At 48.1% G+C, this 57,671-nt stretch carries 43 protein-coding genes, 1 rRNA gene and 1 pseudogene (1 of these 45 running past the window's edge); 30 read left to right on the top strand and 15 right to left on the bottom strand.

Annotated features, from left to right (window positions below; translation table 11 throughout):
• The 3 genes from MHM95_RS07645 to MHM95_RS07635 form a co-directional block, all read right to left on the bottom strand.
• Nucleotides 1–262: the 5' portion of a PilZ domain-containing protein gene (locus tag MHM95_RS07645; RefSeq protein WP_022945793.1), read on the bottom strand. The gene continues 104 nt to the left of window position 1, outside the view; only the first 262 of its 366 coding nucleotides appear in the window; it begins with the start codon at nt 260–262; its stop codon lies off the left edge, out of view.
• A gap of 213 nt (nt 263–475) precedes the next feature.
• On the bottom strand, nt 476–2,149 hold the full coding sequence (ettA, locus tag MHM95_RS07640; protein ID WP_022945792.1) for an energy-dependent translational throttle protein EttA: 1,674 nt from the start codon (nt 2,147–2,149) through the stop codon (nt 476–478).
• A gap of 81 nt (nt 2,150–2,230) precedes the next feature.
• Nucleotides 2,231–3,118, bottom strand: coding sequence for a DMT family transporter (locus MHM95_RS07635; RefSeq protein ID WP_239384954.1), 888 nt, complete (start codon nt 3,116–3,118; stop codon nt 2,231–2,233).
• A 146-nt stretch (nt 3,119–3,264) separates the two neighbouring features.
• Between MHM95_RS07635 and metA the strand changes: the two genes are divergently transcribed.
• The 5 genes from metA to MHM95_RS07610 all read left to right on the top strand — a co-directional run bounded on the left by metA (nt 3,265) and on the right by MHM95_RS07610 (nt 10,002).
• Nucleotides 3,265–4,212 (top strand): homoserine O-succinyltransferase, encoded by a 948-nt coding sequence (metA, locus tag MHM95_RS07630; RefSeq protein WP_022945790.1) that lies wholly within the window; start codon nt 3,265–3,267, stop codon nt 4,210–4,212.
• On the top strand, nt 4,202–5,257 hold the full coding sequence (locus MHM95_RS07625) for a homocysteine S-methyltransferase family protein (protein ID WP_239384953.1): 1,056 nt from the start codon (nt 4,202–4,204) through the stop codon (nt 5,255–5,257). Before metA ends, MHM95_RS07625 begins: the two co-directional genes overlap by 11 nt.
• 12 nt (nt 5,258–5,269) lie before the next feature.
• Nucleotides 5,270–7,900 carry a methionine synthase gene (gene metH / locus MHM95_RS07620; RefSeq protein WP_239384952.1) on the top strand — a complete coding sequence of 877 codons (2,631 nt, stop codon included), beginning with the start codon at nt 5,270–5,272 and terminating at the stop codon, nt 7,898–7,900.
• A 150-nt stretch (nt 7,901–8,050) separates the two neighbouring features.
• Nucleotides 8,051–8,944 (top strand): hypothetical protein, encoded by an 894-nt coding sequence (locus MHM95_RS07615; RefSeq protein WP_239384951.1) that lies wholly within the window; start codon nt 8,051–8,053, stop codon nt 8,942–8,944.
• Nucleotides 8,944–10,002 (top strand): hypothetical protein, encoded by a 1,059-nt coding sequence (locus MHM95_RS07610; protein WP_239384950.1) that lies wholly within the window; start codon nt 8,944–8,946, stop codon nt 10,000–10,002. The genes MHM95_RS07615 and MHM95_RS07610 overlap by 1 nt, the downstream gene beginning before the upstream one ends.
• Here the strand turns inward: MHM95_RS07610 and MHM95_RS07605 are convergent.
• Together MHM95_RS07605 and MHM95_RS07600 are read right to left on the bottom strand one after the other, a co-directional pair.
• Entirely contained in the window at nt 9,999–10,559 is a 561-nt protein-coding gene (locus MHM95_RS07605; protein ID WP_239384949.1) for a hypothetical protein, read from the bottom strand. The two genes, MHM95_RS07610 and MHM95_RS07605, sit on opposite strands and share 4 nt — an antisense overlap.
• 4 nt (nt 10,560–10,563) lie before the next feature.
• Nucleotides 10,564–11,484, bottom strand: a complete 921-nt coding sequence (locus MHM95_RS07600) for a hypothetical protein (RefSeq protein WP_130148415.1) — start codon at nt 11,482–11,484, stop codon at nt 10,564–10,566.
• Between the two features lie 209 nt (nt 11,485–11,693).
• Here MHM95_RS07600 and MHM95_RS07595 point away from each other — a divergent pair, with 209 nt between their 5' ends.
• The 4 genes from MHM95_RS07595 to MHM95_RS07580 all read left to right on the top strand — a co-directional run bounded on the left by MHM95_RS07595 (nt 11,694) and on the right by MHM95_RS07580 (nt 17,388).
• Nucleotides 11,694–12,983 (top strand): class I SAM-dependent methyltransferase, encoded by a 1,290-nt coding sequence (locus MHM95_RS07595; protein ID WP_239384948.1) that lies wholly within the window; start codon nt 11,694–11,696, stop codon nt 12,981–12,983.
• 38 nt (nt 12,984–13,021) lie between these two features.
• The gene (hrpB, locus tag MHM95_RS07590) at nt 13,022–15,439 is read left to right on the top strand and encodes an ATP-dependent helicase HrpB (protein WP_239384947.1); all 2,418 of its coding nucleotides are present in this window, start codon (nt 13,022–13,024) and stop codon (nt 15,437–15,439) included.
• A 157-nt stretch (nt 15,440–15,596) separates the two neighbouring features.
• The gene (locus MHM95_RS07585; RefSeq protein WP_239384946.1) at nt 15,597–16,403 is read left to right on the top strand and encodes an ABC transporter ATP-binding protein; all 807 of its coding nucleotides are present in this window, start codon (nt 15,597–15,599) and stop codon (nt 16,401–16,403) included.
• The gene (locus MHM95_RS07580; protein ID WP_239384945.1) at nt 16,393–17,388 is read left to right on the top strand and encodes an iron ABC transporter permease; all 996 of its coding nucleotides are present in this window, start codon (nt 16,393–16,395) and stop codon (nt 17,386–17,388) included. The genes MHM95_RS07585 and MHM95_RS07580 overlap by 11 nt, the downstream gene beginning before the upstream one ends.
• 50 nt (nt 17,389–17,438) lie before the next feature.
• Here MHM95_RS07580 and MHM95_RS07575 read toward each other — a convergent pair whose 3' ends face one another.
• The 5 genes from MHM95_RS07575 to MHM95_RS07555 all read right to left on the bottom strand — a co-directional run bounded on the left by MHM95_RS07575 (nt 17,439) and on the right by MHM95_RS07555 (nt 28,622).
• Entirely contained in the window at nt 17,439–24,902 is a 7,464-nt protein-coding gene (locus MHM95_RS07575; protein WP_239384944.1) for an Ig-like domain-containing protein, read from the bottom strand.
• Nucleotides 24,889–25,734: a sulfotransferase gene (locus MHM95_RS07570; RefSeq protein ID WP_045980520.1), complete on the bottom strand. Its 846-nt coding sequence runs from the start codon at nt 25,732–25,734 to the stop codon at nt 24,889–24,891. The genes MHM95_RS07575 and MHM95_RS07570 overlap by 14 nt, the downstream gene beginning before the upstream one ends.
• Nucleotides 25,735–25,799: 65 nt before the next feature.
• Nucleotides 25,800–26,396, bottom strand: coding sequence for a tail fiber protein (locus MHM95_RS07565; RefSeq protein WP_045980521.1), 597 nt, complete (start codon nt 26,394–26,396; stop codon nt 25,800–25,802).
• An 11-nt stretch (nt 26,397–26,407) separates the two neighbouring features.
• Nucleotides 26,408–27,361 carry a formyltransferase family protein gene (locus MHM95_RS07560; RefSeq protein ID WP_239384943.1) on the bottom strand — a complete coding sequence of 318 codons (954 nt, stop codon included), beginning with the start codon at nt 27,359–27,361 and terminating at the stop codon, nt 26,408–26,410.
• Nucleotides 27,354–28,622 carry a hypothetical protein gene (locus MHM95_RS07555; RefSeq protein WP_239384942.1) on the bottom strand — a complete coding sequence of 423 codons (1,269 nt, stop codon included), beginning with the start codon at nt 28,620–28,622 and terminating at the stop codon, nt 27,354–27,356. Before MHM95_RS07555 ends, MHM95_RS07560 begins: the two co-directional genes overlap by 8 nt.
• Nucleotides 28,623–28,864: 242 nt before the next feature.
• Here MHM95_RS07555 and cobO point away from each other — a divergent pair, with 242 nt between their 5' ends.
• On the top strand, nt 28,865–29,461 hold the full coding sequence (gene cobO, locus MHM95_RS07550; RefSeq protein WP_239384941.1) for a cob(I)yrinic acid a,c-diamide adenosyltransferase: 597 nt from the start codon (nt 28,865–28,867) through the stop codon (nt 29,459–29,461).
• Nucleotides 29,461–30,318, top strand: a complete 858-nt coding sequence (locus tag MHM95_RS07545; protein ID WP_239384940.1) for a cobalamin-binding protein — start codon at nt 29,461–29,463, stop codon at nt 30,316–30,318. The genes cobO and MHM95_RS07545 overlap by 1 nt, the downstream gene beginning before the upstream one ends.
• On the opposite strand, the gene MHM95_RS07540 is transcribed toward MHM95_RS07545, so the two are convergent.
• Entirely contained in the window at nt 30,315–30,836 is a 522-nt protein-coding gene (locus MHM95_RS07540) for a GNAT family N-acetyltransferase (RefSeq protein ID WP_239384939.1), read from the bottom strand. The genes MHM95_RS07545 and MHM95_RS07540 overlap by 4 nt on opposite strands.
• Nucleotides 30,837–31,034: 198 nt before the next feature.
• Between MHM95_RS07540 and MHM95_RS07535 the strand changes: the two genes are divergently transcribed.
• From MHM95_RS07535 to MHM95_RS07475, 13 genes are all read left to right on the top strand, one after another.
• The gene (locus tag MHM95_RS07535; RefSeq protein WP_239384938.1) at nt 31,035–31,736 is read left to right on the top strand and encodes a hypothetical protein; all 702 of its coding nucleotides are present in this window, start codon (nt 31,035–31,037) and stop codon (nt 31,734–31,736) included.
• Nucleotides 31,736–33,145: a DNA polymerase Y family protein gene (locus MHM95_RS07530; protein ID WP_239384937.1), complete on the top strand. Its 1,410-nt coding sequence runs from the start codon at nt 31,736–31,738 to the stop codon at nt 33,143–33,145. Before MHM95_RS07535 ends, MHM95_RS07530 begins: the two co-directional genes overlap by 1 nt.
• Entirely contained in the window at nt 33,145–36,231 is a 3,087-nt protein-coding gene (locus tag MHM95_RS07525; RefSeq protein ID WP_239384936.1) for an error-prone DNA polymerase, read from the top strand. Before MHM95_RS07530 ends, MHM95_RS07525 begins: the two co-directional genes overlap by 1 nt.
• Nucleotides 36,232–36,424: 193 nt before the next feature.
• Nucleotides 36,425–37,681 (top strand): serine hydroxymethyltransferase, encoded by a 1,257-nt coding sequence (gene glyA, locus MHM95_RS07520; protein WP_022945772.1) that lies wholly within the window; start codon nt 36,425–36,427, stop codon nt 37,679–37,681.
• Between the two features lie 92 nt (nt 37,682–37,773).
• Nucleotides 37,774–38,223 (top strand): transcriptional regulator NrdR, encoded by a 450-nt coding sequence (gene nrdR, locus MHM95_RS07515; protein WP_026111229.1) that lies wholly within the window; start codon nt 37,774–37,776, stop codon nt 38,221–38,223.
• A 1-nt stretch (nt 38,224) separates the two neighbouring features.
• Nucleotides 38,225–39,358 carry a bifunctional diaminohydroxyphosphoribosylaminopyrimidine deaminase/5-amino-6-(5-phosphoribosylamino)uracil reductase RibD gene (ribD, locus tag MHM95_RS07510; RefSeq protein ID WP_239384935.1) on the top strand — a complete coding sequence of 378 codons (1,134 nt, stop codon included), beginning with the start codon at nt 38,225–38,227 and terminating at the stop codon, nt 39,356–39,358.
• 2 nt (nt 39,359–39,360) lie between these two features.
• Nucleotides 39,361–40,017, top strand: a complete 657-nt coding sequence (locus MHM95_RS07505) for a riboflavin synthase (RefSeq protein WP_022943555.1) — start codon at nt 39,361–39,363, stop codon at nt 40,015–40,017.
• Between the two features lie 17 nt (nt 40,018–40,034).
• Complete coding sequence (ribBA, locus tag MHM95_RS07500) at nt 40,035–41,141, top strand: bifunctional 3,4-dihydroxy-2-butanone-4-phosphate synthase/GTP cyclohydrolase II (RefSeq protein WP_138548049.1); 1,107 nt, start codon at nt 40,035–40,037, stop codon at nt 41,139–41,141.
• A gap of 99 nt (nt 41,142–41,240) precedes the next feature.
• Nucleotides 41,241–41,705: a 6,7-dimethyl-8-ribityllumazine synthase gene (gene ribE, locus MHM95_RS07495; RefSeq protein ID WP_022943553.1), complete on the top strand. Its 465-nt coding sequence runs from the start codon at nt 41,241–41,243 to the stop codon at nt 41,703–41,705.
• Between the two features lie 9 nt (nt 41,706–41,714).
• Entirely contained in the window at nt 41,715–42,128 is a 414-nt protein-coding gene (gene nusB / locus MHM95_RS07490) for a transcription antitermination factor NusB (RefSeq protein WP_022943552.1), read from the top strand.
• A 44-nt stretch (nt 42,129–42,172) separates the two neighbouring features.
• A complete protein-coding gene (thiL, locus tag MHM95_RS07485) occupies nt 42,173–43,147 on the top strand; it encodes a thiamine-phosphate kinase (protein ID WP_022943551.1) in 975 nt (324 codons plus the stop codon).
• Nucleotides 43,144–43,632 carry a phosphatidylglycerophosphatase A gene (locus MHM95_RS07480; protein ID WP_022943550.1) on the top strand — a complete coding sequence of 163 codons (489 nt, stop codon included), beginning with the start codon at nt 43,144–43,146 and terminating at the stop codon, nt 43,630–43,632. The genes thiL and MHM95_RS07480 overlap by 4 nt, the downstream gene beginning before the upstream one ends.
• A 51-nt stretch (nt 43,633–43,683) precedes the next feature.
• Nucleotides 43,684–46,755, top strand: coding sequence for a diguanylate cyclase (locus tag MHM95_RS07475; protein ID WP_026110916.1), 3,072 nt, complete (start codon nt 43,684–43,686; stop codon nt 46,753–46,755).
• A 69-nt stretch (nt 46,756–46,824) separates the two neighbouring features.
• Here MHM95_RS07475 and dxs read toward each other — a convergent pair whose 3' ends face one another.
• The 3 genes from dxs to MHM95_RS07460 all read right to left on the bottom strand — a co-directional run bounded on the left by dxs (nt 46,825) and on the right by MHM95_RS07460 (nt 49,891).
• Entirely contained in the window at nt 46,825–48,687 is a 1,863-nt protein-coding gene (gene dxs / locus MHM95_RS07470; protein ID WP_130144757.1) for a 1-deoxy-D-xylulose-5-phosphate synthase, read from the bottom strand.
• A gap of 68 nt (nt 48,688–48,755) precedes the next feature.
• Nucleotides 48,756–49,643, bottom strand: coding sequence for a (2E,6E)-farnesyl diphosphate synthase (ispA, locus tag MHM95_RS07465; RefSeq protein ID WP_045980528.1), 888 nt, complete (start codon nt 49,641–49,643; stop codon nt 48,756–48,758).
• Between the two features lie 8 nt (nt 49,644–49,651).
• Entirely contained in the window at nt 49,652–49,891 is a 240-nt protein-coding gene (locus MHM95_RS07460) for an exodeoxyribonuclease VII small subunit (RefSeq protein WP_022943546.1), read from the bottom strand.
• A 263-nt stretch (nt 49,892–50,154) separates the two neighbouring features.
• On the opposite strand from MHM95_RS07460, the gene pomA reads away from it, so the two are divergent.
• From pomA to MHM95_RS07440, 4 genes and pseudogenes are all read left to right on the top strand, one after another.
• The gene (pomA, locus tag MHM95_RS07455; protein ID WP_022943545.1) at nt 50,155–50,916 is read left to right on the top strand and encodes a flagellar motor protein PomA; all 762 of its coding nucleotides are present in this window, start codon (nt 50,155–50,157) and stop codon (nt 50,914–50,916) included.
• Between the two features lie 2 nt (nt 50,917–50,918).
• Complete coding sequence (locus tag MHM95_RS07450) at nt 50,919–51,845, top strand: flagellar motor protein MotB (protein ID WP_026110915.1); 927 nt, start codon at nt 50,919–50,921, stop codon at nt 51,843–51,845.
• Nucleotides 51,846–52,023: 178 nt separating this feature from the next.
• The gene (locus tag MHM95_RS07445; RefSeq protein ID WP_045980529.1) at nt 52,024–52,521 is read left to right on the top strand and encodes a hypothetical protein; all 498 of its coding nucleotides are present in this window, start codon (nt 52,024–52,026) and stop codon (nt 52,519–52,521) included.
• 52 nt (nt 52,522–52,573) lie between these two features.
• Nucleotides 52,574–54,509, top strand: a pseudogene (locus MHM95_RS07440) (DNA topoisomerase III).
• On the opposite strand, the gene MHM95_RS07435 reads toward MHM95_RS07440, so the two are convergent.
• Nucleotides 54,506–55,825, bottom strand: a complete 1,320-nt coding sequence (locus tag MHM95_RS07435) for an amidohydrolase (protein WP_239384934.1) — start codon at nt 55,823–55,825, stop codon at nt 54,506–54,508. The pseudogene MHM95_RS07440 and the gene MHM95_RS07435 sit on opposite strands and share 4 nt — an antisense overlap.
• Before the next feature lie 76 nt (nt 55,826–55,901).
• Between MHM95_RS07435 and MHM95_RS07430 the strand changes: the two genes are divergently transcribed.
• Complete coding sequence (locus tag MHM95_RS07430; RefSeq protein ID WP_045980532.1) at nt 55,902–56,759, top strand: tetratricopeptide repeat protein; 858 nt, start codon at nt 55,902–55,904, stop codon at nt 56,757–56,759.
• A 693-nt stretch (nt 56,760–57,452) separates the two neighbouring features.
• Nucleotides 57,453–57,671, top strand: a 16S ribosomal RNA gene (locus tag MHM95_RS07425); the annotation flags it as partial.

The following is a 57,671-nucleotide window of genomic DNA, read 5'->3' as shown; positions in this document are numbered from 1 at the left end:
CCATTTTTACACAATGTAAGCCAATGTGTTGCGGCTCAATGTGAGCTACTTCAGCAAGCATATCAATATCAACATCACTGCCAGATAGGTGGAAAATAAGCTCTACACTTTGACCTAACTGTGGGTTGAAGTCATCAGGATGGCTTACCAAAGCGCCATTTAAGGAAAGATCAAGTAAATGACAGCCATGGTGCTGGTTATTAAATACTACTAGGGCGGGGCGTTGAAAAATAACACGAGTGAAGTTTCTGCGGTTTTCCATAACAGTTCCTGTATTGGCGCGTCTCCCTCCAGTGTAGTAGCCAGCCTTGAGGTTGTCCTTGGCTGTGAGTGACTTTTTTCGCTATTTCAATAAGCTAAAAATATCACAATGGTCATCAAGTAGTGGCGCGTTAGCGCAATCGCAGTGTATACATCGGTGGATGCCAAGGGCACAAAAAAGCCCCATCGAGATGGGGCCTTTTTATGTGGTTAATTAACCAATCTTTTTATACTTAATGCGCTTCGGTTGTGCAGCCTCGGCACCTAAGGTTTTCTTCAACCACTGTTCATATTCGGTGTAGTTACCATCGAAGAAGTTAATTTGGCCTTCGTCGCGATAATCAAGAATATGAGTGGCGATACGGTCTAAGAACCAGCGGTCGTGCGAGATCACCATGACACAGCCAGGGAACTCGAGAATTGCATTCTCTAACGCCCGCAAAGTTTCAACGTCTAAGTCGTTGGTTGGCTCATCGAGAAGTAATACGTTGCCGCCTGCTTTTAGTAGTTTGGCTAAGTGCAAACGGTTGCGCTCACCGCCGGAAAGGTCTTTGACGTATTTTTGCTGATCATTACCTTTAAAGTTAAAGCGTCCCACATAGGCACGGCTTGGGAACTCAAAGTTGCCCACTTTCAACACATCTTGACCGTCTGCGATTTCGTCAAATACGGTTTTACTCTCGTCCATGTTGCCACGGAATTGGTCAACGGTGGCGAGTTCAACGGTTTCACCTAGGGTGATTTCACCACTATCAGGCTTTTCCTCGCCGCTGAGCATTTTGAATAAGGTCGATTTACCAGCACCGTTGGCACCAATAATGCCGACAATCGCTCCCTTAGGAACGCTAAAATCAAGGTTATCAATAAGCACACGGTCGCCAAAGCTTTTGTTTAAGCCCTGTACATCAATGACCTGATCACCTAAGCGCGGGCCAGGTGGAATAAACAGCTCATTGGTTTCGTTACGCTTTTGATAATCGCCTTGTTGTAGTTCAGCAAATTGCGCCATACGCGCTTTTGATTTTGCTTGGCGACCTTTCGGGTTTGAACGTACCCACTCAAGCTCTTGAGCGATGGATTTTTGTCTTGCTTTCTCTGCTTTTTGCTCTTGTTGCAGACGTGCGTCTTTTTGCTCAAGCCAAGAAGAGTAGTTGCCTTCCCACGGAATACCTTCGCCACGGTCCAATTCGAGGATCCAGCCGGCCACGTTATCAAGGAAATAACGATCGTGGGTTACCGCCACTACAGTGCCTTCATAATCATGTAGGAAGCGCTCTAACCAAGCGACAGATTCAGCATCTAAGTGGTTGGTAGGCTCATCGAGAATAAGCATATCTGGCTTTTCAAGCAATAAGCGGCAGATTGCTACACGGCGACGCTCACCCCCTGATAAATGCTCAATCTTGGCATCCCAAGCTGGCAGTCGTAATGCATCTGCCGCGCGCTCTAGGGCGTTATCAAGGTTGTGGCCATCGTGGGCTTGAATAATGGCTTCAAGTTCGCCTTGCTCTTTGGCAAGCGCATCAAAATCGGCATCTTCCATGGCATACTCAGCGTATACTTGGTCAAGGCGATCAAGGGCATTTTTAACTTCACTGACCGCTTCTTCTACAACTTCACGCACTGTTTTGCTTTCATCAAGCTCAGGCTCCTGAGGAAGGTAACCAATTTTAATGCCAGGCTGAGGGTGTGCCTCACCCTCAAAATCTTTATCCACGCCGGCCATAATGCGTAGTAAGGTCGATTTACCTGCGCCATTTAGGCCAAGTACACCAATTTTTGCGCCAGGGAAAAAGTGCAGAGAGATGTCTTTTAAGATGGTGCGTTTAGGTGGCACCACCTTTGACACGCGACTCATCGAGAAAATAAACTTATCAGGTAAAACCATGAAAGGAGCCTTTACAATGTGACTAATTTAAACTGCCGTTATTGTAGAGTCTCTATGGTGAAAGCGTCAACGAATGGCCCGTTAATTTGCCAATAATATGGCCACTCCAGCCAGCGCCAATAAACCGCCCACTATCATACGCCAAGTCACCGGCTCGCGTTTAAAAAAGCCAATCGTCATGACCATCAGCGGGGCAGTGGCAAAAATAGTTTGTGCAATAGCCGGGTCGGTATGCTGCACCGCCGCCAATTGCAGCCACAAGCCAACGAAGGTGCCGAAAAAAACAGCCACCAGCAGCCAGCGTTTGTTATCAATACCGTGCAGTCGAATGGCTTGGTATAGGTCGCTGCGTTTTATAATCATTACCAGTAAAGCCGCGCTCAATGTGCCGGCAAGGAGGCGAATAAGGGCGGCCCATAGGCTACTCATCGACTCAGTATTCATAGCCCCTTTTGACATCACCATGCCACTGGCTTGGCACAAAGCCGCAAGTAATGCGAAAGCCACGCCTTGAAAGTAAAACTTCTTATCAACTGGGGGCAAGTGGCGTTGAGGTAATACCGCGAGGATCACCCCCACCGAAGTGATGGCGATGCCCAACCAGGCCAGTAGCGGTAAGTATACACCCAACAGCACAATATTAAGTATGCCAGTTAAGGCTGGAGCGAGAGATTCGATTATTAAGGTTCGTGCTGGGCCAATACTGCGCAGGGCGCCAAAGTAGGCGCTATCGCCGATGGCAATACCGATAACCCCACCGGCGATAAGCCAGCCCCATGAGGTGAGCTGCACTGGCATGGCGCCATCGCCAAGTAGCGCCATGGCAATTACCATCATTAAAGAAGCGAGTAAGCCTTTACTTACATTTAGTTGCAGTGGTGAAAGGTGATGACTGAAGCCTTTGTACAATAAGGTAGAAAAAGCCCAAACCACGGCTGCACTGATTGCTGCAATTTCACCTATACCCATCATCGACTCTTTGTTAGTTAATCGCGGGCATTATTGCAGTTAACTCATCCACTGCAACTTTATTTTGGACGTCTAAACATCTAGAGGTTGAAATTTACAGTGTGGCGTTCATAATAGCCTCTTATCTTCTAATTCGGAGTACCGCCATGCCCATTACGGTTCAAGACGCTTTGCCAGCCATTATGGAACTGCGCCAAGAAAACGTATTCGTGATGCCAAAAAGTCGCGCTCGGACTCAAGAAATCCGGCCCATGCGCTTGGCTATTTTGAACCTGATGCCGAATAAGGTGGAAACCGAAGTGCAATTTATTCGTCTGCTGGCGAATACGCCATTGCAGGTCAATGTTGACTTGCTGCGTTTAGATACGCACCGCTCTAGCGCTAACTCAGAGCAGCATCTGGATATGTTTTATCAGTACTTCTCAGATGTTAAAGACAACAATTACGATGCCTTGATTGTCACCGGCGCGCCCTTGGCCCACTTAGAGTATGATGAAGTAGGGTATTGGTCGGAGCTACAAGCGTTCTTTGATTGGGCGGAGCACCATGTGACCTCGACCCTATTTAGTTGTTGGGCGGCGCACGCTGGGCTTTTCCATCATCATGGACTTAAGCGTCAATTGCAGAAAAATAAGTTGTGCGGAGTGTTTGAGCATCAGTGTTACTTTGACCACGCGGCGTTAACCCGAGGCTTTGACGATCGCTTCCTAGTCCCGCATTCGCGTTATGGCCATATTGATATTGCCGCGATAAACGCCTGTAAAGAATTAGTCGTGGTAGCAGGCTCGCCCAAGGTAGGTGCTTACTTACTTAAGAACCAAAGCGGTTCGCAGGTGTATATCACCGGACACCCTGAATATGATGCCGATACCCTGAAAAAAGAGTATTTACGTGATTGCGACAAAGGCGCTGACGCACCGATGCCAGAAAACTACTTCCCTCATGGCGACCCAGCGCAAGAGCCCTCGAAAACCTGGCAAAGCCATGCCTTTTTGTTATTTTCGAATTGGCTTAATTACTACGTTTACCAAACCACTCCCTATGATATTAATCTGGTTAGCCAGGATGTAAGGACTAACAACTATGCCGAATAAACGTGATGCATTAACACTGGCCCTCAACGAGCGCATTTTAATTTTAGATGGCGCCATGGGTACGATGATCCAACAGCATAAGCTCGAAGAGCATGATTATCGTGGTGAGCGGTTTCAAGATTGGCACGTGTTGGTCAAGGGGAATAACGACTTATTGAGCCTCACTCAACCGCAGTTAATAGCACAAATTCACCGTGAATACTTGGCAGCGGGCGCCGATATTATTGAGACCAATACCTTTAACGCCACGACCATTTCCATGGAAGATTATGACATGGCGAGCCTAAGCCGTGAGATTAACCTCGAATCGGCCCGACTGGCACGCGCGGTGGCCGATGAATTTACCGCTCGCGAGCCACACAAACCGCGCTACGTAGCCGGCGTACTGGGGCCAACATCAAAAACCTGCTCGATCTCACCGGATGTTAATGACCCGGGCTATCGCAATATCACCTTCGATAAGCTGGTGGCCGCGTATATCGAATCGACCCTGGCGCTGATAGAAGGTGGTGCCGATCTGATTTTAATTGAAACCATTTTCGATACCCTCAATGCCAAAGCCGCTTCCTTTGCGGTAGAAGAAGCGTTCGAACAGGCTGGAGTGACTCTGCCGGTGATGATCTCCGGCACCATCACCGATGCTTCGGGTCGAACCTTGTCAGGGCAAACCACCGAGGCGTTTTATAATTCCATTCGCCATATTAAACCCCTCTCCATTGGCTTGAACTGTGCGTTAGGGCCAGACTTGCTGCGTCAGTATGTGGAAGAGCTGGCCAGTATTTGTGAAACCTACACCTCGGTGCACCCCAATGCGGGGCTGCCGAATGAATTTGGCGAATATGATTTAGAAGCCGAAGAAATGGCACAAGAAATCATCGACTGGGGGGAGCAAGGGTTTATCAATATTGTTGGTGGCTGTTGTGGGACCACACCCGAGCACATTAAAGCCTTTAGTGATGGGCTAAAAAACACCACTCCACGTACTTTGCCCGAGCTGCCGGTGCGCATGCGTTTAAGTGGCCTTGAAGCCTGTAATCTCAATTAAGGGGCCAATAACATGAATAATACTGCAACTTTTACCAATGTCGGCGAGCGCACCAATGTGACCGGCTCGGCGCGCTTTAAACGGCTGATCCTCGAGGAAGATTACGAAACCGCGTTAGAGGTGGCACGTGAGCAAGTTGAAAATGGCGCGCAGATTATCGATATCAACATGGATGAAGCCATGTTGGACTCTAAAGCGGCCATGGTCACCTTTTTGAACCTTATCGCCTCAGAGCCCGATATTTCGAAAGTGCCCATTATGGTGGACTCGTCGAAATGGGAAGTAATCGAGGCGGGACTAAAATGCATTCAAGGCAAGGCGATAGTGAACTCTATTTCCCTCAAGGAGGGGGAGCAGCCGTTTCGTCACCAAGCCAAGGTATTAAAGCGCTTCGGCGCCGCCGTGGTGGTGATGGCCTTTGATGAAACCGGCCAAGCAGAAACCGCTGAGCGGAAGTTTGCTATTTGCGCGCGCTCTTATCGCATCCTGGTCGATGAATTGGGATTCCCGCCAGAAGATATTATTTTTGACCCCAATATCTTTGCCGTGGCCACCGGCATCGAAGAACATGACAACTATGCCGTAGAGTTTATCGAAGGAACTCGCCGCATCAAGGAGAACCTTCCCCACTGCAAGGTATCCGGTGGTGTGTCTAATGTCTCTTTTTCGTTTCGAGGCAACAATCCGGTGCGCGAGGCTATTCACTCTGTGTTCTTGTATCACGCCATTCAAGCCGGAATGGATATGGGTATCGTCAATGCCGGTCAATTAGCGGTGTATGACGATATTCCCTCTGAGCTGAGAGACGCCGTTGAGGATGTGATTTTAAATAAAGATGCCGGCGCCGGAGAGCGGTTGGTGGAATTAGCGCCTAAGTATTCGGGCATGGCGCAAGCGGAGAAGGTTGAGGATTTACAGTGGCGTAGTTGGCCGGTGGCAAAGCGCTTAGAACATGCTCTGGTTAAAGGCATTACAGATTATATTGATGAGGACACCGAGCAGTGCCGACAGCAGTTTGCTAAACCCATCGAGGTCATTGAAGGGCCGCTAATGGATGGCATGAATGTGGTGGGTGATCTGTTCGGGGCCGGGAAAATGTTTTTGCCGCAGGTGGTGAAATCGGCGCGGGTGATGAAGCGCGCGGTGGCCTATTTAGACCCTTATATCGAAGCCGAGAAACAAGAGGGTGAAACCAACGGTAAAATTGTCATGGCTACGGTAAAAGGCGATGTTCATGATATTGGCAAGAATATTGTTGGCGTGGTGTTACAGTGTAATAACTACGAGGTGATCGACTTAGGGGTGATGGTGCCCGCTGAAAAAATCCTACAAACCGCGATAGACGAAAACGCCGATATTATAGGCCTGTCCGGACTTATCACTCCCTCGTTAGATGAAATGGTGCATGTCGCCAAAGAAATGAAACGCCGCGATTTTACTATTCCGTTGCTGATTGGTGGCGCGACGACGTCAAAGGCGCATACCGCCGTAAAAATTGAGCCCCAATATGACAACGGTGTGGTTTATGTTAATAACGCCAGCCGTGCGGTGGGCGTTGCATCTAGTTTGCTAAGTAAAACCGCGAAAAGTGAGTTTTTGAGTAAAACTAAAGCAGAGTACGAGCGAGTGCGAGAGCAACAAGCACGCAAGAAACCCCGCTCTAAGCCCATAGGTTTGCAACAAGCTCGCGCCAATCATGCCCAGCTGGATTGGCAAAACTACACTCCGCCTGTGCCTAAACAGCTAGGAGTCCAAGAGTTTCACTCGGTGCCAGTGAGCACCTTACGGCAATATATCGACTGGACGCCATTTTTTATGACCTGGTCTTTGGCCGGCAAATACCCGCGTATCATGGATGACGAGGTGGTGGGTGAGCAAGCGCGCTCATTGTTTGCCGATGCAAATGCAATGTTGGATGAGTTTGCGCGCCAAGGCAGCATTCAACCAAAAGGGGTGATTGGCTTATTCCCAGCAAACCGCGTCGGCGATGACATAGAAATATACCGCGACGAGCAGCGTGACGAAGTGATTTTACGTTCGTGTCAGTTACGCCAGCAAACGCACAAAAAGGGCTTTGCTAACTATTGTTTAGCCGACTATATCGCGCCTAAAGGTGTTGCCGACTACTTTGGCGCCTTTGCCGTGACCGGCGGGTTAGAAGAAGATGACTTAGCCCAGGCCTTTGATGACCAAGGTGATGATTATAATAAAATCATGGTCAAAGCGGTGGCTGACCGCCTTGCAGAGGCCTTCGCAGAATACCTGCATGAGCAAGTGCGTAAAGTGTACTGGGGCTATGCCGCAGACGAAGCGTTAAACAATGATCAGCTCATTCGTGAGAACTATCAGGGTATTCGCCCTGCGCCAGGCTATCCAGCGTGCCCAGAGCACACTGAAAAGGCTAAGATTTGGGAATTACTGAACGTTGAAGAGCGCATCGGCATGAAACTGACGAGCTCCTATGCGATGTGGCCGGGTGCCGCCGTCTCGGGTTGGTATTTCTCACACCCTGATTCGAAATACTTTGCCGTGGCAGGGATTCAACAAGACCAAGTTGAGGACTATGCTAACCGCCAAGGAATGACGCTAGAGCAAGCTGAAAAGTGGCTAGGCCCGAATTTGGGGTATGAAAGTGGAACATAAATAGAATGCATTGACTTATTCAGCCTGTATTACTATTTAGTTTTGTATGCAGGGTTCTATAAACCGGGTCCTTTTTTAGGTATTTAATGGTTTTATTTTTTCTTTTTGTAAGTTAGGCTTGAGCAAAGGATTTTAAAGTGAGGTCAAGGAATGAGCTATCAACCTTCAAGAGAAGTATTTAGTAAACCGAAATCTGTCAACGCCCAACTAGCAGAGTTTGTGCGAAAATCGCCTACCTGTGAGTATCCAGCAATATCGTATTTGTCAACCGAAAAATATGCGGGTTTGATTTCAGAAAGGGTCAGAAACCCTTGGAAAATAAACCAAAAAGAAACATATTTATGTGGCCCCAACGCTTATCTTTTTTGCTTGGCGACAAGCCACAAAGAATATTATGTGAAATATATGCTGGATTTGTGGACTTTTGGCGAAGCAAGTATTGCAGGCCTATATGTCAAGCCTTCTAATAGCTGCCTGAACTTTAATGTCCAACTAGCTAGTGAATCAGGAGATATCTCTGCTGAAGACTGGGTTGCACTTGCCAGCTTACGAGATTCTAGCAATGCACTTTTTAGTTATGATGCTATCAAAGATGGTATAGCAGGAATTTCTTACCCTAGTGATATGCTTGAGTGGTTTAGGGGATCAGTATATAAGAGCTCTTCCAATCATGCGAGTATAAGTCGTAGAGGGGATGTACAAGATTTGATAAGAGCTCAGCGAGCTCAACGCAGTAATGCATTCGTGTGCATGTTAATCAGTGCGAAAGTAGTGCAACCTAAAGCCGCGAAAGTGAATGCACTAGCAAACCATTGGGCTATTTTGAGCTCAGACATAACAGTCGCGGGAAAACCTATCGACCTAGTTGATATGGCTTATGATGAATTATTGGAAGAAGAGCTGCAATTCACTCTAGCTACGTGGGGATATAGGGAAGGGAAGCTACCTGTGCATCAGCTCTATCCTCGAGGAATGGGGGCAGGTAATAAGCTTACAGTAAAAGACTTTCTGAATTATTTTTATGGTTATATCTGTGCAAAATAATGCGTATTTTATATTTATTAATAGCTTTTTTAATTCAAAGCGAAGTTAATGCCAGCGTAAGCTTGCTCTCTCAATATGAGCTCGATGGAAATCATTATGAGTCTATTGAGTATCATCCTTCAGGGGAGCAGCTGGTATTTACGTTGTCGGCGGATGTTACCTTTCTTCTAAACACAAAAACAGGTGATATAGATAGCCTAAATTTTTCCCATCAGGTGAGTCAACTAGCCGAAGATGGAGAGAACCTGTATGCGATTGTCGACGAAAAAGTTGTCAAAATCGGCGCAAAAAATAAAGTGTCTGAAGTTGCATCGGGCTATGAACTTAGCTTTCTAGGGGATAAGTTATTGGTTAATGATCATTATCTGATGGCTGGCACTTATTATAAAAAGAAAGGGAAGCCCTCACTTAAGATGAAAGAGTTGCCTGCGCCTTTTAGTATCAGAAAAGATAATAGCTTAGGCGAAAAAACAGCAGCAACAGTTGCTTATAAGCAAGGGATGTTTTTTGACAGTTCAGAGCTACAATTATGGGATTTACCTAGTGGCACATCAATCGCTAAAAAGGAGTTCAGTGGACGTATTTTTGCCCCTCACTTTGTTGATGAGAAAAACGCTTTGTTATTAGTGAATAATATAGACTCGCTTTTTTTATGGAACTTTAAAGAAGATGAGATTTTGGATAAGCAGAGCGACTATAAAGGTCATCGACTTTACCAGATAAAAAATACTTTACTTGAGGTAACCTCAGATAAGGTTAGTGAGATTCTCGTCAGCGATCAAAAGATAACTCGTGGTTTTGAGTGTCCGCTAGATGATGAAAATATTTATGTGAATTCAGTATACGCAAATGAAGATTTGTTGGTGTTAGAGGTTTTTCAATCGAATACTTCATACGCAAGAATATTCAAAGTTATTGAAGGCCAATGTGAGCAGGTTGCGATATTAGATGAACCTACTGAAATTAGGGTAAATCCTACTCGCAACGAGGTTGTTGCATTGTTTACTCATCCCGATAGTTATGAAAAATCGTTATTAAAAGTGTTTGCGGTGCATTAACGCTTAGAGTCTGCTTCAAGTAACTCTGCCAACTTCTGCTTTACTTGTTGCGCGCTGGTATCGGATGGTTGCTGAGATAGCCAGTCAACGAGTTCGTTGCGTACAGGGAAACCTTCTTTTATACAATGACTCTCATTTGCCACCCAGACATCGGCTGAGCCAATCGTGCCCCGGCCGTAGGCGCTGCATAGGGTGTAACCCTGAGCACTAATATGTTGTTCAATGAGATAGGTGTAGATTGGCGTGGCAATTAACATCAACACCAAGGTCACGCCGCACAGCTTAAACCAACCGCTGAGTAACCTATCACTTACTTGGGTATGAGTTGCTCGTAACCACAGTAAGTAGGTTAATACGGCAAAAACGGGGGTGGCCAATACCAAAGAAGGAGAAAAACTGCGCTCCCGAAAGGCCAGAACATGCTCTCCTAGGGCTGTACTTACTTGGCTCACTTCACTGAACGTTGCATAAGGGAGCAGTAAAGTAAGCACACAGAATAAAGCAAAAAAGCAGAATAGCTTTACTCTGTCCATCGTTGTACTTTGCACGTCACTCATTGTGCTATCTATATCCGCCAGAGTAAGGAAGCCCAAATAAACGGTGCATAAACCCGATGGGGTCTTGTTCGTACCACCGCTGCGCCCGGTCTATTTCTCTCCGTGCTTGCTGAAAGCTTTGTTTTAAATCGTTTTCAACCGCTCTTAGACTAGCCGCTATTTTTTCTGCTATCGCATCAGTATCAATGAATGTATAGGCCAAACCAGCCAGAGCTGCGCCAACCACAACAACGGCAATCATAGGGCCAACGGCGACGGTTGCAGCCGTTCCCACAACGGCAGTTACCGCTCCCCAGGCAATGCCTGATGATGCTGCTGCGATGGCAACATCAACAGATAAACCACCAATAAAGTCGTGCCATGTTTTGCTATCATCAATCAGTTGCTCCAAGGCATGAAACCCTGCAGAGATAAGAATCGTCAACACAAACCCTTGCTTAATAGAGCTTTGCGCTCCCAGCTTACCGATGCCGAAAGACACTAGTTTAGGGTTGTTGGCTAAGTATCGGGTTCCCGTCAGGTGTCTTCTGAGGCCCGAGTAGCCTTTGAAAATAATGTAGTTTTTTCCAGAATATGACTTCACTTTGAATTTATCAAAGACTGAACCGCTACGCTGCATCTCTAGCGCTATGGCTGTTAAGGCGGCCACATCCAGCCCTAATGGGACGAGCCCTGAACCATTTTTAACCCAATCGCGATGCGCTCGCCAAAGCTCAGGTACAATATTGGCGCGTTCCATAATTGATTCGAACCAGGCGGCGATTCGCTCATTAGAATGACCTTGGGTGCGCTTTACGTTCACAGCGTAATCAAAAAATTCCCTGTCATTAAGATGGATAAAGTTATGCTGGTTGGACTTTAATAGATGAGCGAGTTGCTGATCTCGCTGCTTGTTTCTTAATTCTTCTCTTGCATTGATGAGCATTGAGGCCTCCATGCTATGTTCCTTTTATCGCTATTCTCATACAAGGGCGCGGAACAGTCAATCGCCAAGCTCATGTCTTATATGAAATTTTATTGAATTGTCAGCTTGTTGCAAAACCCTTATTAGCCGAGCACAGTGTAATGCGCTGTAATGACATACCAAGAGGGGATTTGCTAACAATAGTGCATGTTTCCCTTTGAGTCTGACTTATGACCCTCAAGCAGTTACAACCGCTAGTCGCAACCATTATTGCAGCGCCAGTGGACGCTGGTGTTGTTAAGCAACCTATTCATGCTTTGGTTAACGCGTTAGAGCAAGAAAGTGGTGTTTCGTCGCAAGCAGATATGAATACATCGCACGGAACATATACCGAGCATGGGGTGGCGATTTCTCCGGTACAAGCTGCACGCTGTTCCTTGGAGCCACTGCGCACCCAAGTGTTTATGCAAGGGGTAGCGGCGGCTATTAACGATAAAGTCCACGGTGATAAAGTAGTCCACATCCTCTATGCGGGCACCGGTCCTTTTGCCACCTTATTATTGCCCTACCTCGCATGCCACCCCGAATTACCGGTGCGGGTATCATTGTTGGATATTCACCAGGAAAATATTGAGGCGGTCAAAAAATTGGTTGCACGCTGGCATATTGGGCATTTAATCAGCGAATATGTGGTTGCTGATGCGACCTGCTGGCAACCTGACGCGCAAAGTCGATTCGATATCGTTATTTCTGAAACGATGACAGCACTGCTTCGTCGTGAGCCCCAGGTATGGATATTTAAAAACCTCGTGCGTTATCTGCAAGCACAGGGAGTGTTAATTCCTCAAGTGGTTTCTTTGCGAGCTTGGCTAGAGCGCGCTAAAGAGCGGGTTTTGATTGATGAGTACTTTCGCCTCGATAAAGCGGCAGCACAGCGCTTAGCGCGTGATGATATTACCGATATACGTGGTGAGCTTGTTATTCCAGCGCAGCATCAAAGTGACGACCATTTTACGCTGACCACGGATATCCAAGTTTATAATCACTGCGTTTTAAGCGAAGGGCAATCGAGCTTAACCGTGCCATTTTCAGTACCGCCGCAGGCAACTTGCCTTTTTGCGGGCGCACACGTTCCTTTTCACTATGCCAACCCCAGGCAGGCCGATTTCATATTCGATTTTCCACACGATAAACGCCTAGCCGCACACACCTTACCCAGCATTAATGACTGTGCAGATCTCGGGCTCATTTATATAAAGCGCGCGTTTGCGCAGTGTTTATGGGCAAAGCAAAACCAACAACCTAGATCACTTTCACCGTGTGATTGGCAAGGTGAGCTGTTTTTAACGCAGGCGTTAGGTATCCCCTTAGATATATGGTTTGCACACTTATTTAATGCCCCTGATCTGGCTAGTTTTGAATCTCGGCTACTACAGTGCTGCCCCGCATTACTATGCCCACAGCAAGTTCTGGAAATGAACCGACAGTTGCTTGCTAAGCTGCACAGGCAAAATGAATAACGTACAATAGCGGCAAAGAGTATGAATACCTTGGGATTATGGCCTTACCAATAGAGCAAAGTTACCCGCAACTTGTTGAGCAATTACATCGTGTGCCTATGTGCCTACTGCAAGCCCCACCTGGAGCAGGGAAGTCAACGTGGTTGCCCTTGCAGTTGCTTCGTGAAGGCCATTTTCGCCGCATTATTATGCTTGAGCCCCGGCGCTTAGCTGCGCGCAACATAGCGCGCTTTTTGGCTGCTCAGCAACAAGAAGCGGTAGGACAAAGCGTGGGCTTGAGATTGCGCCAAGAGACCAAGGTAAGCGCTGAGACGCGTCTAGAAATTGTCACTGAAGGGGTATTAACGCGCATGTTGCAGCAAGACCCCGAGCTCAGTGGTATCGACTTAGTTATTTTTGATGAATTTCATGAACGCTCCATGGCTGCTGATACGGCATTAGCTTTTGCGTTAGAAAGCCAGATGCTGCGTGATGATTTAAAGATCTTATTGATGTCCGCCACCCTTGATGGCGAGCGCTACCAACGCTTTTTTGATTGCCCACTCATTAGTTCAGCAGGTCGCAGCTACCCAATAGAGGAAATCTACCGCCCGTTAGCGCAGCCAACGCAGTGGCTTGAGGCTATTGCGCCCACCGTAATCACAGCGCTGCAAGAGCAAAGCGGTAGCGCCTTGGTGTTTTTGCCAGGACAAAAAGAAATAAACTATGTCGCCGCGCAGCTCAGCGGGCTGCCCAGCGATATTGAAGTCCACACCTTATATGGCGAGCAAGACAAAGCCGCCCAGCAACGAGCGATAGCACCCGCGGCGCAAGGTCAGCGCAAGGTGGTATTAACCACCAATGTAGCCGAGACCAGCCTGACTATTGAGGGCATTCGCATTGTTATCGACAGCGGTAAACGTCGCGCCGCGCAGTTCAATCTAAAAACCGGTGTGAGTGAGCTGAAAACCGTGAATATCTCACGCTCCTCAGCGCTGCAACGGGCTGGGCGAGCGGGGCGCATAGAGCCGGGAGTGGTCTATCGTTTAGGCAGTAAAGAGCAATTAGAGCGACGGGCGCAACATGATGCACCGGAAATATTAACCAGTGATATTAGTCCTTTAATGCTAGAGGCGAAGCTGTGGGGGGCCGATATCGAGCAATTACAGCTGCTTGACCCGCCTTCTGCGGCGCAGCAGCACCAAGCCTGCGAATTGTTACAGATGTTAGAGCTGATTGCCGATGGCAAGCTCACCGCAAAGGCAAGAGAAATACATGCTATGGGCAGCGATTTACGTTTTGCCCATTTGCTGTACCAAGCTCAGCAACGTGAATCTCAGCATCCTGGCTTTGTGCACCTGGCGGTGTATTTTGTCGCCTTGATGGAGGCTCGGGTGCGTATTGATGCTGAGCTTGCTACCGCTATCAGTGCGCAACTGCATCGTCCTCACCCAGCATTTACGCAACAACTGAAGTACTGGCGCCAGCGTTTATCCTTGCCGGCGAACAAAGAATTACCTATGCACTTGCTGCCAGTGGTCGTGGCGTTGGCCTATCCTGACCGTCTAGCCAAACGGCGTGGCTCGGGTATGTTGCTCAGTAATGGTGCGGGGGTGAGTGCGCATCCGCAGTTGTGGTTGGATGAGCAGTATGTGGCCATCGCCGATGTTGGTGGCAAAGATGGCCAGCATATTTTTAGCGCCACCGCCTTTTCCCCGGCCATGCTGCAAACCCATTTGCCACATTTGTTTAGTGAGCGTCAAGTGTGCGAATTTGATATCAAATCAGGGCGTTTCATTAATGAGCAGCGCCAGCAATTGGGTGCAATCGTTATTGCCACTAAGCCCAGTGGCAAAAAAATCGATGCCCAAATGAAAGTACAGGCATGGCTGGAGTTAATACAACAGCGGGGTTGGGAGCTGTTTCAGCATCCACAGTCGCAGCAACTACGAGTGCGTATGTTACTGGCTAGTCAATTGCTTGGTGGCGAGTTTACTCTCGCCGATGAGGTGCAGCTATTGCGCCAAGCTGAGCAATGGTTGGCGCCGTTTTTAGAGCATGTGGGGTCATTAGCGCAATTACAGCAGTTTGACTATCGGAGTGCTTTGCTCAGCCTGTTAGATTATGCGAGCCAACAGCGCCTGGAGCAGCTCTTACCAAAGTCAATGACACTGCCTTCGGGTGCCAGTCATCGCATTCATTATCAACTCGATGGTCCGGCCAAACTCAGCGTCCGTATGCAAGAGGTTTATGGTTGGCAGTCAAGCCCGGAGTTGGCGCAAGGCAAGCTGCCGCTGCAACTCGAATTACTCTCGCCGGCGCGGCGGCCGTTACAAATAACCCAAGATCTTGCGCATTTCTGGCAAAGTAGTTACCGCGAAGTGCAAAAAGAGATGAAGGGTCGCTATCCAAAGCATTTTTGGCCCGATGATCCGAGTACCGCGCAGGCCACCAATAAAGTGAAAAGTAGAATGTAACGCGGTTTGTTGTCTATATGCGTTTAGTTGCCCTATTAGGTTATGCGTACTATCGCGCCATGTTGCCATGGCTTCACAGACGTCTGGATAGACAAAATTTACTTTGCGCGATAATGCTTTCATAATAACTCTTTTCTGACCTAGCTAAGTGAGTACCGTGTTGCAACGCCCGTTATTACAGGTTCAAAATTTATCGCACCAGCTTGGCGAACATCGGGTACTTGAGCGCCTTAGTTTCTCGCTTGAGCAAGGGGAGTTTGTGGGCCTGTTGGGACCTAACGGGGCTGGGAAATCCTCACTGCTGCGCTGCATTTATCGTTATTACCACAGTCCGGCTGAGACTATTGCCCTTAATGGCGAGTGCTTACAGACTCTGTCACAGCGCTCATTGGCACAAAACGTGGCCGTGGTGCTGCAACAGCCAGAAAGCGATATGTCACTCACTGTTTATGAGGTGGTGACTCTTGGCTTATTGCCCCAGGGGGGCATGTGGCGTGCATTAACGCAGGAGCAAAAGCAGCGTGTCCATCAGGCTTTGGTGGATGTGGAGCTGTGTAACTTGCAGCATAAACCTTTAGCCCAGTTATCGGGAGGAGAGCAGCAGCGCGCTCATATTGCTCGGGCCTTGGTGCAGCAGCCGCAGTTACTGATCATGGATGAGCCCACCAGCCATTTAGATATTAAATATCAAATAGAATTGATGGAGCTGGTGCGTTCGTTAAAGCTAACGGTGTTGGCGTCATTTCATGACCTTAACTTGGCCTGTGCGCTGTGTGACCGATTGTTGATTCTTAAACACGGTCAACTGGTTGCAGATGGTGCGCCAAAAAAGGTGGTGACCGAGCAACTGCTCAGTGATGTTTTTGGCGTTTGCGCAAAAGTCAGTGGTCATCCGCAGCAGCCCGATAAATGGCCGCTGGTACAATACTTTTACGGCTATCAAAGGCATCAGCATGACGGTTAAATATGTTTTATCTCTGATTGCAGTACTTTTGGTTTTTGTGCTTAGTGGGTTGTTTGCACTTAAGCAAGGCGCCGTGAGTCTAAGTTGGCCGCAACTGTTAGCTGTATTCAGTGGCGAGGACAGTGATTCGCTGTGGCAGCAAATTATTTGGCAATTGCGCAGCCCTCGTGTTGGCATTGCCTTTCTAGCGGGTGGTGGATTGGCGTTGGCAGGGGGGATTTTACAAACGGTCACACGCAACCCGTTAGCGGATCCCTACTTGTTTGGTATCTCCTCGGGGGCAGCCCTGGGCGTGGTTGTGACCATGGTGCTTTTTGGGGTTAGTGCCCCTGTGCTGCTGAGCCTCAGTGCCTTTGCAGGCGCCATGCTGGCCGTGGTGTTGTTGCTGATTGTGGCCTACAGTGTTCGCTATATGCAAAACTCCATCTTGGTGTTGGCAGGGGTAGCCTTATCTTTTGGTTTCAGTGCACTGACCAGCTTGTTGCTGTATTTTGGCGAGCCCCAGGCTGTGAGCGCGGTGGTATTTTGGACTTTGGGCAGCTTTTCCGGTGCTTCCATGGCCATGTTGCTACCGGTGAGTGTGCTTATGGGCGTAAGCCTCGCAATTGTATGGCTGTTACGGGCGCCATTAAATGCCCTGCTGCTTGGGGATGAGAGTGCCCATACCCTAGGTATTCATGTGCCGCGACTACGTTTAGCTATGCTGCTATTAAGTGCGCTGATCACTGCAGTGCTTGTGAGTGTGTGCGGTGGTATAGGTTTTGTCGGGCTGATGATCCCCCATTTGGTGCGAATATTGGCCCCTCGTGCAGGTAGTTATTTATATCCCGCAAGCTTTTTTAGCGGCGGGCTATTTATGGTGTGGGTAGATTTGGCCGCACGCACAGTGTTAGATAATCAAGAACTGCCAGTTGGGGTGATCACGTCAGCTATCGGAAGCATATTCTTTTTACTGTTATTATTTTCCCGTTATCGCACACAATAAAAAAGCCCCGCTCTGCGGGGCTTTTATGCATTAACTTAATGACGTTGCGGTTATTTCAGTTGCTTGGCTTGTCGGCGAATAGCCACTAACGCAAGGAACATAACTAGCCATGCTAGAGTGCCGCTACTTTGCTTACGCTTTGGCGGCTGTGAGTTGTCTACCTCAGCAGCAACCTCTATATTAAGCTCGCCTTGTGCGGTGGCTCCGAGTTCATCGCTTAGGGTGTAGCGCACTAACGCATTACCGCTAAAGCCATCAGCGGCGCTAAAGCGTAATGAGAAGTCACTGTTAATTACTACCTCCCCATGTTCGCTGCTTACTTGAGTTACTGTTAACGCTTGCCCTTCTGGGTCGCTATCATTGGCGAGTACATCCACTGTAACCGTACCTTGGTAGGCAACCGATGCGCTATCAGCAACTGCAACCGGCGCTTGGTTAGCGACAATGTTAATACTTACCTCGGCACTGTGGCTATTGCCTGCAGCGTCGCGAATACTGTAGATCAAACGGTCGTTACCAATGAACTGGCTAGGTGTTTGGTATTGAATTTTGCCATCAATAATACTGGCATCACCCAGCTCCGCCTCGATGCCAGTAAGCATGATTTCATCACTCTCGGCATCAGTATCATTACTTAGCACATTGAGCATCGGCATGGTGTTCTCTGCTACCGTATACACATCATCGTTTGCAACCGGTGGCTGGTTCGCATCAAGAGCTATAGCCACCACACCAGGGTCAACAATGCTGCCATTGATGATGCCATCAGCATCGTTGGCGCCGCCATCTGTCAAAGTTAATTGTACGCACCAGTGACCGGCTGTCAGCCCGGGTTGCCAAAGCTCACTGCCTGGTGCTGGGCAGTAACCTTTACTACCTAACGCTGAAGCAACGGCGTCATCGCCTTGGGTATTCAAATCTTGCCATTGGTCATTGATATACTTGCGATAGAGTGCATTTTGCGGCAACGGCTGACGCTGCGGAAGTACAAAATCAACGGCAGCACCAGGCACCGGTAGGGCACTGACTACCACACCGTAAAGTGTGCCAACATGGCGTGTGTCTTCATCACTTGCGACCTGCTCTGGCATCAGCTCAGCCCCTGCACTCGCAGCATCAGCAAATATGCTGGTTTGCAGACAGTTGCCATATTCAGTCTCGACGATAAAGTTGTCTTCTTGCGCTGGTGTCGCTGCAAGTAAGTGACATACGCCGATGGCGTCTAAATAATCAGCAACGCCGTCACCGTCACTATCACGGTAACCTTCACTATCATCAGGGATCAGATCGCCGTCACTATCATTATTGCTCAAAGGCGGTAGCGTACTGCGCACATCTAACTGTAGTTTGACACTTTGACTGGCCGCTGGAGTGCCGCTATCAGTGACTTCGAGACTGACATTATAGATACCCGGAGTTAGATCACTGGCTTCGATAATAGCGCGTTCACTACTCGATTGGTTTAAAGGTAGTGCCGGGTTTATTTGCCACTGATAAGTATGAGAGTCATTGATATTCGCATCGGTTACTTGGGCTATAAGCTCAATATCCTGGTCGGCAACAAATAGCGTCATCGCTTGCGCATTTTGCTGTGCGGTTACCTTCACTTGTGGGGCAAGGTTACGCTGTGTAATCGTTACCTGGTGCTGCCACGTTGGGCCTCTATTGATACTTTCGTCCAGTGTTATCGTGATGGTTTCATCCTCTTCATCAAGGGCATCAGCGAATACATCAAAGTCGATGGTTGCTTGCTCAGAGGTGAAGCGTAGTTCTGCATTGGTAAGTGAATGGTCATCACTGCTGCTACTGCCACTGACGGTAAAAGGCACTATAAGTGGGTAGCTTGGCGCAGGACCGTTTAAGTAAGCGGTAATGCTATGACTGCGCCCCTCAGTGATAATACTTTGTGCACTCAAGCTTACCTGTGGATTGACTTCCACACGCTGTGATTGCAAGGCACTGCGACCTTGATCATCTGTAGCTTGCCAGTAAATTTTATACACACCTGGTTTGAAATACACTGGATTGTCTAGGATTCTAACCGCAATGGCTTTACCCGTTGCATCGACAGCAGTGGCAACACCAAGATTTACTTTCGTGTACAAGCCTGTGGCATCAACACTGACATCTGCAGGCAGAGAGAGTACCGGGATATCGTCGGCCATAGGGCCATCAAGGGAGAACCTGACCGTTGCTGTATCTGCTAAACCTTGCTCGTCGGCGATGCGATAGCGCAGTGTCGTGGTTTCATTAAGACCACCCGGAGGCGTATATAGCAGCGCGCCATTGTCGATAGCGACATCACCTAATTCTGCACTAGCTGTTGTTATGCGTAAGGTATCACCTTGATCTGGATCGCTGTCATTGCTAAGTACCTCAAGAATGTATGTGCCGCTGTCATTGCGCGTAAGGCTCACAGTATCATCATTGGCTATTGGTTTGTCATTGACTCCGGTGACAGTAATTTCAATAGCGACAGGTTCACTTTGTAAGTCACCGTCACTTGCTATCAAAGTTGCACTATCAGTGCCTTGAAAGTCAGTATTCGGTGTGTAAGTGAGGCTTAAGCCATTGACGAGTAGCTCACCCTGCATAGGCGCTGAAACAACTGTAATAGTGACTTGTTCTGCCTGTTCATCGTCTACTTCTAGGGTCACCGTTTTTGACGTATCTTCTTCAACACTGAACGTGCGAGTGATAATACGTGGGGCCTGGTTAGCCTCAGTGACTTCGATAGCAAACGCCGGGAGTTGCGCACTCAAGTCGCCGTCACTGACGGTAATTTGAATATTGCTAACGGTGTCAACATCGCTCTCACTGGGTGTACCTTGCAGTTGCCCTGTTGCGGTATCGAAGGTCGTCCAGCTAGGCTGATTGACGATCGAAAAGGTGAGGGCATCATCATCGGGATCTGATGCAGTTGGGGTGAAGCTATAGTTCTGCTCAATCGCAACCTTTGTATCAGGAGTGCCGCTAATCGTAGGTGCTTGATTTGCTGCCGTTACCGAAATAGAAAATGCGGGCAGAGAATCTGTGGCTGAGCCATCCGAGACAGAAATAATGATATTTGAGTAATCACCAATATCAGCATCGGTTGGCGTCCCCTGTAGCTGACCATTATTGGAGTTAAAGCTGGCCCAGGCTGGTAAATTAGAGATGCTAAATGTTAGTGGATCGTTGTCTGCATCAGTTGCACTCGGCGTAAATGAATAGTTACTACCTACGTTTGCATTAGCAGCAGGTGTGCCAGAAATAACAGGAGAGCCATTGGGTGGGCTGTTTCTTGTAATAGTGGCTACATCAACGTATGTGGAGATATTGCCCGCAGCATCAAGTGCAGCTACCACAAAGTTATTATCGCCCAGTGTCAGCGGTGCCGACAGCGACCACGCATTCCCAGATACTGCAGATGAAGCCAGTGCACTGGTTGAATCAGCAGTGCCATCATCATTAGCATCAGCGTAAAGCGCGACATTGACACCGTTCTCGCTATGCGTACCAGCTACTGCTAATTGTGTGCTGGTGGTGCTCTCAGGTGCGCTTGGGGTGGTTACAGTTGGGCTTACTGGAGCTGTGGTATCGATCACCAACGCTTTATTAGCGCCTAGGCTGCCCGCTGCGCCAGGAGTCGCTAAGGTTAAGCTCGCGTTATTTCCGGCGCTATCACTCACCTGAGCCCCGTTGAGTGCCAACGCAGAAGTTGTTGTGTAATCAAGGTCGGCACTGGTATCACCAGCTTGCACCGTATAGGTGAACATCAAGGTATTTGTGCCAGAGCCAGAACTGTAAGCAATCGTTCTATCTGTGGCACCGGTTTCCAGTGTTAGACTAGGTACTCCGCCAGTGACATTAATGGCTTCGCTAAAGGTGACTCCGATATTAATTACTTCGCCAGCGCCGTAAGCGCCATCACTTGTTGTTGCACTGACTGAGGTAACGGTCGGGGCTATGCTATCTACTAATACTCCAGATAAAGCGCCAACGTTATTCAAAGTCACGTCTAAGGCATTACCTGCATTATCATTGATAGTTCCCCCTGCTAGGGTAAGTGCGGTTAAGCCAATACCGTTAGTATCTTCAAGTCCGGCTGCTAGGGCGGCAGTTCTAAAGTTCAACGCAGCTGTTCCTGAGCCGGACAGGTAATTTGCAGTGACAGTTGAACCACCGATATCAATAGTTAAGCTTGGCGTCCCGCCAGCTGTATTGACGGTTAAGTTTTCATTACTATTTAGAGTGAAGTCTAAAGTATCACCTGTTTTATATGTGCCATCAGCAGGAACAGATATGCTGGAGATTTGTGGTGCAACTACATCTACATTATGTGTTTCGCCGGAATTAAACGCAGGTACATAGCCATTGTTATTATTGCCGTTGCCAGAGTCATCAACGATGTCGGTATTGGCATTTAAATCTAGACGGATGCTGCCGGTACCAGCGATGTTGTTGACGGTGATGTTGACGCTCGAGCCACTGGATGCAGACACTGAAGCTATGTCACCACTTGCGGTCCCAGACACCGTCGTGAGTGTGAAATCATCGGTGCTGATATTATTGGCATTTTTACTGAAAGTGATGGTGTAGGTGATACTACTATCATTTGCAGCGGGAGTTCCCGCAAGGGCAATACTTGTCACACTTGGAGGAACATTATCTGCAGCGGTCAACTGAGCACTGTCGGCTGCGGTCAATGCGCCAGATGACGCTCGCAAGTTGAACGATTCAGCAGCGGTCCCGGAGAGAGTATAATTTAGGGCTAAATTGGTAAAGGTTGCCATCCCTGAAGAGGGGGTAACTGTTACGGTCACGCCATTGCCATCGTTGTCACCTGTGGCTGTCATGGTCACACTGCCAGCGCCATTAACCTCAGCTAATAGTATATCGGTGCTGTAGCCAGTGTCGACAACGCCAGCAGCATCTACCGCTGATACTTGTGGCACGGTCGTGAAGCTAGTGCTCTGTCCAGCAGGAATGGCTGTTGGCGCTGGTTCTGTATCAAAGCGCAAACGTGTGGCAACCACATCAGAGGTAATGCTATTAGCATCGACACTAACAAAATCTGCACCTGTCGCCTCATCATCAGCGGTTAACGTGAAGCTTTGTTGGTCGGCAGTGGCGGTGTAAATCAAGCTACTAAAGCTTGCAACCCCTTGGGTTGCGCTCACACTTGCATTACTGAGTGAGCCTGCTGAGGCCTCAGTCAAGGTCACTATTTCGGTAAAGTCTTTATCGGTATTACCAAAATCATCTACGGCTCTTACTTCTGGGGTGGTTGAGAGTACGTTGCCAGAGATACTGCCCGAAGGTTGGGTTCTAAAATAAAGCCCTGTGGCGGTGATATCTAATACCGAGCCGGTACCATTATCTACCAGGGTAGTGGTGCCCATTGTTGTCCCGGAAGACTCAATAACATTGCTTGAGCCATTAACGCTTAGTCTAAAAGTGCGTTTATCCACCATGTTGGTGTTTACATGGTAGTAGGCATTGATTACATAATCCTCTTGGGTGCCATCGGCAATGCTGATGTTTAACCCTGAGAAGGTCAACGTATTGGCAATGTAATTACCGACGATGTTATTGGCGTCAGGGCCGTTGAGGCGCCAAGTGGTACTGCTACGCTCATAATCGTTAGCTGTACCATTTACCTGCACTTGAATGCTTGAGATATTCATCGGTAGGTTATCGCCACCGCCATCAACAAGCGTAAAATCCAACACATCTACGGCTGTTGCCGGGCTGTTCGAGGTTGTTGGCCTCAACACCGGCTCACTGACACCCGCAGCAGGGATGAGATCGCCGTTATTCAGCGGCGCTTGCACAGTAACGCTGACATCTTGGTTTGTTGAGGTACCGCCATCACCATCACTGACGGTAACGCGCACTGTGCGCGTACCTGTAGTTGGGTTGGCGGTATCGATATTTTCAAAGCTGAGCTGTTGTAACAGGGTTTGTACTCGCGCCGCTGTGGCGTCAGTGTTGAGGTTGACGACAAAGTCGTTCCCCACAGCAATATTATTCAATAAGGTACCAATTATGGTACCAGACACGGACACATTACTCCCCGCTGTGGTGCCCGCTAGGTCTACCGTGCCTGAGGTATCTACAGAAAGTAAATCCTCAGCGCTATCTTTCCCTGAAACGATCGTGACCGTTAAAGCGCCACCGTCGAAGTTAGCGCTGTCGCCATCGGTTATGGTCGCGGCTGTGCCTTGGTCAAGGAGCGTTTGCGCACCAGGGAACAGGCTGACACTATCGCCATTGAGGTTGCCAATTGACGGCGGATTGTTGGTGATGGCAACAGAAGTGTCAAAACTGACTACGCCAAAGTAGGTGGCGTTTGGAGAGCAATTAGTACCCGTTACTTTGAAAGAGGAGATATTGGTATTATTGCCTGACAGTGAAAGGGTTTGGGTACCACCGCTCATGCCAGATTGAGAGTAAATCGTGGCTCCTGAATTATTGGTGACGGTAATATCGCAACTGCCGTCAACGTCAATGACTAGGCTATCTAAGTCGAAGTTTCCGTATGCACCATTTTTTGCAAAGATCAAATATGCGTTGTCGGGGAAAGAGTTATTAAACGCATAGAGCGCATTGGTTGTACTATAATGTTGTACGTAGGAGCTAGGTGGCGCAGTCGCACTCAGGTTGCCGTTGCTAGAGATGACCGAATTCGCACATTCGCCATTATCTGGAGCGCTAAGAGGGCAAAATGACCCTGCATTATAACTTGCTAAGACACCAGAGAAGTCTTGAAGGGCGGCCGTTGAAAAAGGCGATGCGCTTTCTATAGAACCTTGGACTATCTCTAGTTGCCAATCACCTTGCTTGCTTGCTGCACCTGTTAAATCATCTGAGGCGGCAATATCCGCTCCAGTATAAGCGGAAAATAGCTCAACAAATGCTTCGCCTTTCTTGCCTTTAGCTAAATTACAGTTGTAAAAGTGAATATCTGCATTGGCGTGTAGTTTGTTGCCCAAGCTTTTAAGCTCTACAAGGGACTGTTGCAACTGTTGAGAATCTATTCGCTGTTGACCAATGTGTATCTGGCCACTGGAGCCGTGACTTACCCAATGAATCGCAGAGATATCGCGGTAGCTTTGTAGCTTTTTATTCAGTTGCGTCATTATCGGGCTGTTATCATCAATTTCAATGATATCGACACCTGGTTTTAGTGCCTTATAAAAGGTAGATTTATCTCTCAGCGTTGCGTCAATCACCATGATTTCATGGATATCCTGTCCGCTTACAAGATTAGGCTCTGCTAAGGTTGAATTGTTAGCCTGTGCAGAAGGGGCTCCCTGGATAATCGCTAACTCTGAGTTTTCAAATTGCTTTGCTTTTAGTGGCAAATGGGTTGCTGTTGCGCTGCTTGTCTGCAAAGTAACTGGCTGTGGTGTGCTGCGCGTCGTCTCATTGCGTATATAACCGCTGTAGGCGCCCGCCAAAGAGGGAAGAGCACTTAAGCCCAAGGGCACAAGCATTCCTGCTAGTTTGTTGGCTTTAAATTGAATCATGGTTGTCTCCTTGGCTCGGTGTGGCGCAGATCAAGCTGGCTTGTGTGCCAGTTGTATCTTGCCAAAAGGCCATCTCGCTGTACTTCTTAAATAATTCTGGTGGTAAAATGCTGCGTCTTGGGGTGAACTGCACTTGCTTTTTCACGGTATGGAGGCCTTTCACGCCGATGTTGGCATCGAACTCTCCCTCGTCATATTCCACCTGATTAAAGTCATGGTCGAATGTGGGCAGAGCAAGAAATTGATAAACAAGTTCCATAGAGCGAGCTGGGTGCTGAGTGAGTAAATCGTAATCCAGCAGTAATAAACGCTCTGAAAACTCGCCGTAGTAAGCTTCTTTAAGAGCCGTCCACGCGCTGCCTAATGCACCTTGGTGATGGGCTAAAGATTCACAGCGGGTATAGACCGTTTGTCGACTCTGAGGTGAGTACATACGGCTATAGTCGAAGGGGTTTTTACGGTAAATACACTCGAAGCTATCCATCACCCAAGCCGGGTTGCGTACACAACAAATTACCTTGAAATCACCAAATAGCTCTACCAGTTGGTGCATACGCGCAGTCCAAATACGGTTAGTATCAAAGATAACGTCTTTATCTCTGTGCTCACTGTAATAACTGTTGGCTAGGCTTAGGCAAAGGTCTCGGCGCTTAGACTCGTTAAAAAACGGGGAAAATTCACTCCCAGCGCCTATTTGCTCTAAGCAGCTGCCCATAAGAGGAGCAATAGGGCTACTCATGGCGGCATGGAATTGCGGGTTTTGCCTGAGTAAACCAGCTAATAGAGTAGAACCTGAGCGGGGCAGCCCTGAGATAAAGTGATACTGCGGCATGACCTTCCTTAATTTGCAATGTGGTGCTGAAGCACCACTGAGTTTGTTCCTAATATAGAGTTAGCTTAGTTCCTAGATGGGAAAATACCTACTTCAGCGATAGAGTAATTCACTCCCAAAGTAGGTTGCAGAATACTAAAGCTCTGATTGCCACCTGGGCTTGTGATACTTGCTGTTCCGTTTATAGATACGCCTGCTAAGTTAACATGACTGCCGCTGTTAGCAGGAGCGTAGATCTTTTCAGGGTCGTCACCACGAGATTCACCGGGAATTGTTTTCGCGAGGATATACCCATCTTGTGGCGTTTCAGTTGTACCGTCAGCTGCGGTAGCCATCAGCGTTCCGGTGACATTGGTAAGCGCTGCAGTGAAGCTGTGTTGAGGAAGTTCAGTGACATTCAGTGTATGACGTTCGGCTCCATGAGTTTCGCCCATTTTCCAGTTAAACTGGCTTCCAGGGTGATTGCCTTCGCCCACAGCCGTGCGCCCACGTAAATCTGGCAAACCATAAGTGGTACGGCCGTCACCACCGTAGTTAGTGCCGAGTAAAGAAAATAATGCGGTGTTTGAACTGATAGACAGGAGCTGCCCAGCACACAGTGCCCAGCCGCGAGGGGCAAAATTAAAGCCAAAAGGTTGAATTTGTCCTAAAAATGCTTCCATTGTGGTATTCCTTATGCTTGCTGTTGTAAGAATTCTGAGTTGTTTAGACGCTCACCGGCATCTAAATGAATAAGGTGCGCAAGACGTTCGCCGCTGAGGACGCCAAGCTCGCAGGCGAGAATATCCAAACGCACACAGCCACTTTGACTGCTTACCACGAGTCCATGCTCTTGAGATATCATCACTACAGTGCCAGGAGCGACACCGTAATTTGGGTAATCGACAGCCGTGGCTTGAATAACTTCAATATGCATTCCTTTAGCTTTGCATAGCACACGACCAAAATGACCATTGCTTGCTCGCGTAAGCGCGTCAATTTGACCCGCACCAAACTGGCTAAAATCAAGGTCAATATGAGGTGGGGGGAGCGCTAATGACGACACTGAGGTGACATGCTGCTGCTGGCTATTTCCGAGCTCATTAAGAAGAGCGTCTAATGAATGTAACGCTAAATATGCGAATCGTTGGGTTAGGCTGGCATAGGTGTCTTCAGCGGAAATCATCACGGGCTCTTGCAGTACTACTTGACCACTATCAAGCTGTTCACTCATATGGTGCCAAGTCAGTGCGCTGTGTGTTTCTTGATTACGTATTTGCCAATAGATAGGGTCGCGTCCAGCGTACTCTGGAAGTTTGGAGGCGTGGCAGTTGATGATGCCACGGGGATAATGGCTCAACACGGAAGAAGGTAAGCGATAGCGAAAGCCCATAACCAGCGCTAAGTCTGCCGTAAAATGCGAAAGATGGCTGGGGATCAGGTGGAGCTTTTCTTTACACACAGCTTCAAAAGCAATGTTGTTAGTTGCTAGGGTATTTAACAATAACAAAAGTGCTTCTTTGCCTTGCTGATATTGACTCGGATCTGGGGTTATCACGCCCACCAGTTGCCCCGTTTGCTGTAGTTTCTCAATACAAGGCCAAGCGAACAAGGAGCTGGCGTAGATGACAATGCGTGGCTTAGTCATGGTGATGTACCTTAGTCACTAGGAATCCAGGTAAGCCATTGAGGCAATAATAAAATTTGAGTTCATCGCCTGATTGCGCCACGGTATCATCGGGATGACGGTCTTGAGGTTCAAAGTTAATACAAACAGATAAGTCAGGCAGTGGGTGAGTGATCCCAGATTCATACAAATTCAATGTTTCTCCAGCGAATAGGGAGATATCGGTGTATAAACTAAGGGTTTGCTTATCGGCCTTATCAGGCAGATGAGGAATGCGCAGCGTTGCTCCTTCAATGAGTTGTTGCTGCTCATTAATCTGTTGGGGGTCCATCGCTTTTAAACTGTCAGCGGTTAGGCTTATGATTTGTCCCAGCTCGGTGCGCTCGCTGGCAACCTCGGCTTGCAATTGGTGCTGTTCTTGTGGCGTTAAACCGTGCTGCTGCCACTGCTCTACATATTCCCGTTGAGCCACATTAAGCATGGCATGAATATCTATTCGTTCGGGGATAAGGTAGCCGGTGTGGCTCAGCTGCTTGGCAAAATGGCGAGCAATCGCTAGATGACCCTCACGACTAAAGCCATGCTGCATCGCCTCAACCACCACAAGATCAAATAACATAGGCGCGTTGTATTGACAGGCATCGCCGCAATATAGCTGGTGCACGTATTCTTGTAGCCCTAACTGGGCAAGTAGGTGATGCAGTGCCTTGATAGCACCGGGTTGTATATCGATAAAAGTGACGCGCAATCGGCGGCCATCAATACCCTGGCTTTGGTAATAACTCAATAAGGGCACTAATAAAGGAGCAAAAGGACCGCAAGCAGGGTAAGCGATATGCAGTTGTCCTTGCTCGTCATCTAAAAGCGCGGTTACCGCTTTATCTATGGCACGCAAATAGCGACTAACACGCAGCGTATCTTTGATAGTATGAATACAATAGTTAGGTGCCATCACCAGTCCATGCTGATGGATAAACTGCTGCCGGCGTTCATTGGCGGTAAGTTCTGCTTGCTCGTATAAAGCGCTAAAGTGTGTAAATAACGAGTTTAACTGCTTACTAACAGCATCTCGGTCAAAACTATGTGGAGTGATAATTTGGCGTGCTGTATCGACGACTAAGGCGTTAAGTGCATCACTCTCTAGGTGGATGGGTGACGTTGTAAGTTGTTGCTTGAGTAAACTTTTTTGTTGTTGGTGTGCAAATAGCCCAGCTACACTGCCATCCATAGCGGAGTCATCGCTACAGCTAGGTGTACGTGGTTGATGTGCAAAAGCGTGCATGACCGAAGTCCCTGTTTTATTACCCTACCACTAGCGTATACTGAGCATGAGTGATTACTCGTTTTTGTAATACAGTGATATATTTCACCTGCTTTTGGCTCAAAAAGGTGTAAACAAGAAGCTGTGTTATAGGTCATAAGCGCCGACGAATAGAGTAACAGACTGAGTATACCGCTCTCTTAGAGGCTGTGTTCAGTAACCCGTACTTGACCATAAAGGTTAATGCAATCATGGAGTTGTAAATGGCGGATAAAAACGAACAACATAAAAAACGTCAGCAAAAAGTGAAAAGTGAAGTGGATGCACGTATAGCCGAAGCGCAAACCGAACAGGGAGTGTTACAAGTGATCACTGGCAACGGGAAGGGGAAGTCAACATCTGGCTTTGGTACCGTTGCCCGTTGTGTTGGTCATGGCCAAAAAGCGGCGGTGGTACAATTTATTAAAGGCTTGTGGGAGTGCGGTGAGCGCAACTTATTAGCTCAGGTAGGGGTGCCTTTTGCGGTGATGGAAACAGGCTTTACGTGGGAGACGCAAAACCGTGAGGCGGATACCCAGGCAGCACAGCAAACTTGGCAGCAAGCTAAGGTTTATTTACAAGATAGCAGCATCGACTTGGTGTTGCTCGACGAGCTTACCTATATGATCACCTATGATTATTTAGATCTTGATGAGGTGCTCGTTGCACTACAAAACCGCCCACCCATTCAATCAGTGATTATTACTGGGCGAGGTGCTCATCGACGTTTAACTGAACTGGCCGATACCGTTAGTGAGGTTCGTAATGTAAAACATGCGTTTGAGGCTGGCATTAAAGCGCGTGCGGGGTTTGATTACTAATGCGTATCTTGATGTTGCTATTGATGCTGTGTACCAGCCTTAATAGCTATGGCCACAGTGAGCAGCGCATTATTGCTCTTGCTCCTCATATTGTGGAAAACCTTTATGCTATTGGCGCCGGCGAACACATCGTCGCGACCGTTGAGCACGCAGACTACCCGCAGGCAGCTCAGGATATCCCCCGTATTGGTGGTTATTATGGCATTCAAATTGAAAAGGTATTGGCACTACAACCAACCTTAGTGGTGGTGTGGCAAAGTGGTAACAAAGCCAAAGACATCGAAGCATTGAAGCGCCTAGGTGTGCCGCTGCTAGTCAGTCAAGTGGAAGGGCCATTAGATATCGCCAAAGAGATCCGTGCGATTGGCGAACTTACCGGCCACGCAATAGAAGCAGAGCAAGTTGCTGCTCAATTTGAGCAGCGCTATAAACGCTTAAAAGAGCAATACCAAAGTGCTTCACAACAGCGTAAAAAGGTGTTTTATCAGTTGTGGCCAAAACCCATGATGACGGTGAATAATAATACGCTGATCGGTAAAGCAATCGAGCTGTGTGGTGGTGACAACGTGTTTGCCGATAGCCGCGCTGATTATCCACAAATCAGTGTTGAAAATGTGCTGCTAAGTGCGCCGGATGTCATTGTTATGGCCGACGAAAAAGGGGCTGATAACAGTGCCATTAATTGGCAGCAATGGACCACGATCCCCGCCGTAAAACATAATCATATCAATAGCATTAATGCTGATTTACTGCACCGTTATAGCTTGCGCCTGCTCGATGGCATCGAGCAGCTCTGTACGGTAGTGAATAACAGTGAACAGCAAGCACATAGTCGCCAAGGCGACGCAGTACATTAGGTGCGAGCCTTTAGCGCGAGCTGATAAATGCACATATACTCGGTGTCCTTAGCGACACCCAGTTGGTTGGTTATTTTCGTCTTTAACACCGCCCCTGCGCGCTGCGCAATGTTGATGCTGGCGAGATTGTCTTCCAAGCAGTGAAAGTGTACGAAGTGTACATCTTCTCGCGCCCTCAAGTAGGGAATGATGTAAGCCAGGATACTGTCTATGACTCTGTGTCCCCGCGCTATATTCGCTAACCAGTAACCTAATTCACAGACTTGGGTATGAGGGTCTATATGCTTGATAGCGAATACCCCAGCAAATTCACTATGAAAGTAAATAGCGAACCATTTGGCGCCTGGCAACGGGCTGTTAAGGCGCTGCGTAATGTAGTGGTTGGCACTGGCATTATCAACGATATTGCGCTCCCACGGCATTGAGCGCGATAGATGTTCGCGGCTCTGCTCTACCGCATGGTAGAGCGCTGCTGCATCACTGCCACGCAGTAAGTCTAGGGTGATAGCAGAACTCACTACTATTGTTGTCGAGTTGTTGTCAATCATGGAGAGCATGGCCCTTCGTGTAAATAGCTACTATGCCATTTACCGCTTAGAAACTGAACTAAAAACTCCGTTATTACAAGCCGTTATAAATACTTATTGAAAACAACTTGGGGAGCAGTTTTTAAATCATATATACTGTATAAATAAACAGTGTTTTGGGTGGTGATTATGAATTCAACATTAGCCTCAATGCAGCATCAAGGGTTAATTTTCAATGCAAAAGCACAGAGCGAACAGGCAGGGTCGTGCCCGTTAACATACACACCAACAGGGTTTTCTGAGCTTGATACTTTATTGCAAGGCGGTTGGCCTGATGCTGGGGTGATCAGTGTTTTTAGCCAGCCGGCAATCGGTGAATTTAGGTTACTGCAAGCGCTACTAAGCGCGCAGCAATCGGGTTTAATTATCCTTATTAACCCCCCGGCAGAACCTTGTGCCCATTGGCTTGCCCAGTTGCAGATAGCCAGCGAGCGCGTCGTTATTTTACGACCAAAAAGTGACAGTGAGGCGCTGTGGGCGGCAGAGCAATGTGCTCGTAGCAGCAGTTGTGCCTTAATATGGTTATGGCAGGAAGGCCTATCCTTTACCCAAGTTCGGCGTTTTAACTTAGCCTGTCAGCAATCGCAAGCGGTGCTGGTCTTGCTCAGTTATAGCACCCAGCCTTGCTCACTGCCGGTACAGCTGAGTGTGCATATCTTGCCCTCTGACAGTGGTTTAACCGTGCGCCTATTGCGCCAACAAGGGCGTTTTGCCAGTGGTGAAGTACACCTAAGGCGCACTCAGCTATGGCCTTTTTTACATTACAGCGACCTTCATCAGGCTTTCAAGGGAGGCGATGATGATCCGTTACAGCATGTTGAGGTAGGCTGATGTTCTTGGCTGTGCACTTTTGTGATTTGCAATTGCAATGTCGGGCACTGACTGAGCCGGCTATTTTAGTGTGCAAAGATAAGGTGGTGCAAAGTAACCCGCCAGCACAACAGACTGGCATTAAGCCGGGGATGGGGCTCGCTAGTGCGGCGGCCCTGTGCAATACATTGGCTGTGTTTGCCTATGACGAACAGCTTGAGCGCCAGCTATTACAACAAATAGCGCAGCATTGTTATCAGCGTACTGGCGATATTATTCTATGTGGGAGTGACTGCTTAATTTTTGCGACCCACAGTATGCGGATGCTCTATCCTGATATTGAGCAGCTATTTGAGGCGCTGCAAGGGGTATTTAGGCAGTGGTTGCAACACTATCGCTATGGTTGTGCACCGAGTATTGAAGCGGCGGAAGTGTTAGCGCGTGCGGGCACTGAGATGATCACTGACAGCCCCGCTACGGCACAGCACCGCTTGGAACAGTTGCCAGTAAGTGCGTTGCGTATAAGTAGCCAATACCACCATCAATTGGCGCGCTTAGGCTTGAATACGATTGGGCAGCTATTAGCGCTGCCTAAGGCCGAGCTACGCCAACGCTTTCCCTATGAATTATTGGACTACATAACCCGTTTGCAGGGGCAGCTAGGGCATGTGCGTTTACCAAAAAAAGGGCGCTACTATCGCTTTTACCAACCTAGTCAGTACTTTCAGCGCTTGCAAGAGCTGAATTTTGAAATAGACGAGAGCGCGCGTTTACTCCCGGTGATGACCACCCTATGTGAGCATTTATGTGCTTATTTACGGCAAATGCAATTGCACACCCAGAAGCTGCAGTTTAGCTTTTATTTTCGCGAATTACCCACACAGCTGTTTGCGGTTCATAGTGTGGCACCACAAGGGCAGTTAGTACCTTGGTTAACTTTAGTTCAAGTTAAGCTTGAGACCCTTAGCTTGGATGCTCCCGTTATTGCCGTGCAATTAACATGTGAGCAATTCAGTGATGCCTTAGGTGAAAGCCAAAACTTATTTGATAAGCGCCAGCAAGGGCTGGCAAAACAGCAGTTGCTAGGGGTATTACACGCGCGCTTAGGGGCGCAACATTGTTATCACTTGCATTGCACCAATGCGCATATCCCTGAGTATACGCAAGTGAAGGAAAGCCCTTTACACAGCTATAGCATCTCCAGCTCCAGTAAAAAAACAGCCCCTCTGCGGCCTAATTTTTTACTGGAACCACAAGTGCTTAGCGAGCAGGTTTGTTTATTACGCGGCCCAGAGCGGATACAAAGCCATTGGTGGCAACAGCAATTAATTGAACGTGACTATTACATTGGTGAAAATGCCCAAGGGCAATTATGTTGGTTGTTCAAAGACAAGCATCAGGGTTGGTTTGTACAGGGGTACTTCGCCTAATGAGTGCTGTGCAATACAGTGAGCTCTTTTGTCAGAGTAACTTTAGTTTTCTCCGTGGTGCTTCGCACCCCGAAGAGCTGGTGGCGCAAGCATGTGAGCTGGGGTATCAGGCTTTGGCTTTGTGTGATGAATGCTCGGTTGCCGCAGTGCTGCGGGCGCATAGTTATATTAAAGAGCGGCAACTGCCGCTGCGTTTAATCGTGGGCAGCTCTTTTCATTATCAACACTTACATTTTATTGCCCTGTGCCCAACCAAAAAAGCCTACAGCCAGCTATGTCGGGTGATCACTAACGCCCGTCGGCGCACTGCCAAAGGTCATTATCAGCTTAGTGAGTGGGACTTGAAAACTCTGCAAGGCTGTATACTTATTTGGCTGCCCCAAGGCCAGGGGCAGGTGTTGAGTGAACATGACCTGCACTGGGGAAAGTGGCTTAAACGCCACTATAACAACCACCTTTACATAGGCGTACAGCGTCATCTAAGCAGCTTTGAACCCGAGTATTTGACTTATATCGAGGCCTTAGCGCAACATCATCAGTTAACGACTGTAGCCGTTGGTGGGGCACTGATGCATAGCGCCGAACGTTTGCCGTTGCAGCATGTGCTCAGCGCCATTGCCGCCGGGAAATCGGTCCCCGAGCTAGGCGCGGCCTTACTCACCAACGCGGAGCGCGCACTGCGACCAAAAGCTAAGTTAGCCAAGCTGTTTTCGCCAGCGCAACTCGCAGCAACAGTGCATATTAGCCAAGCCTGTACTTTCAATCTCGATGAGCTCAGCTATCAATACCCACATGAGCTAGTACCTAAGGGGTTAAGTGCCAGTGAGCACTTGCGTGCCTTGGTATCCGAAGGCGCGAACAAACGCTTTGGCGGGCCCCCACCGGCACACCTGCAAGCGCAAATAGATAAAGAACTCAAGCTGATTAGCGAGCAGCAATATGAGCCCTTTTTTTTAACTATCTACGATATTGTTTGCTTTGCCAAAAGTCGCGATATTCTTTATCAAGGGCGAGGCTCGGCGGCCAACTCCGTGGTGTGCTATTGCTTGGAGATCACGGCGGTAGATCCCCGACAAATTGATGTCTTGTTTGAACGCTTTATTTCCAAGGAGCGCAATGAGCCCCCGGATATTGACGTCGACTTCGAACATCAGCGCCGAGAAGAAGTGTTTCAATATATTTACCGCAAATATGGGCGGCAGCGAGCTGCTTTAGCTGCAACGGTGATCACCTATCGTTTGAAAAGTGCCATTCGCGATGTTGGTAAGGCGTTAGGGTTCAGTGAAACACAACTGGATTACTATATTAAGCAGCTTAATCACCGCTATGGCAGCGAGCAATGGCAGGCGCAACTGATAAAGCTTGGCCTTGACCCGGATGTGGCCATTAACCAACATTTTTTCCGCTTAGTGGATGAAATTCGCGGCTTTCCTCGGCATTTATCCCAGCATGTGGGTGGCTTTGTGATCTCGCAAGGTCCGCTGCATGAGCTAGTGCCAGTGGAAAATGCGGCAATGGCCGAACGCACCGTGATTCAGTGGGATAAAGATGATCTTGAAAGCCTTGCCTTATTAAAAGTCGATGTACTTGCCTTGGGAATGCTCAGTGCTATTCACCGCTGCTTCAAGTTACTGGCGCAACATTACCAACACCGTATCAGCATTGCCGATATTACCCGCCTCGGCGATGATCCTCAGGTGTTTGCGATGTTACAACGCGCCGATACCGTCGGGGTATTCCAAATTGAATCGCGCGCACAAATGAGTATGTTGCCAAGGCTCAAGCCACGGTGTTACTACGACTTAGTGATTCAAATTGCCATTGTACGCCCTGGGCCCATTCAGGGGGATATGGTACACCCGTTTCTAAAACGCCGTGATGGCACAGAGACCATTGCTTACCCCTCTAAAGAAGTTGAGCAAGTCCTTAAGCGCACTTTAGGGGTGCCGATATTTCAAGAGCAGGTGATTAAAATTGCCATGGTCGCCGCAGGCTTCAGTGGCGGTGAAGCCGACCAGCTACGTCGGGCCATGGCTAAATGGAAACGTGATGGCGAGCTGACTCAGTTTAAACGTAAACTCATCACTGGCATGTTAGCGCGCGGGTACGAGCAGCAATTTGCTGAGCGTATCTATCAACAAATTTGTGGTTTTGGCGAATATGGCTTTCCCGAGTCGCATTCGGCGAGCTTTGCGGTGCTGGCCTATGTCTCTGCTTACTTAAAATATTATTACCCGAGTGCGTTTTTCTGTGCCTTAGCAAACAGCTTACCCATGGGCTTTTATTCGTTGGACCAGCTCATGCAGGACGCGCGACGTCACCAGGTTACGGTGTTGCCCGTTGATATTAATACCTCAGTGTGGGAGCACCAGCTGGTACGCCAAGGGCAAAGTTTCGCGATACGCTTAGGGCTGCGTTGCGTTAAAGGGTTTCGTCAGCAAAGTGCGCAACAGCTCGTTAAACAACGGCCAATAGCCGGATATCGCAGCGTCAGTGAGCTATATCAAAGCGGCTTGCGCGAGGTGGAGTTAGAAGCGTTAGCGAGCAGCAATGCACTCGCGAGCATAGCGCAAGACCGCTTTAATAGCCGCTGGCAGATTATCGACAAACAACAGCGGTTACCGCTCTTTGGTGAACAGAGCGATGCATTGCCATTGGCACCGCCAAGTAAGTTACAGGATACCCTAGAAGATTATGCCAGTATGGGGGTCAATATGGGCGCGCACCCACTGTGTTATTTACGCGCCGAAGGGGGATTACAGCACGCAAAAACCGCCCAGCAATTGCGTCTTTGTCGCAGTGGCGCCAGTGTCACTATTGCTGGCTTGGTCACTGGACGGCAATCACCAGGCAGTGCCGCCGGGGTGACATTTCTAACCTTGGAAGATGAAACCGGCAACACCAATGTCGTGGTGTGGCAGGCAACGGCGAAGGCCCAGCAACAAGCCTTTCTAACCGCACGTTTATTGGAAGTGAAAGGGGTAATAGAAAACCACCAAGGGGTGATCCATGTGATTGCTGGACGGCTTATTGATCATAGTGACAAGTTACCGGCACTGATACTGAAAAGCCGATTTTTTCATTAGAAATAAAAATAAAATAGTGATTTTTTATTTATTTTTATTATGTTTTGGATTTAAAAATATCATTCTTTTAGGGCTGTGAAAAAAATTCAATCCTTGTTTAAATAAGCTCACACATCCTTGATAGGCAAATGCGCGGTTTGCGCGTACAATAACACCTTTCAAATCGACAATTACGTTGCACCTAGGAGACAGCATGTTAGAACGTAGCATGAACATTGCAGACTTTGATCCAGAACTTGCCAAAGCGATGGGCGATGAGGTTTCTCGTCAAGAAGAGCATATTGAGCTTATTGCCTCGGAAAACTACTGTAGTCCACGCGTACTTGAAGCGCAGGGCTCACAGCTTACCAATAAATATGCCGAAGGCTATCCGGGCAAACGCTACTACGGTGGTTGTGAGCACGTCGACGTTGTTGAGCAACTGGCGATTGACCGTGCTAACGAGCTGTTTGGCACTGAGTATGCAAACGTGCAACCGCATGCCGGCTCGCAAGCTAACGCCGCAGTGTTTCAAGCGCTACTTCAGCCACACGACACTGTACTAGGCATGAGCTTAGCTCATGGCGGTCACTTAACTCATGGTGCACATGTAAACTTCTCAGGCAAAACCTACAATGCCATTCAATATGGTTTGAATGAGCAAACCGGCGAGATCGATTACGATCAAGTTGAAGCCCTTGCCCTTGAGCACAAGCCAAAGATGATCATTGGTGGTTTCTCAGCTTATTCTGGTATCGTTGATTGGCAGCGTTTCCGCGAGATTGCCGATAAAGTCGGTGCTTACTTATTTGTAGATATGGCACACGTAGCTGGCCTTATCGCTGCCGGTGTGTACCCAAGCCCAGTGCCTTACGCACATGTGATCACCACCACCACGCACAAAACGCTAGCGGGTCCACGCGGCGGTTTGATCATCTCTAATTGTGGTGATGAAGATATCTATAAAAAGCTTAACAGCGCGGTTTTCCCAGGCGGTCAAGGTGGCCCACTGTGTCACGTTATTGCAGCCAAAGCGGTGGCTTTCAAAGAAGCGCTACAGCCAGAATTTAAAGCATACCAGCAACAGGTTGTGGCTAACGCACAAGCAATGGTATCAGTGCTACAAGAGCGCGGTTATAAAGTGGTATCAGGAAAAACAGACAACCACCTATTCCTACTTGATTTAATCGATAAAGACATTACCGGTAAAGATGCTGATGCAGCACTCGGTAACGCCAATATCACGGTGAATAAGAACTCAGTACCGAATGACCCACGTTCACCGTTTGTCACTTCTGGTTTACGTCTTGGTTCACCAGCGATTACTCGCCGTGGCTTCAAAGAAGCAGAAGCGAAAGAACTTGCTGGCTGGATCTGCGATGTACTTGATAACATCGAAAGCACTGATGTTCAGGCAAAAGTGAAAGAGCAAGTGAAAGCAATCTGTGCTAAGTTTCCAGTGTATGCCTAAGCTGCACTAAATAGCCATTAGGCAAACATTTGTGTATGATAAAGGCCGCAAAAATAGCGGCCTTTTTGTTTTCTACAGGAACCCCAGTCACTATGCATTGTCCTTTTTGCAGCGCCAAAGATACCAAGGTTATCGACTCCCGGTTAGTGGGCGGCGGCCATCAGGTTCGACGCCGTCGCGAATGCATTGATTGCCATGAACGTTTCACTACTTTTGAAGGCGCCGAGTTGGTGATGCCGCGCGTGATTAAACGGGACGGCTCACGCGAACCATTTAACGAAGATAAGCTTCTTAACGGCTTACATCGTGCCTTAGAAAGGCGGCCGGTGAAAACCGAGCAGGTTGATGAGGTGGTGCATCAAATCAAGTCGCAAATTCGAGCTACCGGTGAGCGAGAGGTCAGCTCTTTGCTTATTGGCGAGTGTATTATGGAAGCGCTGAAAGGGCTGGATAAAGTGGCCTATGTGCGCTTTGCATCGGTTTACCGCTCGTTTGAAGATATCCGCGAATTTGGCGAAGAAATCGCCCGTCTAGGGGATTAATATGAGCTTCAGTGCACAAGATGAGCACTTTATGCGCCGCGCTATTGCCTTAGCTTGGCAGGGGCGTTTTACCACCACCCCCAATCCGAATGTGGGCTGCGTGTTGGTTAAAGATGATAAGGTGATTGGCGAAGGCTTTCACATTCAGGCGGGGACGCCGCACGCAGAAATTCATGCCTTAAATGCCGCCGCAGAAAATGCCGAGGGAGCCACCGCATATGTGACTTTAGAGCCGTGCAGCCATACCGGCCGCACCGGCCCTTGTGCTGGCGCCTTGATAGCCGCCAAAGTTGCTAAAGTAGTGTGTGCTATGCAAGACCCTAATCCGCAAGTTAGTGGCCGGGGCATGGCGATGCTTGAGGCCGCTGGCATCGACGTTGAGTATGGTTTGCTCGGTGCCCAAGCCGAAGCGCTTAATACGGGCTTTTTAAAACGTATGCGTACGCAGCGCCCGTTTGTCACCTGCAAACTAGCAGCCAGCATTGATGGTAAAACAGCGCTCGCCAATGGCCAAAGTAAATGGATTACCTGCAGTGACGCCCGTGCTGATGTGCATAGCTTGCGAGCGCAACATTGCGCCATTGTCTCGGGTGCCGATACGGTAATAAGCGACAATGCGCAATTAAATGTGCGCCTAAGCGAACAGCAACTTGCCGATTACCCGCTGGCGCAAGTGCGCCAACCGGTGCGGGTGATTATCGACAGTCGCTACCGGCTCACACCCGATTTAGCGTTAATGCAAACACCCGGTAAGATTATTATCGTGCGCTCACGCACAGCACCTGCGCTTGATAAAGTGCAGCAATGGCCCAACAATGTAACCGAGTTGTATGTGGCCGGGGATAACGATGGCCATGTAGATTTAGACGCGTTACTCACGCAACTGGCTGCAGATGATATTAATTCGTTGTGGCTTGAAGGAGGCGCGACCCTAGCGGGGGCCTTTGCGAAGCAACAGCTTATTGATCGTTATGTGGTTTATTTGGCCCCTAAACTTATGGGCCAAGATGCCAAAGGGCTGGTGAACATAGGTCCATTTGCCGATATGAACGACATTGAACAGATGCAATTCAGCGATATGCGCCCCATTGGCGAAGATGTGCGCCTTACCCTAGATAAAAGAGCAGTGGAATAGCCATGTTTACAGGCATTATAGAAGCAACCGGAACCTTGAGTTCACTCACTCTTGTTGATGGCGATTTAAAAGTGCGCGTCAGCAGCGATAGTCTCAACATGGACGATGTCGCCTTGGGTGACAGCATTGCCACGAATGGCGTTTGCCTTACGGTGACACAAAAATTCAGTGATGGGTTCAGTGCCGACGTATCGCGCGAAACCTTATCACTCACACGCTTTGCGCACTACCAGCAAGGCCAACGTGTTAATCTTGAAAAGGCGCTGCAGCCATTATCAAGGTTAGGGGGTCATTTGGTTTCTGGGCATGTAGACGGCATTGCCGAAGTGGTTGATGTGCGCAGCAACGCCCGCGCTATTGAGTATTGGCTGCAAACCGACGCCGAACTGATGAAGTATATTCCCTATAAAGGTTCAGTGTGTATTGATGGTGCCAGTTTGACCGTCAACGAGGTTCACGGTAGCCGCTTTAAGCTGACCATTGTGCCGCACACTTTAGAGCAAACCACGATTGCAGATTTTCAAGTGGGCACCCAGGTTAACCTTGAGGTTGACCAAATAGCTCGCTATTTAGAGCGCCTAATTAATGGCGCCAAGGCTGAGCAGCCTCAATCCTCAGTTTCCGAGAGCTTGCTGGCGCAAGCTGGATTTATAAAATAAACGATAATGGGCAAGATATGAGTTTAAACACCGCAGCGGAGATCATCGACGACATTAAAAATGGCAAGATGGTTATCCTCATGGATGATGAAGATCGTGAAAACGAAGGCGATCTCATTATCGCCGCCGAACACATCAGCGCCGATGCCATTAATTTCATGGCCACCTATGGCCGAGGCCTTATTTGCTTGACGCTTACCCAGGCGCGTTGTGAACAATTAGCACTGCCTTTAATGGTCAGTAATAATGGCGCGCAATTCTCAACCAACTTTACCTTGTCCATTGAAGCGGCAAAAGGGGTGACCACCGGTATTTCGGCCGCAGATCGTGCCCGCACGGTACAAGCCGCTGTTGCCAAAGGAGCAGTGCCAGAAGACATCGTCCAGCCGGGGCATATTTTCCCCATTATGGCGCAGCCCGGCGGCGTACTGACACGTGCAGGGCATACTGAGGCTGGTTGCGATTTAGCACGCCTTGCGGGCCTTGAGCCGTCCTCGGTTATCGTCGAAATCCTGAACCCTGATGGCACCATGGCGCGTCGTCCGCAACTCGAAGTCTTTGCTAAAGAGCATGGCATAAAAATGGGCACTATTGCCGATTTAATCGAGTACCGTAATCTTAACGAAACCACCATCGAGCAAGTGGCGAAGTGTAAACTACCAACACAGTACGGTGAGTTTGATCTAGTTACCTACAAAGACACCATCGATGGTCAGCTGCACTATGCGATGATCAAGGGTGATATCAGCGACCCAACCTTAGTGCGGGTGCATTTACAAAGCACCTTTAACGATATTTTACTTTCCGATCGAGGCGCGGACCGCAGTTGGACATTGTCTAACGCCATGGCCTATATCGCCGAACATGATGGTGTGTTGGTTATCCTTGGTAAGCAAGAGCGCAGTGACGATATCGAAGCTATGGTTAAGGCCTTTGCTTTGGAAGATGCTGGCGAAAGTGCCAACCACCGTAAAATCCAGGGCACATCGCGCACCGTGGGCATCGGCTCGCAAATCTTAGCGGATTTAGGCATCACCAAAATGCGCTTAATGAGCATGCCGAAGAAGTATCATGCGCTGTCAGGTTTCCACCTTGAGGTGGTTGACTACGTACAGCCAGAATAAGCAGCTATTTTTTTTCAATTATGCTATGATGCGCGGCAATTTTGCGATACCCGCATTTCGCCGGCATCACGCGTTGGCAGAATCAATTAAGGTTTACAGATGAAAATTATTGAAGGTAACAAGTTTGCACCGGGCAAAAAATTTGCCATCGTGATTTCGCGTTTTAACGACTACATTGGTCGCAGTTTATTGGACGGCGCAGTCGATGAGCTAAAGCGTACAGGTAACGTCAGCGATGATGATATTACCGTGGTGTATGTGCCGGGTGCGGTTGAGTTACCTCTTGCTGCCAAGCGCATTGCCGCCAAAGGTGAGTTCGATGCTATCATCGCCTTGGGCGTGATTATTCGTGGCGGCACTCCGCACTTTGATTTAGTTGCCGGTGAGTCGAATAAAGGCTTGGCGCAGGTATCGCTTGAGTATGATGTACCGGTTGCTTTTGGCGTATTAACGACTGAAAGCATAGAGCAGGCCATTGAGCGTGCCGGTACAAAAATGGGTAACAAAGGCGGCGAAGCTGCATTAGGTGCCCTAGAAATGGTTAATGTTTTAGACAAAATTTAAGGGTTCACAGTGAAACCAGCAGCGAGACGCAAAGCGCGCATATTGGCCTTACAGGCCGTTTACTCTTGGCAAATGAGCGGTAACGCTATTGCTGATATCGAACAAAACATGTTAATCGAGAATGACGTGACTAAGGTCGATGTAGAGTATTTTAAAGACCTAGCGCGCGGTGTTGCCGTTAACTCAAAACAACTAGACGAAGTCTTAGCTCCGCATTTGACGCGTCCGTACGAAGAAATTGATATGGTAGAAAAAGCCATTTTACGACTTTGTGCGTATGAGCTTAAATTCCGAGATGACGTGCCATACAAAGTGGCCATCAATGAAGGCATTGAGCTGGCGAAAATGTTTGGTGCCGATGACAGTCATAAATTCGTTAATGGTGTGCTTGATAAAGCCATTAAGCAGCTACGTAATAGCTAAGCACCTTTAACAAGGAGAGCCGGCTGAGGCCGGCTTTTTTGTGTATGCAAGAATTTGAATTAATAAACCGATACTTTAAAGGCCGAGGGATCACGCGCCGGGATGTGAATCTTGGCATAGGTGATGACTGCGCCTTGGTGAGTATTCCGGAAAACAGCCAATTAGCCATTACCACTGACACCATGGTAGCTGGTGTGCACTTTTTTGAAGATATGTCACCGCGCGCTTTGGGGCACCGGGCTATCGCCGTTAACCTCAGTGACCTTGCTGCAATGGGCGCCGAGCCTGCGTGGGTTTCTGTGGCGCTTACCTTACCGAAAGCCGAAGTAGAATGGTTAGAAGAGTTCACCGCAGGCATGCATGAAATAGCAGAATATTTCAACGTGCAAATCATTGGTGGTGATACTACGCAAGGCCCACTTACTGTAACCGTATGTGCCAAAGGCACGGTGCCTACCGGCAAAGCGTTAACACGTGGCGGTGCTAAACCCGGCGATTGGATTTATGTTACCGGACCGTTGGGTGATGCGGGCCTGGCTATCGAAGCGCGCAAACAACACCTAGATATTGCCCCTGAATGGCTGAAGAAGCTGACCACTAAATTGGAGTATCCGACGCCCCGGGTGGCTGCGGGACAGGTCTTACGTGGCTACGCCAGCTCTGCCATTGATATCTCCGATGGGCTCTTGGCTGATTTACAACATATTTTAGATATGTCTTTGGTCAGTGCCACCATTCATGCCGATAAAATTCCAACGTCAGAAGCCTTTCGTCAGAGTATTGAAGGTGAGGCGAAATGGCCTTATGTGCTTGGCTATGGTGATGACTACGAGTTGCTTTACACGGTACCCGAGAACCACAAAGCGATGCTGGACAATCGTTTGAGTCAGTATGGCATCGAGGCTGTGTGCATTGGCCAAATTCGTGGTGGCGAGGGGAAGGTCGAGGTACTCAACGGTGAAGATAAACTCGATGTCGCCCAAGTGGGCTTTGAACATTTTATACAGGGTGACGCGTGATCACTACAAGCTTATTTAATCTACGTCGCGGTCATCAGTTTTTAGGCCTAGGTTTTGGCTTAGGTTTAAGTCCCAAAGCCCCAGGTACAGTGGGCACCTTTGCGGCAATTCCTTTTATTTTTATGACCTGGGGTATGCCACTGTGGGTGCAGGCAGCAATGGCACTCATGCTATGCACTGTGGGTGTGTGGGCCTGTGGTAAAACCGCAGATGACTTGGGTGTGCATGACCATCCGGCTATTGTTTGGGACGAAGTGGCAGGGTTTTATATTACCATGATAGGAGCGGCTATTAATTGGCAGACCTTAGTGGTGGGCTTTGCCCTGTTTCGGTTTTTCGATATTGCCAAGCCTGGACCAATCCGTATGCTTGATAAACGTCTGCATGGTGGGCTTGGGATTATGGCAGATGATATTCTCGCCGGCATATGCTCGCTGATTTGCCTCCAAGCGTTAATTAAAGTAGGTTATTTGCCAGGAATATAAGATTTGAGTCTGGGTGTGACATTGCAGCGGTTTTTTCAGTCACTAGTATTGGTGTGGGCAGTTTTTGCTTCGCACTTGGCGTCGGCATCAATCACGGATTATGTGGTTAAGCAATGGAATACCCGAAATGGTCTGCCTTCGCAATCCCTCAAAAGTGTCACCCAAGATAACAAAGGCTATATTTGGGTAGGCACTCAATTTGGTTTAAGTCGCTTTGATGGCGACCACTTCACTAATTTTACCCAGCAAAATAGCAACTTCCTCAATAGTAATGCAATTAATAAGTTATTGATTGATAAAGAAGGATTATTGTGGATAGGCACCAAGCGCGGCATTTCCGTACTTGACCCTGACTCAATGAACTACTTTGAGTTTGGTATTGGCGGCCCGGTGCGCGATATATTGCAAGATGATAAAGGCAATATTTGGGTGGCAGCCAACGAACTGTTTTATATCGAGCGTAATCAGGTCGCTTTTCATTTGCCTGAGAGCGAGCGTCGGCGCAGTGGCCGTATTCAGGGACGCCTGACTGCCATCAACCAAATTTCGGTCAGTAAAATGGCACTGGCACCGCAAGGCGTGTGGTTAGTCAGTGAAAACTACTTACTGCGCTTAACCAATATGTCGTCGTCGTCATCGCGTTTGCGTTTAAAAATAACTGCGCGGGTGACCCTGCCTGATCGTTTAGCACAAACCATTATCCACGACTTAGCCTGGCTAGAAGGCACTCTGTACCTGGCCTCTGAATTAGGCGCTTACTTTTTAGACATCGATGATGAGCTACGGCCATTTACTTTACCCAACGCCAGTAATGCGGCGGTGTATAAGTTTATGAGTGACTCCGATGGCGCATTGTGGATCTCAACCTATGGGCGATTACTGTATCGCGACAATTCTAAAGAGTGGCAATGGGTTGAGCCGGCAGCACTGGATCAAAGCATCTGGTTTTCCGATATTTACCGCGATGAACAAAACAATATTTGGCTGGCGAGCTTCAGCGAGGGCCTTTGGCTTGCCCACGCGGGCCGGGTTGAGCGCCATAATGCACTCTCGAGTATGACCGAAGCGGTGATGGCCATTACCTTATCACCCAGTGGTCAGCTATGGGTGGCTAATCGCAGTGGCGTTGGTTATTTCGATCAAGATAATAATTTTATTAATCGCGTGCCTCGGGCTAAATTACGCCGCAGTGCGGTGCATGATTTGCATTTTGTTGGTGAGCGGTTGTATATCGCCACGGATCGCGGTGTGTTGTACTTCGAAGACGAGCAGCTATATAACATCGATGCGCGGGAATTACGGCAGAACCCGGTGTTTGCTATCAGTGAGTCAAGTGCTGGCGGACTGTGGTTTGGTACTGGCCGGGGCATGTATCGCATGGGATATCGAGGATTAACGCCCTTTACCTACAATGCTGTACTCGATAGTAAGTTTATTACTTACGTGCTGGATAAAGGCAAATACGGTTTAATTGGTACCAGCCAAGGCGGTTACTTATTCTCAGATAAAGGCATTGAGCGCATCGGCGACTCTACAGCGCTGGAAAGCGCTTATGTCACCAGTATTTTAGAAATTGATGATGTTGGGACGTTAGTTGGTTCGTTAAATGACGGCTTATTCTATCGCAGTACCCAAGGGCGCTGGCACCAGCTTGATGTATCCAATGGCTTACCCTATGGCTCCATTTTTAGTCTGCATCATGATGAAGCCCTGCAGCGGGTGTGGGTCAGCACCATGAAAGGCGTCTACCGTATGCCGGTGGAGCAATTCTCGGATGAAATTGGAAACTTACAAGTAGAGCAGGTGATTTCCTCGTATGATCGCCAGCTCGATGGTAAAGCCAGTCAATGTTGTGCTGGTTTAGGTCACGACGCGGTGGCTGACAGTGGTGACTCTATTTGGTATCCGAGTTTGCAAGGGGTGGTGGAAATCCCTAAAAATGTGCAGCTCTTTGGCCAAGACCAATTAGCGCCCCAAGTGGAGAGTATTGCCACCCCCAGACGTACTTTGTATACCGGTGGCTTGGGTGTTAACCCTGAGCTTGATACCGATGAGCGCGATTTAACGATTAATTATACAGCGATTGATTTTTACGCCCCGGCTGAGGTGGAGTTTCGTTACCAATTAAGTGGCTTGGATACCGACTGGCGCTATGCTAAAAATCGTCGTGAAGCCATTTATACTAACTTACCTCCTGGCCCATTTACTTTTAAGCTTGAAGCCAAGCGCACCAGTGACAGTTGGGAAGAGGCCACAAGCACACACTATGCGTTTCAGGTACCGAAGCGCTTCGATGAAACGGTGTATTTCCGGTTGCTGATTGTTTCCGGGTTATTTTTTATTATCTATTTATTGCTGTGGGTGTTTAGAGCCCAGGAACGCCGCAAGCAAGCAGCCTTGGAGAGTTTGGTGGAAGAGCGCACTATGGAGCTGCGTGATGCCAATGATAAGCTTAACCAGGTGAACTCACAGCTGAAGTTAGTGAGTCACTCTGACGAGCTTACAGGACTGCGTAGCCGGCGTTTCTTATTCGATCAGCTGCCTAAAGATATTGAACATTACCAGCGTAATTCGTCTTCATTACAAGAGCAGGGCAGGGCCCTGGTGCTGTTGATCGTGAATATCGACAAATTCTCGCGTATTAATGATGCCTACGGACCGTTGAGCGGCGATAGTTGCTTACAACAAATGGCGACCCTATTGAATTCCTGCACGCAGGGCTCTGACTATGTGGCCCGCTGGAGCGGCGATGAGTTCTTGTTATTGCTGCGCGATTTCGAGCTCGATCAGGTCAATCAGTTTGCGCGCCAGTTATGCAAATCTATCGCAGAGAAAAGTTTTCAACTACCCAATGGTAAAAAGATTAATCTTAGCGCGTCGCTGGGCTGGTCTTGTTATCCGATGCCATTGCTCGGCGGCCAAGTGATCGGCTGGGAAACATCGGTGAACTTAGCGGATATCGCCCTTCATCAGGTGAAAAAGCGCGGCGGCGATGGCTGTGCGCATATTGAGTTTGATGATCAGTTGGATGCCTTTGAGTTTGAGCAAAGTGAAAACTTAGATGCGCAAATAGCCACCTTACAAAGCACCGGCTTAGCCGACATTAAAATTTGGATGCGTTAAGAAAGTGAATAAATAAAAAAGGAGCCTTTGGCTCCTTTTTTATTACCGAATATCAAACTCGCGAGCGTGTTAATCTAACCACGTACTTATCTGGCGAGTGATACCGTCGCCGTCAAGGCCAAGCTCAGCATGCATTTCTTGCTGCGTACCATGCTTAATAAATACATCCGGTAGGCCAAGGTGCAAAACTGGCTTAAGCTGCTTGCTTTGCGCTAAGTACTCGCTTACTGCTGAGCCTGCGCCACCGGCGATAACATTATCCTCCAAGGTGACAAGCGCATTATGCTCACTTGCCAACTTATCAATCAGCTGGTGATCGAGAGGTTTAACAAAACGCATATCAACTAGGGTGGCATTGAGCTGCTCTGCTGCTTGTTGGGCATTCTCCAGCAAGGTACCAAACGACAGTATTGCGACTTTTTCGCCGTTGCGAATAACACGTCCCTTGCCAATGGGTAATTGTTGCATTTCGCTATCAAGCTCACCATCGCCAGCACTGCCACGTGGATAACGCACAGCGGCGGGTTTATTAAGCTGATGCCCGGTATAAAGCATATTACGGCATTCATTGGCGTTAGCCGGTGCCATAATGACCATATTGGGAATACAGCGTAAATAACTTAAGTCATACGTGCCCTGATGAGTTTCCCCGTCGGCGCCAACTACGCCAGCGCGATCAATGGCAAAAAGCACTGGCAATTCCTGTAGCGCCACATCATGAATAAGTTGATCGTAGGCACGCTGTAAGAAGGTTGAATAAATTGCCACTACGGGGTTTAGGCCTTCACACGCAAACCCTGCACCGAGTGTGACCGCATGCTGCTCTGCAATGGCGACATCGAAATATTGTTGTGGGTACTCTTTAGAGAAGCGCACCATGCCCGAGCCCTCGCGCATTGCCGGAGTGATGGCCATCAGTTTGTCATCAACGCTGGCCATATCACACAACCAATCGCCGAATACCTTAGAAAAGGTCGGTGCGCCTGGCTTAGATTTGGGTAATTTAGTCACGGTCGGGTCAAACTTGGGCACCGCATGGTAACCAATAGGATCGGCTTCAGCAGGCTTATAACCTTTGCCCTTTTGGGTTTTTATATGCAGCAGCTGAGGACCTTTGAGGTTGCGCATATTGCGCAGGGTGTCGACCAGCATGTTGACATCATGGCCATCGATTGGGCCGATATAATTAAAGCCAAGCTCTTCGAAGAAGGTGCCCGGTATAACCATGCCTTTAAGGTGCTCTTCCATACGGCTAGCCAGTTCTTTCACTGGCGGTAACCCTGATAAGAGCTTTTTGCTGCCCTCACGAATATTGGCGTAAAAGCTACCGGAGAGAATACGCGCAAAATGATTATTTAACGCGCCGACATTTTCTGAAATAGACATCTCGTTGTCATTTAAAATGACTAACATGTCGGAATTAATATCGCCAGCGTGGTTCATCGCCTCAAAGGCCATGCCCGCAGTGATAGCACCATCGCCGATGACGGCAACGGTTTTACGGCCTTGGCCTTCTTTTTGTGCAGCAATAGCCATACCTAGCGCGGCGGAGATGGAGGTACTCGAATGACCGACACTAAAGGTGTCGTACTCGCTCTCACCGCGATAAGGGAACGGATGTAATCCATCTTTTTGGCGAATAGTATGCATTTGCTCACGGCGGCCGGTGATCAGTTTGTGCGGATAGGCTTGGTGGCCTACATCCCAAATCAGGCGATCAAACGGGGTGTTATACACATAGTGCAGCGCAACAGTCAGTTCAACCGTGCCGAGCCCGGAGGCAAAGTGACCGCTACTTTGCGATACGGAGTTTAGTAAGTAGTCCCGCAGTTCGTGGCTAAACGCGCCTAACCGCTCTTGCGGTAGCTCGCGAAGTTGTTCAGGCTTGCTGACCTGTTGTAATAAGGGATACTTGCTACTATCCAAATTCATGCGTCGTTTTATCCTTTACTGCGATGGCTGAAGTATATCAAACCAGCCCTTCGCATCAGTAGTCATTTTTAATGATCTCTGGCGATGATATAGCCTGCGAGTTGCTCGAGAACACGGGTGTCATATGGGAGCGGGCACACCGCATCAATAGCTTGTTGATACAAATGCTGCATCTTATCTTTGGCACCATCAAGGCCCATAAGCGCAGGATAAGTAGATTTATTTGCAGCCACATCAGAGCCTTGCGGCTTTCCTAGCGTGGCGGTATCTCCTTCAACATCCAAAATATCATCTTGCACTTGAAAAGCCAGGCCGATGGCACGGCCGTAATCGTCTAATGCAGCACGTGTGCTGTTTTCTACGTTCGGGGAGCACAAATAGCCCAGCTTAATGGCGCAGCTTAGTAATGCCCCGGTTTTCAGACGATGAATATGCTCAAGTTCACTTAAGGAAATCGCTTTATCGGTGGCCGCGATATCGAGCGCTTGGCCGCCTACCATACCCAATAGCCCTGAAGCTTGGCTTAAACTTCGTATCAGTGCTAACTGTTGGCTAGCGCCGATATCAAAGTCAGTGCTACTGAGCAGCTCAAAGGCAATGGTTTGCAAGGTGTCGCCAGCTAAAATAGCGTGGGCCTCGTCAAATGCGATATGGCAGGTGGGTCGACCGCGCCGTAATTCATCATCGTCCATGGCCGGTAAATCATCATGCACCAGAGAGTAACTATGAATACACTCAATGGCTGCAGCGGCTTTGTGAAGATCGTCTTGATGTGCTGCAAGCATATTACCTACAGCATAGACTAAAAATGGTCGCAAGCGCTTGCCACCATTTTCAATACAGTACTGCGTTGCCGCCAATAACTGAGGCTGTGTTTGTTGCTGTGTTTGAAAATAACGCTGTAGGGTGTGTAGCACATCCTGTTGTGCCTGTGCTAAGGCATGTTTTAAATTCACAGGGGCGACTACTCTTGATCATCCATTGGGGTGAGCTCAGCATTTAGGTCGTTGCTCATTAACATGCTTACTTTCTGCTGGGCGTTATCAAGCTTTTGAGCCGATGCATTTGCCAGACCAATACCGCGTTCAAATTGCTTTAAAGATTGCTCTAAAGACAATTCTCCTTGCTCCATATCAGTTACAATTTGCCCTAATTCATTAATGGCTTCTTCAAAGCTTAGGTTTTCTGGTTTTTTTTGGGCCATGGCCTTGTCACTCACTACACCTAATAAGAGCGCCAATTTTAGGGGGAATCGTGGACTAGGTCAAAGATGGATGCGATTTTCACGGCAAAGCTGTGTAGGCATGCTAGTTTTAATATTGTCGCTTCGCGATTTTAAAAAAATGATTCAAGTAATTCAGCAAGTTGCCGATATCTCAAGAGTAATTATAATAACGTCTGATATTCCCTGGCCATATATAGGGCTTTAGTGGGAAGGCGCTGAATAGAAAAGTGGGTGGAGGACATGTGGATTTAGCAACCATAATAGGTATTCTCGGCGCGATTGGTTTCGTTGTCATGTCTATGGTGCTTGGTGGTGATGTGGGCATGTTCTATAACACTCCTTCGGTGCTAATTGTATTTGGTGGTTCTCTTTTTATCGTGCTTGCTAACTACACCATGGGGCAATTTTTCACCATAGGGAAAGTAGCCGGCAAGGCCTTCATGTTTAAGATTGAATCACCTGATGAGCTTATTGAGAAGGCTGTAGAGCTGGCAGACTCTGCTCGTAAAGGGGGCTTTTTAGCGCTAGAAGAGGCAGAGATTAACAACAAGTTTATGCGCAAAGGCATTGATATGTTGGTTGATGGCCATGACGCCGATGTAGTTCGTGCTACTTTGCAAAAAGATATTTTGTTAACCACCGCTCGCCATGAGCAAGGCGCAGGACTGTTTAAGGCCTTGGGTGATATAGCCCCGGCAATGGGTATGATCGGGACCTTGATCGGGTTGGTGGCGATGCTCTCTAACATGGATGACCCCAAAGCGATTGGCCCCGCGATGGCGGTGGCGCTACTAACCACATTGTACGGTGCGTTTCTCGCCAATGTGATAGCTATTCCTATCCAATCCAAGTTAGAACTGCGCAAAGACGAAGAAGAGCTCAATCAACGGCTGATCCTAGACGCTATCCTAGGTATTCAAGACGGACAAAATCCCAAAGTTATCGAAGGCATTCTGAAAAATTATCTGGCAGAGTCTAAGCGCCAAGTTGATACCGAGGAGTAAGTATGTCGGATGAAAAACCCTGCAAATGCCCCCCTCCCGGATTACCGGCTTGGATGGGCACGTTCGCAGACTTGATGTCGCTACTGATGTGTTTCTTCGTATTGCTATTGGCGTTCTCCGAGATGGATGTGCTCAAGTTTAAGCAAATTGCTGGTTCCATGAAGTTTGCTTTTGGTGTGCAAAATAAACTGGAAGTAAAAGACATACCTAAAGGAACCAGTGTCATCGCTATGGAATTTAAACCGGGGCGCCCAGATCCTACGCCCATTGAGACAATTCAACAGCAAACTGTTGAAATGACACAGCAAATGCTGGAGTTCCAAGCTGGGGAAGAAGACTCCGCAGGCGGTCGTAAAGAGCAGCGTGGCGACCAACGCGGTGGGGAGTCTGCCAGTACCGCCGATGAGCAGTCGCAACAGCAAGCCATCGCCGCAGCAGACCAAGAGCGCACCAATGAGCTGGTGAAGAAAATTGCACAACAGCTAGAACAGCAAATTATTGACGGCGCCATAGAACTGGAATCTTTAGGGCAGCAAATAATTATTCGCATTCGTGAAAACGGCTCTTTTCCCTCCGGCAGTGCTTTCTTACAGCCAAAATTTAAGCCTATTATTCAAGATATTGCTGAATTACTAAAAGATGTACCCGGGGAAATCACTGTCTCGGGGCACACCGATGACTTCCAAGTCTCCAATGAGCTCTATACCAACAACTGGGACCTGAGTGCGATGCGCGCAGTCGCGGTTGCCAGTGAAATGCAAAAGGTTGATGACTTTGATAAAAGTAGAATGGTCGTGGTGGGGCGCGCAGATACACGGCCGTTAGTCCCCAATGAAACTGATGAAGATCGTAAGCGTAATCGCCGCGTCGAAATTTCAATTATGCAGGGTAAAGCCAAAGAATCTGACCCCATTGAAGTTGTGCAGTAACTATTGGCTTTGTGCCAAAAATACGGTAATTTAGCAACTGAATTAAAGCTGAATAGACAGGGAGCACAGGATGTTGGATTTGCATAAGTTTGCCAGTATACCCGGAAATGGTAGCGGCACTGATGATAAAAGCGGAGACGATAACAAAGATACCGAACAGTCGTTAGGCTAAGTACTTATGCCTAGTTGGCTAGAGGAAACGTTAATCTTTCTAAACAATAGTTGGGCAGCATTTTTGCTGCCCGCTATTGTTTTCTATGTCCTTACTCGTGAGTACAAGGCCTTGCGGTTTGTCCTTCTAACCGCCGCTTTCTTTCTCTACGGAACACTGATACACGATTTTTTGCTCGATTGGGATAAAGACATGATCTGGCGTTATGTCATATGGGCAAGCAACGATATTACCTGGATGGCGATTATTGCCTACTGGGGCATTCGTGGCAAAGTGCATATGTGGCAAAGTATTGCTGGTCAGCTTATTGTCGTTGCCGCGCCTTTTTTACAGCTTTGGCGTGTCGCTGATCGCCATTTATGGGATCTAACATTTAATAGCTCGTACCTTTACAAAACCCTAATACCAATCATAAACAGCGTCACTTTAATATTGTGCTATTTACCGATACTGTTTTGGTTGCAGGCAAGAAGAAACAAAACAGCCGCGCGCACTCTTTCCTAGCTCGTAATTATACTCTACACTGTAATAACTGTATAAATAGCCAGTTGTTGTCATGAAGCTTTATATTGCCGAAAAACCCTCTCTTGGCCGTGCCATAGCCGCAGCCTTGCCCAAACCTCAGCAAAAAAAAGAAGGCTATATAGAGGTCGGCAATGGCGATTGTGTCACCTGGTGTATCGGTCACTTGCTTGAGCAGGCTGAGCCCGATGACTACGACCCCGCTTTTAAAAAGTGGCAATTAGCGCACTTGCCTATTGTTCCGAAGCAGTGGCAGCTAAAAGCGAAAAGCAAAACTCGTAAACAACTCACTTTAGTTAAGAAGCTGATAAAACAAGCTCACACCTTAGTGCATGCCGGCGACCCCGATAGAGAAGGGCAGTTGCTGGTTGATGAAGTGATTAATCAGGTATCTTTGCCGCAACATAAAAAGCAAGCGGTTGAGCGTTTACTGATCAGTGATTTGAACTTGCCTGCAGTGAAAAAAGCCCTGAACCAGCTGCAGCCCAATACCCGGTTTGTGCCTTTGAGTGTTTCAGCACTCGCCCGCTCGCGCGCCGACTGGTTGTTTGGCATGAACCTAACACGAGCTTATACCTTGGCGGGACAAAAAAGCGGTTATCGAGGGGTGCTCTCAGTGGGAAGGGTACAAACCCCGGTGCTGGGTCTGGTGGTCGCCAGAGATAAAGAAATTGCCGAGTTCGTTAGTAAGCCGTTTTATGAAGTGCACGCGCAAGTGACTACAGCACAAGGCGAGTCATTTTGGCTGAAGTGGCAACCAAGCGAAGCGTGTCGGGCCTATCAAGATGAACAGGGCCGAGTATTGCTGCGTAAGCTTGCAGAAAATGTAGTCGGCCGGATTGTCGGCCAACCGGCAAGTGTGACCGACTTAAGCAAAGAGCAAAAGCAAGAGCAAGCTCCTCTGCCTTATAACCTATCGACACTGCAAATAGATGCAGCGAAGCGCTTTTCTCTCTCCGCGAAGGCGGTATTAGATTGTTGTCAAAGCTTGTATGAGAAGCATAAATTAATTACTTACCCGCGCTCAGATAACCGCTATTTGCCTAAGGAGCATTTTGCTGACGCCAGCAATATTATTAACGAAGTGCTTAATAATGGCGTTTTCACCGCACAGCAGCTCACAGCTGTAGATAGCAATAAAAAGAGCCGTTGCTTTAACGATAGCAAAGTGGCCGCGCACCATGCCATCGTACCTACAGCCAAGCACACCGCAGCGCAGTTGAATGATAACGAGCGCAAAGTGTATGAACTGATCTGTCGCCAATACCTTATTCAATTTATGCCTGCATATCGCTATTACCAAAGTGATGTCGAGGTGACCATAGCCGGAGGCAAGTTTACAACAAAAGCCCGAGAAGACATTGAGCTGGGTTTTAAAGAGCTCATGGGCAAAAAGGCGAAGCAGGATGAGCAATGTTTACCACCATTGACCTTAGGGCAATTGCTACAGTGTGATGATGCACGTATTGACGATAAGCAGACCACCCCCCCCGGCACACTTTAGTGATGCCACTCTATTAAGCGCAATGACATCCATTGGCCGTTACGTCAAGGACACACAATTACGTAAAGTGCTGCGCGATACCGATGGTTTAGGCACTGAGGCAACCAGAGCAAGCATCATCGAATTGCTTTTCTCACGTGGTTTTCTTACTCGTAAAGGAAAATCCATTTGTGCTAGCGAAGCGGGAAGCGCTCTGATCAGTGCGTTGCCCGAGCAATTAGCAACGCCGGATATGACGGCGCACTGGGAAATGGCATTAGCAAAAATTGCCGAGCAAGAGCTCAAATATCAAGACTTCATGCAGCCATTAACCACACAGTTGAGCGACTTGGTCAATCAAGCAAAGAACTGTGATGCTGGTGTATTTAGCAATATTAAAGGGCCCGCCAAGCGAGCCTTGAGAGGTGGTAAACGAAAGCGCGCCCGCAGTTACAAAGCTAAGGGCGCGTCTAAAGCGCAAGCTTAAGGTGTATTGAATAGCTTGAGCGCCGCATGAGTCATCGCTTTGACACCCGTTGGAATGGCCTTTTTATAATCAGGCGCAAACTTACTAGAGTGCAGCGATGGCAGTTGCGCCCCAGATTGTTGAGCGGCGTTATATGTTTCTGGGTTTACTCCGCCGAGCCAAAACAGGGTAATAGGCAAGTTGTCGTCGGTGCGTCCGTATAAGCCAAAATCTTCCCCGGCCATGACTGGCTTGGTTAATTCTACATTATTCTCACCGATAGCGTTTTTAATGGCGTCTGTGACTAAGGTGGTTTGCGTTGGATCGTTATAAGTAGAAGGAATCGATTCTTGTTCATGGACAATGACTTCAGGGTAAAGGGCCTGCTCTAAGCCCGCACTAGCAGCAATACCTGCGCTTATGCGTTTAATGGCGGCAATTTGTTGATTACGTACCTGCGGGTTATAGCTGCGTAGCGTGAGTTGCAGAGTCACTTCGTTAGAGATGACATTATGTTTGCTGCCGCCATGAATAGACCCGACAGTCACAACGGAAGGTTCTAAGGGCGACAGCTCACGGCTGGTGATCGTTTGTAGCGCCAACACCAAACGTGAGGCAATGACCACAGGGTCGATGGTGGTGTGCGGGTAGGCACCATGTCCACCTTTACCTTTCACAATGATGTCCACCGAGTCTACACTGGCCATGGTATATTCCGGCTTTAAGGCAACCTTGCCCGCAGGCACACTGGCACTGACATGCAAGGCTAAAACATGATCTGGTTTAGCGAAGCGACTAAACAAGCCCTCATTGAGCATTGCTTTGGCACCCGCGCCGATTTCCTCAGCAGGTTGAGCTACCATCATCAGCGTACCTTGCCATTGATCTTTATGGGCCATGAGGTGTTCAGCAGTGCCAATAAAACTGCTCATATGAATATCGTGACCACAGCCATGCATCACCCCAACTTTGGAGCCATCATCTTTTGTCACCGTCACTTTAGATGCGTAGTTCACATCGGTTTGTTCGACGATTGGCAAACCGTCGGTGTCGGTGCGGATCATAACGGTCGGCCCAGAGCCATTTTTATACAGGCCAACGACGCCGTAGCCACCCACTTCTTTGGTCACATCAAACCCTAAAGTTTGCAGTTTACTGGCCAGCTTTTCACCGGTTTGCTGTTCGTGTAAAGACAGCTCTGGTGATTGGTGTAAATCAAGATAGAAGGCTTCAAGCTCAGGGAGTCTATCTTTAACATCTATACTGTGTGCTGCTGTTGATGTGCATGCAAGTAGTAAAGCAGCACTGAGAGCGGTGAAAGAAGTAGGCAATTGCATGGGTGATCCTTGCTCTTGTAATTGTTATGTTAGTCACCATATCAAAGCTTAATTATAGTGAGATGGCAACATAAGCATGACGAATCAAATTCAATTGACGGCAGAGAATATCCAGCAAGTATTAGGCGACACTTCGCAAGAAAAGTTGGTGGCGTTGAGCTTTTACTCCGCCCAAAGCCCGGAATGTCAGGAACAGGCCAGTATTTTACAAGGCATAGCGCAGCAATATCAGCAGCATCTTGTCGTGGCAACTTTAGATTGTGACACACAGCAAGCATTGGCGGGTCAATTAGCGCAGCAAATTGGCTTACAAGCGCTGCCTACTTTGGTGTTATTAAAAGAGGGAGCACCCGTCGATATGCTTCCAGGGCCACAAAGCGAGGTGCAAATTAAAGAAGCACTGCAAAAGCACTTACCACAACCACAAGATATGTTGCTGCAACAAGCCAAAGATGCATTGATGGTCCAAAATCATAACGAGGCCTTTAAACTGGCAAAACAGGCGTATGATATAGACAGCAATAATAGTCGTATCAAACTGGTGTTGGCTGATATTTGCATCCAAATACATAAGCTTGATGACGCCAAAGCGTTATTGGAAACCATAGGCCTAGTCGAGCAGGATGCATATTATAACAATATTAAAGCTAAGCTAGAGCTTGCTGAACAAGCGCAAGACTCACCAGAGATCCAAGCTTTGCAACAGACCGTTGATAACGAACCTGAAAACCTTGAGGCAAAAGTAAATTTGGCTGTGGCACTCAATGAAGCGGGTAAAAAAGAAGACGCGTTAGCGACACTGTTTAAAGTGCTTAACAAAGATCTTAATTTTGGCGATGCGAAGAAGTCCTACCTTGATATCATTGCTAGCCTACCTGAGGGCGACGCCCTAGCAGCTCAATACCGCCGTAAACTATATAGTATCTTGTATTAAGAAATGCATACGTTGCAATCGAGATAAAGGAGTGCACGCTAGGTGCACTTTTTTATAAGCCTTACCTTGATCTTTAGTGTAGTTGTTCAATACTTATAGGCCGCCTTAAGGAAAGAGCACAAAAAACAGCCTAATCGATGTTCGCCTACCTTTGTTTTGTTGGTATTTTGAACGTTTGAGCTTGGGTTAACGTTTTTTTGCGGTTTTTAGTAAAAAAGGGGTTGCGTCAATTTCGTTTCTCCCTATAATGCGCTCCCACTGACACTGCAGACAGCAACGGATAACGAGCTAAACGCAGTGTTAGGGAGTCAAATAAAACTTAGTTTAAAGCGAATTAAAAAACTTAAAATTAAGTGTTGACACAAAATCAGGAAAGCGTAGAATGCGCAGCCCTGAACGGGAGCAAAGCTTCCGAGGCGAAAGCCTAAAACGTTCTTTAAAAATATGAAGCAATCATCTGTGTGGGCACTCGTACAGATTGAGTTCTAACAGCCGATTCTAGTTCGCTAGATGACGCAAACAAATTTAGAGTCTCAATTGAACTGAGTGGCCATAAGTTATTAAAAGATTCAGCCTTGAGCTGTTTTGATTTTACTTTTTTAAAAGTGAAAGTAATAACGCACAGTCAATTCGATATCGAAAGATATCAAAATCAGTATTCATTGAGCAGAAGCTTAGGCTTCAAAAAACTTTTAATTGAAGAGTTTGATCATGGCTCAGATTGAACGCTGGCGGCAGGCCTAACACATGCAAGTCGAGCGGAAACGAAGAGGAGCTTGCTCCTTTGGCGTCGAGCGGCGGACGGGTGAGTAATGCTTGGGAACATGCCTTGAGGTGGGGGACAACCGTTGGAAACGACGGCTAATACCGCATAATGTCTACGGACCAAAGGGGGCTTCGGCTCTCGCCTTT

The organism is Pseudoalteromonas sp. CnMc7-15, from assembly GCF_022347925.1.
GTDB classification, from domain to species: domain Bacteria; phylum Pseudomonadota; class Gammaproteobacteria; order Enterobacterales; family Alteromonadaceae; genus Pseudoalteromonas; species Pseudoalteromonas ruthenica.
This window is presented reverse-complemented; position numbering and strand designations above follow the sequence as displayed.

Bases quoted from the DNA above. Each gene is read 5' to 3' on its own strand.
- thiL (WP_022943551.1), top strand. From the start codon at position 42,173: ATGCAAGAATTTGAATTAATAAACCGATACTTTAAAGGCCGAGGGATC.
- ribE (WP_022943553.1), top strand. From the start codon at position 41,241: ATGAAAATTATTGAAGGTAACAAGTTTGCACCGGGCAAAAAATTTGCC.
- metA (WP_022945790.1), top strand. From the start codon at position 3,265: ATGCCCATTACGGTTCAAGACGCTTTGCCAGCCATTATGGAACTGCGC.
- ettA (WP_022945792.1), bottom strand. From the start codon at position 2,149: ATGGTTTTACCTGATAAGTTTATTTTCTCGATGAGTCGCGTGTCAAAG.
- MHM95_RS07610 (WP_239384950.1), top strand. From the start codon at position 8,944: ATGCGTATTTTATATTTATTAATAGCTTTTTTAATTCAAAGCGAAGTT.
- MHM95_RS07635 (WP_239384954.1), bottom strand. From the start codon at position 3,118: ATGGGTATAGGTGAAATTGCAGCAATCAGTGCAGCCGTGGTTTGGGCT.
- MHM95_RS07450 (WP_026110915.1), top strand. From the start codon at position 50,919: ATGTCGGATGAAAAACCCTGCAAATGCCCCCCTCCCGGATTACCGGCT.
- hrpB (WP_239384947.1), top strand. From the start codon at position 13,022: ATGGCCTTACCAATAGAGCAAAGTTACCCGCAACTTGTTGAGCAATTA.
- dxs (WP_130144757.1), bottom strand. From the start codon at position 48,687: ATGAATTTGGATAGTAGCAAGTATCCCTTATTACAACAGGTCAGCAAG.
- MHM95_RS07615 (WP_239384951.1), top strand. From the start codon at position 8,051: ATGAGCTATCAACCTTCAAGAGAAGTATTTAGTAAACCGAAATCTGTC.
- MHM95_RS07580 (WP_239384945.1), top strand. From the start codon at position 16,393: ATGACGGTTAAATATGTTTTATCTCTGATTGCAGTACTTTTGGTTTTT.
- MHM95_RS07525 (WP_239384936.1), top strand. From the start codon at position 33,145: ATGAGTGCTGTGCAATACAGTGAGCTCTTTTGTCAGAGTAACTTTAGT.
- nrdR (WP_026111229.1), top strand. From the start codon at position 37,774: ATGCATTGTCCTTTTTGCAGCGCCAAAGATACCAAGGTTATCGACTCC.
- MHM95_RS07505 (WP_022943555.1), top strand. From the start codon at position 39,361: ATGTTTACAGGCATTATAGAAGCAACCGGAACCTTGAGTTCACTCACT.
- ribD (WP_239384935.1), top strand. From the start codon at position 38,225: ATGAGCTTCAGTGCACAAGATGAGCACTTTATGCGCCGCGCTATTGCC.
- MHM95_RS07445 (WP_045980529.1), top strand. From the start codon at position 52,024: ATGCCTAGTTGGCTAGAGGAAACGTTAATCTTTCTAAACAATAGTTGG.
- ribBA (WP_138548049.1), top strand. From the start codon at position 40,035: ATGAGTTTAAACACCGCAGCGGAGATCATCGACGACATTAAAAATGGC.
- MHM95_RS07545 (WP_239384940.1), top strand. From the start codon at position 29,461: ATGCGTATCTTGATGTTGCTATTGATGCTGTGTACCAGCCTTAATAGC.
- MHM95_RS07535 (WP_239384938.1), top strand. From the start codon at position 31,035: ATGAATTCAACATTAGCCTCAATGCAGCATCAAGGGTTAATTTTCAAT.
- MHM95_RS07595 (WP_239384948.1), top strand. From the start codon at position 11,694: ATGACCCTCAAGCAGTTACAACCGCTAGTCGCAACCATTATTGCAGCG.
- MHM95_RS07435 (WP_239384934.1), bottom strand. From the start codon at position 55,825: ATGCAATTGCCTACTTCTTTCACCGCTCTCAGTGCTGCTTTACTACTT.
- MHM95_RS07430 (WP_045980532.1), top strand. From the start codon at position 55,902: ATGACGAATCAAATTCAATTGACGGCAGAGAATATCCAGCAAGTATTA.
- MHM95_RS07570 (WP_045980520.1), bottom strand. From the start codon at position 25,734: ATGCCGCAGTATCACTTTATCTCAGGGCTGCCCCGCTCAGGTTCTACT.
- metH (WP_239384952.1), top strand. From the start codon at position 5,270: ATGAATAATACTGCAACTTTTACCAATGTCGGCGAGCGCACCAATGTG.
- MHM95_RS07625 (WP_239384953.1), top strand. From the start codon at position 4,202: ATGCCGAATAAACGTGATGCATTAACACTGGCCCTCAACGAGCGCATT.
- MHM95_RS07600 (WP_130148415.1), bottom strand. From the start codon at position 11,484: ATGCTCATCAATGCAAGAGAAGAATTAAGAAACAAGCAGCGAGATCAG.
- MHM95_RS07555 (WP_239384942.1), bottom strand. From the start codon at position 28,622: ATGCACGCTTTTGCACATCAACCACGTACACCTAGCTGTAGCGATGAC.
- MHM95_RS07530 (WP_239384937.1), top strand. From the start codon at position 31,736: ATGTTCTTGGCTGTGCACTTTTGTGATTTGCAATTGCAATGTCGGGCA.
- MHM95_RS07565 (WP_045980521.1), bottom strand. From the start codon at position 26,396: ATGGAAGCATTTTTAGGACAAATTCAACCTTTTGGCTTTAATTTTGCC.
- cobO (WP_239384941.1), top strand. From the start codon at position 28,865: ATGGCGGATAAAAACGAACAACATAAAAAACGTCAGCAAAAAGTGAAA.
- MHM95_RS07560 (WP_239384943.1), bottom strand. From the start codon at position 27,361: ATGACTAAGCCACGCATTGTCATCTACGCCAGCTCCTTGTTCGCTTGG.
- glyA (WP_022945772.1), top strand. From the start codon at position 36,425: ATGTTAGAACGTAGCATGAACATTGCAGACTTTGATCCAGAACTTGCC.
- MHM95_RS07460 (WP_022943546.1), bottom strand. From the start codon at position 49,891: ATGGCCCAAAAAAAACCAGAAAACCTAAGCTTTGAAGAAGCCATTAAT.
- MHM95_RS07605 (WP_239384949.1), bottom strand. From the start codon at position 10,559: ATGAGTGACGTGCAAAGTACAACGATGGACAGAGTAAAGCTATTCTGC.
- MHM95_RS07575 (WP_239384944.1), bottom strand. From the start codon at position 24,902: ATGATTCAATTTAAAGCCAACAAACTAGCAGGAATGCTTGTGCCCTTG.